The sequence below is a fragment of the Halobacteriovorax vibrionivorans genome (genome assembly GCF_003346865.1).
Taxonomy (GTDB): domain Bacteria; phylum Bdellovibrionota; class Bacteriovoracia; order Bacteriovoracales; family Bacteriovoracaceae; genus Halobacteriovorax_A; species Halobacteriovorax_A vibrionivorans.
The window spans coordinates 57,672-115,342 of sequence record NZ_QDKL01000003.1 but is presented as its reverse complement, the minus strand read 5'-3'; the positions used below and the strand labels follow the sequence as shown (position 1 = coordinate 115,342).

The window sequence follows — 57,671 nt, the reverse complement described above, 5'->3', positions numbered from 1 at the left end:
GTTTTAGCTGCTGCGTGAGCAATTGCAGAAGAACCAAGACCGGCTTCATTTGAAAATGATGCTCGTTGAACACCTGTTAACATAACAGCAAAGAATCCACCAAATGCCGCATCTGGATTAAAAGCTTCTTTGAAGATTTGTACGAACATATCTGGAATCATACTTGCGTTTGAGAAGATAATTGCTAGACAAGAAAGTACATAGAAGACACACATGAAAGGAACAAGCTTAGAAGTTACACTTCCAATCTTTTTAATCCCACCAATAAGAACTGCACCAGCAAGGAAGGCTAGAACAATACCAACAATCCATGGATTTGCATCAGGGTGTTGATTAGCGATAATCTTATATGTTTGGTTTGCTTGGAAAAGGTTTCCACCACCAAGTGAAGCACCAATAGTCATAACAGCATAGAAACAACCCATGATCTTACCTAGCATCGGCCAATTATGATTTTTAAACATTTCGCTTAAATAAACCATTGGTCCACCTAAGATATCTCCTTTCATAGTCTTTTGCTTATAAAGTTGAGCAAAAGTTGAAGAAGCAAATTTTAGTGACATACCAAAGAAGGCAATAATCCAAATCCAAAAAATAACACCTGGTCCACCGCGGCCAATTGCAAGGGCAACACCAGCGATATTTCCAAGACCAACAGTCGCAGATAATGCTGACGTTAGGGCCTGAAAGTGAGTAATATCACCTTCATCTTCAGGGTTATCATACTTTCCACGGATAACATCAATTGAATGCTTAAAAAGACGTACATTGATAAATCCGAGACGAATAGTAAAGAAGAGTCCACCAAATACCATCACTAATAAAATTAGTGGCATCGTGATAACTTCACCCCAATAGAAAACTGGAACAGGGAAAAATAGGAATTTTTCATAATGTTCATTGAATGTTCCGAAAATTTTGTTTACTTGTTCTTGGAGCTTAAGCTCATCTTGAGCAAAAACGCTCAAGCTGGTAAGCGCGGAAAATAGCGCTAATAAAACGCGAGTACTTGCGAGTTTAATCATTTAAACAATCCTTTGTTTCTAGTTTCTCTCTCAAAATTCGTATTAGAATTTGTGTGTAATTTAATACTTTCTTAAATTTTAAAGAAAGTTTATCGAACTTGTCACCTTTTTTATTTTCGTAGCGTTAAAATTCGGTTATCCTTAATTCATTAATTAGAATTAAAAGGAGTTACTAAGTGAGCAAATTGCCAACATTAGAAGAGGCCATTGAAATCGTACGCCCACTAGTTAAATATTCGGTTGTAGAAAACCAAAAGCATATCGACCTATCTGTTGCCACAGCAGATAAGCGTATGATCTCTCAACAGGCCTTAATGGTTATCAAGAACTCAATTGATAAAGGCTTAGTGGATCAAAAAGAAATCAATACTAAGCTTGGTTTAGACTAATTATTTCAGACACTTAGATCTGAGCACACAAGAATTACAAGAAGCCGTCAGGAATCTGCGCAGTTTGTGCTTCAAATATGTTCATTTATTGAACGTCTATGTAAGGCTTACAAAATCGATGAGGCAATAACATGCCAAATGCTAAGATATAGGCATGAAAGCAATACTACTGAGCCTAATTATCTCTTTCCAGTCTTATGCGGCCATCCCACATAACGGCGATGACGAGCGATCAATTAGAAATCCCATTGCTTTAATGAAGCAATCAAATGAGATTCGCCAAATTACAAAGAAAATGAATCTTGTCCTTTTAAACTCTGTCAGAGTTCGTGGCTTAGATAATGAACTAGGTCGTGAGATCAATGAATTGGCCCATGAGATTCAATTTTTGAATGAATCACAAGTAGATTACGATCAGCAGTATTTAGAACTTTTGGAAGAAGAAGTTGAATTATATAAACAAGAAATTGAATTCCTTACAAAGTAATGTAAGTGAACCCTCCCCCCTCTTTTATACAAAAAACCGAAGCAATGCTTCGGTTTTTTTATTTCTAATCAGCTCTTTCAAACTTTTGGTATAAAACAGAGTAATCACTTCCGCGGTAATCCCTTATAAATATCTCACTTTGTTCAATTGCCATACCGTAGTAACGAGAATTTTTATTAATATCAAAGCGATATTCATAAGAACGATAAAGATAGTAATTACCATTACTATTTTTCGTATAAATACCAACAGCTACTCCATCGTCAGAGAAGACATTGAAGACATGATAATTACCACCTACTTTCTCTTGAACCTTAGGCTTAGTACCTACGTTATTTAATGTGTAGTCACAGATCTTAGCGAGGTAGAGATTATTCTCAGTAGGAATATCAGTAATAAAGTTCTTTGCTGTTCCTCGAGTTCCTTTGAAGACAGGAGTTGAGTCGTAATCATTAGGCGCTTCAATATAGACACCTAAATTTGTAATATCTCTTGTATTTGGATCTCCGTAGACCTTTTGTCTGCGAGAAAAGATGAAATCTTCAGAAAAAACATTTCTTAAAATATTATCGTGATGCTCCTCAAGGGCCTCACATATTCTTGTCATACGATTTAAGCTATTGTCGCCTAATTCGGTATTAACAATCTCTAAAGCTTGACCAGCTCTAATTATTCCACGATCACTTTCGCCTTCCTTGCCGTAGTCTTCACAACCCGCAAGAGAGAAAAGTCCAAGAATCACAAGACAATACTTTAAAAGATTAAATGACATTTAAAACTCCATTTTTAAATATAAGATACTTCTATTCTAACAGAATATTTTTAAAGTAGATAATTTCAGTCTTGAAAAGTCTTACAAAAGCTTAATCGATAACACGATAATCTGCTTCAATAACATCTTCATCTTTGAATTGACCTTGAGGTCTTTGGCGTTGAGAGTGATTTGTAGAAAACGGGTTTGCCTTAGGCTTCTTATCGGCCAGGACTCCGCTTGATCTTAGAAGTCTTCGGATCATAATAAAGACCCAATAGAAAATGGCCGCTTTTACTAATGCTGCAAACATGCTTTAAATCTAGCATAAAAGTGGCCAAAATATAATGAAAATTCTTAACTACGCGAAATTATTTTGCTATAGTGGCCTAAATAAAAATAAAACTAGTGAGTACTATATGTCAGAAAAACTAAATCTTGTTCACTGGGCCGACATGACGGCCGATCGCATCATTCGCCAACACGGCGACAAAGATGATTATGTTGTGGCCAGTGGGATCACTCCATCAGGAGTTGTTCATTTTGGTAACTTTAGAGAGGTTATCACAACAGACCTTGTAGCACGCGGACTTCGTGCCCGTGGTAAGAATGTTCGCTTCATCTTTTCATGGGATGATTACGATACGTTTAGAAAGATTCCAGGTAATCTTCCAAAACAAGATGAATTAGCACAATATCTTTTCCAACCAATTGTTGATACTCCAGATCCATTTGGTGAACATGAAAGCTATGCTGCTCATCATGAACACAACTTTGAAGAACAACTTAAGAAAGTTGGTGTTGAAGTTGAACCAATTTATCAGGCAAAGAAATACCGTGCTGGTGATTATAAAGAACAGATTAAATTAGCACTTAATAAGAGATTTGAAATTCGTGATATTTTAAATCAATACAGAAAAGAGCCATATGGTGATGACTATTACCCGGTATCTGTTTACTGTGAAAAGTATAAAACTGATAAAACGACAATTCTTTCATGGGACGGTGAAAGCAAGTTACGCTACAAGCATAACGAGCACGACTATGAAGGAGAAATCGATATTAATACAACAAGCCTTGTGAAGCTTCCATGGCGAGTTGACTGGCCAATGAGATGGGCATTTGAAAAAGTTGACTTTGAGCCAGGTGGAAAAGATCACTCTTCTCAGGGTGGATCATTTACGACAGCAAAAGACATTGTAAAAGTTTTTGACTGGCAGGCACCGATCTATCTTCAATACGACTTTGTCTCAATTAAAGGCCTTGGCGGAAAAATGAGTTCCTCAAAAGGGAACCTTGTTACTGTTAATGATATCCTAAAGGTATATGAGCCAGAAATGGTTCGTTGGATCTTTGCTTCATATAAGACAAATGTTGATTTTGCGATCTCATTTGACCTTGATGTTTTAAAAACATATGAAGACTATGATCGCCAAGAAAGACTTGCTTTTGGCCTTGAAAAAGGTAACGAGAAGAAAGTTGCGATGGCAAAGAGAGTAATTGAACTATCTCAAATTGGAGAGCACCCTACTGAGTGTCCTTTCCAACCTTCTTTTAGACACCTGTGCAATGTTCTACAAATTAATGATGGAGACATTGAAGCAGCACGCTCTTACTACGCTGATCAAATCAAGACTGATAGAGACGAAAGGCGCTTTAGAGAAAGAAGTGCATGTGCTCTTCACTGGCTACAAGAGAATGCTCCAGAGGAATTTAAATTTGCTATCAATAAAGAAGCTGTTGATATGCCTCTAGAAGATAAGGTTCGCACATACCTTGATAAGCTTGTTGCACTTTGCGAAGAGCAGTGGGATACGATTGAAAGTGATAAGGAATTTAACGATAAGATGTATGAAGTGATGCATGAGCTAGAACTTAAGCCAGCGGATATTTTTGCACCAATTTATCAAAAGTTAATTTCACGTGAAAAAGGTCCAAAGCTTGCAGGATTTATCCGCACTATTGGAAAAGATCGTGTCATAAAACTTCTTAAATAAGAAATCTTAAAAGACTTTTTTAAATACTAGGCCATCCTTTGCGATGGCCTTTATTTCAATAGGATAATTTCTAAATTGTTTTAATCTCTTTGCCACCTGAAGATCACTTTCTGACAACATACAAAACTTCAGGTTCTTTTTATCAATTCGACATTCACTGAGATGAGTATGAGCGATCTCGGCCTTTAGAATCTTAAGTCCGTACTTACGAGATAAGCTTTCTAGCTCCAGCATTGTATTCATAATACTTTTGTAATCAGAAACACTCTTATAACGGCCCTTAAAAATTTTAGATTCAATAACCTGATTAGACTCTAAGTGGAATCGGATTTGAAGAACTTCTCTTTTAATGAGTCCATATAGAGCAAAGGAATGTCTAAGTAGCTTCTTGTCCCACCTACTTGGAGCAGTTATGCTTTGTCCCATGTAGACGACTTCTTGGCCATCTAAGCTTAAACGACTAAAGTCGGATTCCATTGCATGTATTTTAACTCTTTCATAGAGACTTAATTCCATACAATAATTATCGGAATGAAGATTTTGAATTATGAAGAAATCTTAACAACTAATGAATTTGGGAAAATTTTGTACATTTAGGGACAATAAGAAACCATTAAATTAGGATATTTGTAAGAATTTCACATTCAAAATGTTATTTTTCTTGAATTTTCTTACAATTCGGCATTTTTTTAGTCCCGTAAGTAATTGAAATTGTCAGCTTAAACGTCAACTCATAAAACTAAGTTAACAAAATAAAAAAAACGAGAGGGGTTTTATTTATGAAAAAGTTTTTAGTTGCTGCTGCTTTATTTGTTACTTCAATGGCCACACAATCAGCGATGGCCCAAGATTGTACTGCTGAACTTGTTGCCAGGAATGGCAGGGTTTTAGATACTTTCTTTGCTTATGACTACAATTACAATCAAGCTTGCCGTGAAGCACTTTCAAGATGTCACTTTGAGCAAAACAGAAGATCTTATGATCGTGTTGTAAGAAATGCTAGTTGCCAAGTTGCTTACACAAGACCTGATCCAAGGCCAAGAAAAGAAACTTGTTCATTTAACCTAGTTAATACAAATAACGGGCGTATTGTTGATACATTCACAGCACAAGGAAACACTCAAATGAGAGCTTGTGAAAAAGCAGATAATAAGTGTTTTGATGCTCGTTACGAAAAGAATAATCCATGGAAATTTACTTGTGAAAAGATACGTGGTGGGCGTCCAGGACCAGGTCCAGGGCCAAGACCAACGCCAATCGTAACAAAGTTTTGTTCATTTGATCGCATAGCAAATGGAAGATTTGGTGGAAGAGTTGTTCAAACATATACTTCTTCGGCCAGAGGACCAAGAGGAACTGGTGTACAAGCTCGTGCATGTTCTGAAGCAAGATCACAATGTGCAAGAGATGCTCGTATCAGCGGACGTCGCGATACTTGTATGAAGAGATTTTAATTAAGAGAAGAACCTATTTTCTTCATTAGGTTTTTTGGTTGTCTGGGGGGAGCTTTACGGCTCCCCCTTTATATTTAGTCTTTATTTATCCCAATTTGAAAGTTCCTAATTTGCCTTTTGTCCTTATTTTGATATGATTCCCATCAAATAAAAGAGAGGTATAAATGTCTGAAAATATATATAACACACGTCGTAAAAAGCTATTAGAAATGATGGATGATGGAATTGCCGTTATCGCATCTGCTGTCTATCAGCACAAGAGCAATGATACAGAGTTTCCATTTCGTCAAAATTCAAATTTTCGTTACTTAACAGGACTAACTGAAGCCGATAGTGCTCTAGTACTTAGTAAGAAGAATGGTAAGACAAAGCAAATTCTCTTTGTAAGACCAAAAGATCCTATTGCAGAAATGTGGGCAGGTAAAAGACTTGGTCCAGATAAAGCAGCAGAACTGACAGAAGTTGATGAAGGTTATTCAATCAATGACCTGGAAGAGAAATTAGAAGAGCTACTTCCAGGACATGAGAATCTTTATGTTCACCTAAGTGAGCGAACTGATATTGCAGATATGGCAAGAAAGATAAGTGCATCTTTATTCCATAAGAAAAGAGCTCAAAAAGAGCTTCCTCCTGCAACGATTAAAAATGTAGGTGCTCTTGTTGAGAGAATGAGACTTATTAAAGATGAAACTGAAATCGCACAAATGCGCGAGGCCATGATTGTTACAGATAAGGCCCACCGTGCAGCAATGGCACTAGCAAAACCAGGTGTAACAGAACAAGAAGTTAATGCTTTAATGATGTATCTTTTTTCAAAAGGTCCTTCTCAAGGCAGTGCATATGACAATATTGTAGCTGGTGGTAATAATGCTTGCATTCTTCACTATATTAAAAATGATGAGCCACTAAATAGTGGAGACTTACTTCTAATTGATGCCGGTAGTGAACTTAACGGTTACGCAACTGACATCACAAGAACATTTCCGGTAAGTGGTACATTCACAGGAATTCAAAAAGAAGTTTATAATATTATTTTAGACTCTCAAATTGCTGCAATTGAATTATCAAAACCAGGAAATAACTCAAAAATGCTACACGCTAAAGTTAGTGAAATCCTGACTCAAGGACTAATTGATCTTAAAGTCTTAAGTGGAAGTGTAGAAGAAAATATTGCAAAAGATAATCATCGTAAATTCTTCCCACATGGAACAGGACACTGGCTTGGACTTGATGTACACGACCAAAACCCATACCTAGTAGAGGGAACAAACGAGCCAACACCATTTGAAAAAGGTGTTATCTTCACAATCGAGCCAGGCCTTTACTTCCCTAAGGAACTTGACAATATTCCAGAGGAATTAAAAGGAATTGGTATAAGAACTGAAGACAATATTCTTATTACAGCAGATGGACATGAAAATTTATCACACATGATTCCAAAAACTGTGGAAGAAATTGAAGAAGCTTGTAAGCAAGACGTAAAGGATTTTCTATTCTAATGAAAGCACTTAACTTTGTTATTGTATTTGTACTTCTACTATCATGTTCTTCAAAACAGACACGTGATGATGAGATCAAACTTGTTCATTGGAATATTAAAGAGCTTGAAAGTAATAAGCTTAGAAAAAAGAATGACCAATTAACGAGTGTAAAAAATATTTTAACAAAGTTAGACTTTAATGCCTTAAGCATTAACGAGATACAATACGACTCTCGCGGAGAGAATATGGAGCTTCTTTTAAGCCAATTAAAAGAAGATACTGATCAATTTGCAGTAAGTTTTGCCAAAGCAAATACTGGAAAGAATGCAAAAAAGGTTAAAGGTAAGTACACAAAAGATCGCAAGAATGCAGATCAGGTTAACTACGGCCTCTTTCCTGGCCAGTACTCAACAGGTTTTGCTTCCAAGCATCCTATTAAAGAAGAAAGAATTATTTCTGATATAACTTGGAAAGAATTTAATCCTGCTATAGACCTTTCAAAGTACAAAACAGCAAATGGTAAGCCTTTACCAAAAGATATGGAGCTCTTTGATAAGAGTTTTACTCACCTAGTGATAGAAGCCAATGATACTGAAGTACATATAGTACTACTTCATGCTGTACCAAGTTATCACTTTGGAAATCGCAACACTCCAAACTATGAGAGAAACCGCGATCAACTACGCTTTCTAGAATGGTATGTAACTGGAGCAACAAATTTTAATGTTGTGATGCCAGAGCGCTACAAGAAACTAAGACCAATTCACAAAGATGATCGCGTGATTGTCATGGGCGATCTCAATACATCAATCTATATGAATAACCCAGGCTCAGTCGTTCTTAGAAGGCTCTTTAATCACCTCTCACCTTGGCTAAAAAATCCAGGGCCAACAAATGAGCGACAAACATTTGCGGCCAATCGCAACCCACTAACTCTAGACTATATTGCTTATCGTGGACTTAAACTCATGGATGCAGGAATCTATAATCCAGAAACCCTTGTGGAGAAAACAAATGTCTTTTGTACACCACCAAGTGAACTTCCAAAGTTTATGACAAAGGGATTAGATAAGCGTGTAACTTGTATCGATGATGATGCAATTGAGCTTAAGCAGGCAAGTGATCACTTCCCTATCTGGGCAACATTTAGACTTTAAGACTAATAATTAAGACTTACGATTAAGAATAAAGCCACCGATTAACTCTAGTGGTTTAATCGTTTCACTAAGGCGCTCTTCATTGAATCCACGCTCAAGTAAGCTTGTGCGAATCTCATGTAGAATATCATTAGCTTCTTCGATTAGAGCATTTGCTTCGCTTTTTATATTTTCGACATTTGGATGAACTTGATCAAGTTCAACAATATCCTTGAGATCTTCACCTTTTTGATAAGCATCCATTTTAAGAGGATTCTTATCAAGATAATCATAGATTACAGAATTTACAAGGTTGGCCTCAAGATCAAGATGGGCATCTTTAAGACTTTCGCCATCACTAAAGTCCAGAGTATCATCAATCATTTGAAAAGCTATACCAATAAGATGTCCAAAGCGTGCGGCCTTATTAGCGATCTCTTCATCTTCTAGCCCAACATATGCGCCAGACCAGCAACACCATCCCATAACTGAGGCAGTTTTGTGAAAAGCAATTTTCTCAATAACTTCTTTTGAATAGATTCGACTCTCAAGAGCATCAGATTGTATCCACTCGCCAATTGCAAGCTCTTGAATGACCTGAGACATCGTTTGTAAAATCTTAACGGAGCCAATTTGTGATAGGCTTAGAATCACATCTGCTAGTAAGTAATCACCAGCTAAAACGGCCTTCTTATTAGATGCTTCCACATTAATTGAAGGATTTCCACGCCTTTGCGTTGCATTATCAATGACATCATCGTGAGCAAGAGAGGCTGCATGAACCATTTCAATTGCACGGGCACAGATTGTTACATCATTCTTATCATGGGCGTTAAAGAAGTCCGCCATTAAATAAGTAAGCATTGGACGAAGACGTTTACCGCCAGAAAGTACTGTTTTTTCTAGGGCATCTTTCACTGCTTCTAAGCAATTAGAAGACTTTATCTCGAGGTCAATATTAACTGACTTATCCAAGATTTGTGGAGGAATGGATTCTAAAAATTCGTTCATTGTTTTTTCCGTTTTAATATAATTACCACTTGTCGATATAGGCCGTAAATGATTAATATAACGCAAATACTATTAAAATATCATGCATTGCAAAAACGCAGAGGTTAAAACAATATGAGTAATAAAGAACTCGCAAACAGAAAGACTAAATCGTTTGAAATTTTCGACAAAATTGCAGGAACATATGATCTCTTAAATCATATCCTCTCTTTTGGCGTTGATATTTATTGGAGAAAGATTGTTATCGCAAATCTTCCAAAGAAAGAAAAACTACAATGCCTAGATCTTGCATGCGGTACGGGTGACCTAACCATTGCATTAGCGCGAGCAAAGAATGTAGAAAGTGTTACTGGTATTGATCTGTCAAAAGGCATGATTGAAATTGGTAAGAAGAAGATTACAAATAAGAAATTAGATAATGTCGCAAAAATGCAAATTGGTGATGGAGTAGAAATTCCAGCTGCTGATGAAACATTTGATGTAACAAGCGTAAGTTTTGGAATCAGAAACTTTCCAGACTACAAGACTTCTTTGCGAAATATGTATCGAGTAATTAGACCAGGTGGACGAAGCTTTATCTTAGAATTCTCAATACCAAAGAATGCACTTTTTAGAGGGATCTATTTCTTCTACTTTAGATACCTACTTCCATTTGTTGGAAATTTAATTTCAAAACATAAAGATGCTTATACATACCTAAATCAAACAGTAGAAGACTTTCCATATGGACAAGAGTTTGCTGATGAGATGACGAAAGCAGGATTTAAAAACGTACGTTTTATTCCTCTTACATTTGGTATAGCCACTCTTTATATTGGAGACAAGTAATTGCGCCTAGCTGCTAATAACTTACAAATTGATATCATTAATCAGCTTATAAAGCTTGATCCAAATGACGAGCGTCTAGTTAAAGGGCCTATTTACACCCTCTTCAAACTAGAAGCTGGCTTTAATAATATTTCATCTATAATCGATTTATTTCAAACATATCGAAAGTTTTATTTTTTAAATAAAGACAAGGATTGTGAATTCCTTGCTCTAGGTTCTTGGCAGGACTTTAACTCTCTTTATCACTATGAAGATATTGAAAATCTAACGAGAGAGCACGACTTCTTAAAAATATGTGGTGCTCAGAGGTTTAAGTCAGAACCAGATTGTTTGGAATGGCATGGCCTAGAAGATTGTTCATACTTTGTTCCAAAAGTTATTATCGATGGTGGGAATCAAGGTGTTGATATTAAGATCATACTTCCTAATTCATATTTTGAAGATGATAACGCCAAGAAAGAAGCTCTTCACAAGTTGGCCATCTCATTAGAGCCAAACCCAAAGCATATGCATAGTGAATATAACTATATAACAAAGAGTATCTCTGCTACGAGTAAAACTCAGTGGGGAAAAATGGTTAACGAGGCAGTAAGTAAAATAAAAGAACAGGACCTCAAAAAAGTCGTTCTATCTCGTAAATTAAAATTCACATTCAAGCATCCAATTTGCGCTTATGAACAATTTAAAACACTAAAAGAAAATAATACAAATAATAGTTATAATATTCTTTTTCAATTCTCTGCTAATCAGTGTTTTTATAGTGTCACACCAGAGACTCTTTTTAAGATGCAGGGGCGCAATGTTTATATCGACTCTCTTGCAGGAACAATAAAGAGAGGAAAGAATAAGCAAGAAGATGAATTCTTAGAAAAGACATTACTATCTAATGAAAAAGAGTTAGAAGAGCATCGCCATGTTTCAAGTTATATTGAAGGTGCACTGAAAAAACTAACTAAAGATCTTCACATTACAAAGAAAGAAGAAATCTTAAAGCTAAAATATATCCAACATATTCATTCTAAATACGAAGGTGTTTTAAGTGATGATGCAAAAGCAAGTGATATAATCACTGGACTTCATCCAACACCAGCTGTAGCGGGACTGCCTAAGAAAGAGTCAATTGAGCAAATTGACCAATTAGAAAAAAGCTCTCGTGGACTTTACGCTGCACCAATAGGATTCTTCTCTAAGGAAAAGACTGAATTTGCAGTCGGGCTTAGATGCGCTTTAGCAGACAAACAAGACCTTCATATTTATGCAGGTTGTGGAATTGTAAAAGATTCATCTCCTGAAAAAGAATGGAATGAAACAACAAATAAAATGAGAAACTTTACGGAAGTTATCAAGGCCAAATCATGGACAAATTTCCAATAACACAAAATATTTCTCGCCTATGGGCATCGATCATCGTTGATGAATTGGCAAAGAATGGCATCGTCGACTTTTATACGGCACCGGGTATGCGAAACGCTCCTGTTTTAGCAGCGGCCCATTACAATGAAGATATAAAAACATACTCATTTCTTGATGAGAGAGCTCTGGCCTATCGTGCACTAGGAAGATCAAAAGTAAGTGAATCCATTCCTCTTCTTACTTGTACTTCAGGGACGGCCATGGCCAATTTTGCTCCTGCTGTTATTGAGGCCAATAAATCAGGCCTGCCACTGGTTATCTTATCTGCTGATAGACCAAATGAACTTGTAAAGACAGACTCAAATCAGACAATTGATCAGACAAGAGTTATCGACTCACATACATGCTATAACTTAAACCTCGAAGCACCTAATGAAGCTCTAAGTGCAACGAGATTAAGAACATTGATCTCAACGGCAATTGGCCGTGCAAAGATAAATCGCAGGCCTGTGCATATCAACTTTCCTCTTAGAGAGCCTTTAGATAATACTAAAGGTTATATCTCACAAGAATATCTAAAGGCATCACTTGAGAGTTTTCATAAGAATGGTGCAAAGGTTATCTCAAGCGCTTATCAGAATTACCAAATGGAATTTAATCTTCAAGAAAGACTTGTAAAGGCAAAGAACCTCCTTCTTGTTATCGGAAAACTTGATGGCAAGAAAGATATCGATCATTACAGAGAGTCGTTAAAAAGCATACGAATTCCAAAGTATCTTGATATTACAAGTGGATTAAAATATGAGTTTTGTCTTGAAGACTATCTAACTCCAAATTTTGATCACCCAGAAGTATTAAGCGTATATGAACAAAATCCCCCAGAGCTGATTATTCATATTGGTGGAAGACTAGTATCAAAACACTATTATAATTATCTGGAAAAAACAGATTGTGAGCTTCTACACGTAACAAATGTTGACTTTGATCACGATCCTGGTTTTTCTAATACTCAAAAGATTATTTGTGACCCACTCTCCTTTTTAAAAGGTCTTGCAAAACTTGAGCTTGAACAAGCTCCACCTGTTATGTGGCATGATTTTGTAGAAAAGAAGAGGGCCGTAATTGAAGAGTCTGGCCTAACTCAGCCTTTTATTTCAAAGAACATTATAGAAAAAATTGATTTAGACTATGATCTTCTTATAGGTAATTCAACAATTGTTAGAAGCTTTGATAACTTTGTTTCAAGTAATCTACGTCGCCATGTTAAAGTTTTCACAAATCGTGGAGTAAGCGGTATTGAAGGATTCATGGCCACACTAATGGGGCTAAGTGATGAGAATGATCGTCCAAAACTATGTTTAATAGGAGATATTTCTTTTAAACACGATCTGAACTCACTTTATATGCTAAACCAAGCGGCCCGTGAAAAGAAGAATTTAACAGTTATTATCATCAATAATTTTCAAGGTGATATCTTTAACCTACTTCCAATAGCTAAAGAAAAAGACTTCCTAGATCTACTTACAACACCACATGATGACCGATTTGATAAAGTTATTGGAGCATTTGAAGAATTAGAATACAGCTCATGTGAAACAAAAGAAGACTTTAATAAGCAAGTACTAAATGCTTTAAAGAATCAAGGTGTAAATATTATTGAGGCCATTACAGATAATGCTTCAAACTTAGAATTATTTAAAAAATTAAAAACTGTAAAACGTTAAAGATATGAAAGATAATATAAAAGGATTTATTCTTGCCTCAAGGCCAAAAACTCTACCGGCAGGTGCATCACCAATTATTATGGCAACGGCATTGGCCTATAGTGATACACAGAAATTTTCCTTAATTATCTTTATCCTAACTCTACTATGTACTGTCCTATTACAAATTGCCTCTAATTTAATAAATGATTATTACGATACACAAACAGGCGTTGATACTGAAGAAAGACTTGGCCCAACACGTGTAACGAGTAGCGGACAACTAAAAGCAAGTACAGTGAAGACAATGTTTATTTCAACTCTAGTGCTCGCCTTCATCCTCGGTATCTATCTCATGTATGTCGGTGGCCCCATTATTATCGCAATGGGACTAATTTCGATGCTAGCGTCATATCTATACACAGGTAGCCCATTTCCTCTATCACACTACGCTTTAGGTGAATTACTAGCACTTATCTTCTTTGGCTGTGTTGCTGTCTGTGGTGCCTATTATCTCCAAACGAAACAAATCACAAATTCAGCACTGCTCCTAAGCCTATTTCCAGGTTTTTTAAGTAGTGCAATTATGGCCATTAATAATGCCAGAGATATCAATAGTGATACAAAGGCCAAGAAATTAACTCTTGGAATTCTTTTAAATAAATTAAGGCCAAACCTTTCTAGTTGGCTTCCTCTTATATTTGTAATTTGTGCAAATATTGTCATTATCGTTCATAGTGTAATTTATGAACAATGGTATTTGAGTTTTGCCGTTGTAGGTCTTGTCCTTCCTTTTCTAAAAACGTGGATATATCTTATTTTAAATAGGCCCTCAGTGGAGTATAATAATAGTCTGGCCAAAACTGGAAAGTTCTTATTCTTATCATCTCTTATTTACGGGGGACTTCTTTGGATAAATTAGAATTACATTTAACTTACAAAGAAAGAGAAGAATTTATAAAGCCTTTTCACGCTAAAGCTCGAGATATTAAAGGCTCTGACTACTATCACTGTGAAGTTAAAATTAATGGCGAACTCTACACTAGTTATGTAAATTACTTTGAATTCTTCTATGATGGCCAAGACCTAAGAGAAACATACGAAATTATCTATGATTTAAAATCATTCCTAGAAAGACCAATTGAAGAAGCGACAATAATTGATGCCCCTCAACTCCCAAAGAATATCATTGTTGCATTTGAATATGCCTTAATTAAATATTATATAAAACACAGCCCACATCACTGCTTTTTCACACAAGACAACACTGTTAAAATTAATCTCCTCTTTCAATCAATTAAAGCCAATGAGGTTAAAAAAGGTGATGTGATTAAATATAAAATCACACCGACTCCTAATATAGGAGAAGTTATAAAAAATCTTGAATTAATGAGTAGCAAAGGCGCCATCATTCGCTTAGATGGTAATCGCAGCCTTGATCCAGACCAAATTGAAAGTCTCTTCTACAACCTATCCCCAGAAGTGATCGCAAGTATTGAATACTTTGAAGAGCCATTTGATACGCTTGATAAGTGGTCTCACCTTGTTTGTTCTCAAGATATTCCACAGGCCATTGATGAAAGCTTCAAGTTTAATGAACGTTCTAGTATTGCTGAGGATATAAATCATATCATTATTAAATTTGGTGTGAACTGCAGCGTTTTTGAATATTTTCAATTAAAAAAAGATGATCGCAAATGGCAGATCACCATCACTAGTGGCTTTGAAGCGCCTAAGCTTTTCAATCTTGCCACTCACCTGGCCTCACGTGAAAGAAATGCCGCAGGGCTCTCAACCTTTATGTTTTTTAAGAATGGGTTAAAATTAATAAAAGACTACTCTAAAGAAGAGTCTATTATTAAGGCCTTTAGGCTTATTTAACATTCATTAAGGAGGATTCATGTTTAGAGCTATCACACTATGTGCACTGCTAACATTCGCTTCATGTTCAACTATGCATCACGGAAAGTCTTGTTCAAGAGACGCTAAAGCTTGTTGTAAGAGCGATAAAAAGAAGAAAGATTGCTGCAAGAAAGACGGTCAATGTGATCGTAAGTCTAAGAAATCTCAAAAAAAGTCTTAGAATAAAAGCATACTAAAATGAGCGGCCTGCATATTTTGCAGGCCTTCTTTTATTCTCAATTAGAGCTATAATATGTAGAGATAATAGGAGATTATCATGAAAAAATTAGCCTACATTTTAACTGCGACAACACTTATTTTATTGACTTCATCATGCGCTTCTACTTCTAGAGATGTAGCAAGTGAAAGAGGTGAATGTAAGGAAAGACGTATTCCTGACCACTCTCAATATTACGAAGATTACGAAGAGTGTAAGAATTACTAATTCCCTACCTTAACACAAAACTGTTTTTACACATTGATAAGTTCTTGATAAATCTTCTCTCATATTAATATGCCAAATTAAGAGAGAGAAGATGTTTAAGAAATCCCTATTTTTATCATTGTTGCTACTTTCTAGCTTCAATTCACTAGCTGTAAATTATAACGTCAAAGCATTCTTAGTACTAGATCTACTAACTTTAGAAAAAGTTGGTGACGATAGTACGAAAGCAGAAATGGGTTATGGTACAGCAGATGTTAAATTCTACTTCAACCACAATGAATGGAGTGCAAAGTTTAAGCTTGATATTGACGCTGTTGAAGAAGCTGGTACAACTGTTGACCTAATGGAAGAAGCGGTTCTTTCATATCGCTTCAACAATAATTGGAAGCTTACAGGTGGTAAAGGAAAGGTTCCTTTCTACACTATGCACTTTGGTATTTCTGAAAGAAATATGATGGATGGTGGTTACCTAACTCAAACGTATTCAAGCATGAGAGCTGGATACTTTAAAAGAAAGTACTTATTAACACTTCGTTATGGTGGTTGGCGCCAAGGTCAAATTCACGACGTAACTTTCTTTGGAAGCAACCAAATGGCAAGACGTGATCGCGATGATGAGTCTCGTCCATATCTTCCTAATGGGGACGATGAAATTTCATACGACACAGAAAGAACTTTTAATACAAACTTTCAAAAAGGTTTTGCTTATAAGGGTAGAATTATCCCATCAAGAAATCATGAAATCATCTTTGGTGCTTTCTCTTACTGGAGAGATATCGATCCTAAAGAAGATTACGGTTTCTCACTGGCCTACCAATTCGAAAATCGCGACTGGAGTGTATGGACAGAGGCCCTTTATGGTTACTGGTCAGCTCATCCAAATGATCGCTATACGAAACTTAGACAAGAATCTTATAACGCCCAATTAGGCTTCCTATATCGCTTAGCAGATAAGTGGAACGTCGGGATTAACCTTGAGTACTCATTCGTAACTGATCGTGCTCACGATAGAAATGATTACCCAGCAGACTTCGGTCAATCAAATTTCAATGATGGAAACCTAAGACACGTTAGCCTTTATAAAGCCGATATTGGTGCTCAATACCAAGTTGGAAGAAACGTACAGCTAAACGGTGGTATTCTAATCGAGCGTCAAATTGATGAGGAAACAAGTACGAATGTATTTGGTAACCCAGAGAAGACAAATGCTTATGCTCTTAACTTCTCATTAACAACTTGGCTTTAATCAATTTAAGTTAAATTAACTAACAAATAATCATTAGCACCTCTTAAAATATATTTATTTAGGAGGTGCCTAGTGGCCATCGAACAATTCATAATCATTCTCTTTATTGGTGCTATTGCTGGCTGGCTGGCCGGAAGCCTGTACAAAGGTGAAACCTTTGGCCTCGTTGGAAATATCATCGTGGGTGTAATGGGATCATTCGTAGGAAGCTTTGCTTTCCATTTAGTAGGCCTTACAAGTTATGGCCTTATTGGAAGTATCATAATCTCCACCATCGGCGCTATCGTCTTTCTAGCAACTCTCCAGCTGCTACAAAAACTCTGAAATATCATAGACTAAGCGTGGAGCTAGGATTATAATACGCCCCATGGGCCTAATGTTTATATTTCCAGTATCTAAAGAAGAAAGAGATCGTATTACTATTAACGAGCAAGGACTTACTCTAAAGACCTATGGACTACCTATGGTTTTCTGGGGCTACCTTCTTGCTGCAGCAACTGTTGTCTTTGCCATGTTTATTGGCGTAAAGGGGCCACTTGTAAAACTCTATGAAACAGGTGATTCAATTAACCAGGCATTAGTTATTGCTGTAAGTGCGACTCTGATTCTACTGCCCCTCATTACATTATGTTTTTATATGTATGAGAAGTTCATCATAAAAAAGGACGACAAGCTAATTATCAAGCATCGTCTATTCTTCATTCCGATATTAAAGAAAGTACATAAATTGGAATCGAGTGATTCATTTAGTATTGATCACTTTATGGACTCTCCAAATGTTGCAAAGATGCAACAAGACCCAACAATGCGTGGCTTTGAAAACAAAGGGTATTTCCAACTATTTGCAAAGCTGGATAACGGAAAATATGTCTTTGTGGATCGTTCTAATAGAAAAGCAGACCTGAAAAAGATTCAGGCCCTACTTTGTGAATTTTAGAAATTATTTTATTCTTCGTCTTCTTTGATTGGCTTGATATTCTTTGGACGGCGTCCACCACCAAGTCTCTTTGCCTTTGAGCGATCACCTTTTTCCCAGTGATTCTTCCAATCTTCTTGGCGAGACTGCTTATCTTCCCATTTTGCCTGACGCTCACTCATTACTTTTTCAACTTCATCCTTCTTGCGAACTTTGAAGTTTCCTGAGCGTTTAAGAGCAGAAAGCTTTTCATTAACTACTTTCTTATTCTTGGCCTCACGCTTGGCCTCGACACCCTCTTTTGAGTGATCTGACATATCAATTGTCGTCTCACCATTAACGATGGTCTGGCATGACATACGCTCCTTAGTAATGTGAAATACATTACCTAGAAGTTTCGTTTCAACGTCAGTTGGTTCATTTAGATTATCTGCACCGGAGAGAACTTTTACAATACAATCTGTACAAGTTCCGTGTCCGCCACAACTAGAATTAACATAAATTCCATTCTTTTTAAGATGCTCTAATAATGACATCTCGTCATCAACATAGATGGTCTCATTTGATGGTGCTAATGTAACTTTAAACATGATATAGGCCTACGTGATTTTTATTGAGGTTGGCCAAGCGTAGACTAAACAGTCTTCTTGATCTTACCTTCAATCGTTTCTAAAATTTTTCCCTTAAGAGGCTTTAGCATGAAAGAGAGGTCAAGATCAACTAAGCAGTAAGAATCTTCAAACTTTAGCTTCAATTCAAACCCTTTTCCTTTAGCTAGCATGGAAAAATTACCATCATCTGTCGTAACATCCGCTTTAACATTGAATTTTGCCACATATTCTGGAGTAACAGCGGCCTTTCCTAGATTATATGCTTCTTCTTGAGAAGATGCTTTATTGTAATTTACTTTTAAACTCATACTTAATCCTTATTTCGTCCCAGTTGAACCAAATCCACCAGCTCCACGCTCAGTATCACTTAATTCACTTACTTCACTTACACGGGCCTGCCAAACTGGTGCTAGAACCATTTGGGCAATACGCTCACCGTGCTTAATAACAAAGTCCTCATTTCCAAAATTACCTAGGATAATTTTGACTTCACCGCGGTAATCGCAATCGATAGTCCCAGGTGAGTTTACAACGAGAAGATCTGTCTTAAATGAAAGGCCAGAACGAGGACGAATTTGAACCTCATATCCATGAGGGATCTCAAAGCTAAGTCCTGTTGGCACTAGAACACGAGCTCCTGGAGCAATCACAAGAGAGTCTTTATTCTCTAAATGAGCACGAAGATCAGCTCCTGCTGCTCCAGTCGTTTCATATTTAGGAAGATCGAAGCTAGAGTCAAAATGCTCTAGCTTCTTTACTTTTAAATCAACAACTCGATCGATCATAAGAGTAATTCCTACTTATTACTTCTTGTCACCACGAGGCTTTCTGTCACCGCGAGGCTTTCTATCACCTCTTGGTTTACGATCACCGTCACGAGACTCACGTGGTTCACGCTTTGGAGCGTCTTTTTGAGCTTCTTCTTCAGTCTTACCGTCTTTTCTCTTTAGAGCTTCAACGGCCTTGATAGAAAGCTTAGCGCGTCCCATTTTATCAATTTCAAGAACCTTGATTTGAACTTCTTGACCTTCGTCTAAGTAGTCACCAGCATCAGTAATTCTCTCATCTGCAATTTCAGAAATATGAACTAGTCCACCAACTCCTGAAGCGATGTCAACGAATGCACCATAATCTTTAAGGCTAGCTACTTTAGCAGTATAAGTCTTACCAACTTCTGGTCCATTCATCTGTAGACCAACTAGTGCCATACATTCATCAATTGCTTCTTGGTTAGTTGAGATGAACTTAGTTGTTCCATCTTCATCAATTTCGATAACAAGATCGAAATCTTCTTGAAGCTTCTTAATATTCTTTCCACCAGGCCCGATAAGTCCACCAATTTGATCTTGCTTGATCTGCATTGATTTCATTACAGGTACACCCTCTTTAAGAGTCTTTCTTTCAACAGAGATTGTTTTTGCCATCTCTTCTAGAATATGAAGACGACCTTCTCTTGCTTGTGCCATTGCTTTTTCAACGATCTCTTTTGTAAGACCAGTGATCTTAATATCCATTTGAATCGCTGTGATACCTTCTGTTGTACCAGCAACTTTAAAGTCCATATCACCAAGGTGATCTTCGTCACCAAGGATATCTGTTAGAATTTTAAATCTTTCACCATCAGTTACTAGACCCATAGCAATCCCAGCAACAGGTGCTTTAAGAGGAACACCAGCATCCATTAGTGCCATTGACCCTGAACATACAGAACCCATTGAAGAAGAACCATTTGATTCTAAAACTTCACATACAAGACGAGTTGTATATGGGAAATCAGTTGGGATAACGGCCTTAAGAGCACGCTCAGCTAGGTTTCCGTGACCTTGCTCACGACGTCCTACACCGCGAACACCACGTGCCTCACCTACTGAATATGGAGGGAAGTTATAGTGTAGGTAGAATTGGTCTTCTTTTGTACCAATAATACGGTCACTCATTTGAGCACCTTTACTACCACCAAGAGTTACAGCTGCCATTACTTGTGTTTCACCACGAGTAAATAGAGATGATCCGTGTGGTACTTTAAGTACATCTGTTTCAGTTTCGATTTCTCGAACTTCAGCAAGTCCACGTCCAGCAATACGCTTTTCTTCATCAAGAATATCACCACGTAGCATTTCATACATTAGCTCATCTACACCTTTGTATGCTTCTTTTCCAAATGCATCGTCTTCAGTTAGACCAAATGCCGCTGGATCAGCTGCCATTGCTTCTTTAACTTGAGCTTCAATTGCTTTTACAGCTTTTTGTCTCTCTAACTTATCAGTAATTTTTAGAGCTTCACGAGCAGTTGCTGTGTAGTCTGTTCTAATTTTTTCAAGCATTGTTTTGTTAGCAGCTGCTGAAACAAATTCACGCTTTTCTTTACCAACTTCTTTTTGAATATCAGAAAGGAATGAAACAAATCCTTCAATTTCCTTTTGACCATAGAAGATAGCGTCAAGTACATCTTGCTCTGGAGCAACTTTCGCCTCACCTTCAACCATAAGGATTGCGTTATCACTTGCTGCAACAACGATTTCCATATCAGACTCTTCCCACTTGTCGTGGTCAGGGTTGATAACAAATTGACCGTCAATACGACCAACCTTACAAGTACCAATTGGACCCGCAAATGGAATATCAGAGATAGTAAGAGCAGCTGAAGCACCAATTGCAGCTAGAACCTCAGGGTCACCTTCTGGTGAGTAAGAGATAACAGTACAAGAGATAACAGTGTCAAACATATACCCTTCTGGGAATAGAGGTCTAAGAGGTCTATCAATTAGACGAGCATTTAAAGTCTCACCTACTGAAGGACGACCTTCTCTTTTAAGGAATCCACCAAGGAATTTCCCTGCTGAATAAAATTTCTCAGTGTACTCAACTAAAAGTGGGAAAAAGTCTTGCCCATCTTTTACTTGAGTTGCAGAAGTTGCAGTAACAAGAACTTGTGTACCACCACTAGTTACGATTACAGAAGCATCTGCTTGTTTTGCCATACGGCCAGTTTCGATCGTAATGTCTTTACCACCGAAGTTGTAAGTAAACTCACGTTTGTTGTTTAACATAAAAACTCCATTTTATATTTTTGAATGTATGATGAATTTTTTCTTTAAGAATTGAGGATGATCTTGAGAAATCCAAAGAATATGAAAACTTAAAAACCTCATCCAAATCGCGAGTTCTTAAATTTTAATATCCCTTAAATCCCTAGACTGTCCTTGTCTGCTTATCAAAAAAATTCGTTACTTAATTTTAGCTTTTTAAATAAAAAAAAGGAAGCATAAAGCTTCCTTTCTTTTTATCTTGGCTTATTTTCTTAGACCAAGTTTCTTAATTAGTGACTTGTAGTTATCTTCATTTTCAGTAGATACATACTTAAGAAGACGACGACGACGTCCAATCATCTTAAGAAGACCACGGTTTGAAGAATAATCGTGCTTGTGTGAACCAAAGTGCTCTTTAAGGTTGTTAATTCTTTCTGTAAGAATTGCAACTTGAACCGCTGCACAACCGCTATCTTTTTCAGATGCTCCAAACTCTTTACCAAATTCAGCTACGATTGATGCTGTTTTTTCTTTTGTAATCATAATTTCTCCTAAACTTACCAAATACCGAGCAAGGAAGTTATTTTCCAGGCCAAGTATAGGGCGCAATATTTTGTGCATACTATCTTATAATTTCACTCATGTAAACCTTTAAGTTATCGAGAAGACGGGCCTCGATCTGGCGAATACGCTCTCGAGAGACCCCATAATCGTCAGCGATGGACTGTAGAGAGCGCGGAGCATCATTCAATAGTCTTTCTTTAAAGATTTCTTGATCACGAGGCTTTAGCCCCTGAATAAATTGATCGAGGTTTTCTTGGAGAAGTTGAAGTGACTGTTTAAATTCAACATCTTGCGCAACATCAGTTGAGTCAGGAAGTAAATCCCCCATTGTCGCACTAGAATTTTCTCCTACTGGGATATCAAGACTAACTTCGGAGCCAGCATCACCTAAGCGCATATCCATGAGGGCCACTGCTTTTTCACTTACATCTAGATTCTGCGCGATTGTCTTATGATCAGGCTTGATCCCTTGGGCCTCAAGACGTTCTTTTTCACGCATTAGATTATAAAAGAGCTTCTTCTGCTCATTTGTCGTACCTAATTTTACTAACTTAAAGTTATCTAGGATGAATTTCAAGATATATGACTTAATCCACCAGGATGCGTAATAAGAAAGCTTTGCTCCCTTATCTGGCTCAAATAATGAAACGGCCTTCATAAGACCAATATTACCTTCTTGGATGAGATCCATTACATTTGCATGGGCACTCTTATAATCCATGGCAATTTTTACAACTAGCCTTAAATTAGAGACAACTAGCTTCTTTGCTAATGCAATATCACCTGTTTCACGAAATTGTCGTATGAGAGTCTTCTCTTGCTCTGGAGAGAGAAGCTCGTAGCGAGAAATTTCTTTTAGGTATTGATTGAGCTTATTATCAACTCGTGAAGGGACAGGTAGTTTTGAAGTTAAAGCAGGTAGTGTCTCCTTGATAACCTCAATTTCTTCCTCAAGCGTAAGACCTGAATCAGGTAAATTACTAATATCGATAATATCATCGATATCTTCTTCAGAATCCGAAGATTCTTTAAGCTTCTTCTCATCGATAGAAGGTAGAATCTCGTAGTCAAAGTCCTTTTGTTCGGACTTATCACTATCTTCTAAATATTTGTTTTTATTTTTCTTTGAATCACTCATGAGTGGATGAAATTTAACACTATTTTGCTTTCTCGGCCATAGATTCAATATTATTTAAAACTTCTAATGACTTAATATTTTTAAGATCACGTTCAGATAACTCACTAATAATTCGCTTGTTACGAATTGCCACAAGAGCAAAAGGGGCTATATTAACTCTTACATCAATCTTTTCCCTCGTCCCATGTGATGATTTTGGCCTTAAAAATTCAATATAGTTAAATTGCCTTATCAATTCATCAGTGATTACCGTTGTTAGGTCTGCATCAACAGAGAATTGATTGAGAGTCTCTTTAATCTTATTATAATCATTTGCAACATAAAGAGATAAGCGCTCCTTTAGCTCCTTTGATTTCTCCTTATCATCAAATGTTTTGGCCGATCGAATATTTCGATATAGCCACATAAAATCGTTATGTGGAATCTCAATTTCAAATTTTAAAGAAACCATATTGTCTATATTTGTCGCTTTATCAAATTCACCATTTAAAACAACGAAATTAACCTCTGGATAACCATGACGCAAAATTGAATCATTACTAGTTTTAACATCAAGTTTCATACTTAAGGCTTCTTCGTAAGGAAGCTTATTAGAATTCTTTTCAAGTAAGTCTTTTGCCCAATAATCCCAAAGGCTGTCATTAGAAACAGAAACATAACGCTTAATCGTTTTAGAATCTTGAGTCCAAACATTAAACTCTGGAACACGAGTTAATAAAGAAACGAATTGAGCGATTACGATATTTTCATCTTTTTCAAATTTCTTTAATTGATTTTTAAGTGAATCATTAGCACTTGGAGAGAATTTCTTAGAAGCAAATTTAAAATTATCACAATAAGCGACTTTTAGATCAAAGTTTAAATTTGAAGATCCAATTGGCCTAACAATTTCTTTTTGAACTTTTGCTTTTTTATATGGACGACAAATTTGATTTCGACAATTTGCGACTTTGCCATCATTTAACTGATCTTTATAAACATGACTATCAAGAGCGCTAATTTCGCGAACGATATAGCTCATGACAAGTGAAGAAGAAAGAAAAGGAGCTAAGTTACGAAGATATTTTTCTTGGCCACCCCATGAACAAGCATAAGAAAATACACCTGTTGTATAATATAATTCATTAACTACGACTTCATTCTCACTTTGAATTTCATTAACATTAGATGCAAATAGATTTTCTCTTTGAGAATAAGGAAGACGTAATTTATCAATAGAGCTATCACTATAGTACTTAGTAAATAAATGCTTTAAAAGCCTGTGACTAAATAGAGTCAAGTTCTTAGAACAACTACCAATAAGGCCATTAACTAAATTATCATATTGATCAGATTCAAATTGTAGTTTTTTTGCATAGTGAGCAATGGCCTGCATTGAATAATTGATCATCTTATACTGAAGAGTTGCAACGATACTGCGATAGAACTCATCTCTTTCAAAGATATTTTTAAATCTTAGCTTTGATGAATTTTCACGACAAAAGTATTCTAATTTTTCATCTTCAAGATAGAATTTTCGATAATTATCAATGAGAGCAAAATTATAATCTGAATTTTTAACACGAGACTTCTCTTTTGATTCTTTCAAATTTGAGAAAATCAGATCACCTTGATTTTCTAATGTCGAATTTGTGCGAGCATTTACCTCAAGGGAAAAAACTAACGCTGCCAAAATAGGAAGAGTTATGACGATAAATTTTTTAAGGCATAAAGCTCGCATTCTTCTATCCAAAAGATTTATATAGATTTCCTTTAAGTTATCGGAATTATTCCCGAAAGGTTTAATAAGGTAACGATATGAACAAAGCTAGAAAGTTTTTACCATTCCTGATCATTTTAATGGGTCTTCAGTTAGATCTTATGGCAATCGACCGTACAGCTGAGCACATCGCAAGACGCCAGGCAAAGAAAGAATTAGACCCGCCATATAATATCTATAACGAGATTGAGGCCCGCTACTTTGAACGAGGGCTACAAATAGATGAGCGAAAAGACTTTCTCGATCAATTGGTCATCGCAAAATCACTATTAATAGATGGGCACACTGATGATGCGATACTTGTTTTAAATCGTCAGGCTTTAAAGACAAAGAATTATTCTAAACTTCTTTTAATTAATCGTTTCTTGGCCCTTGCTTACTTTGCAGATACAAACCCTAAGAAATCATCAGAGATTCTACAGAGTCTTTCTAATAATGCTTCCTGGTATTACCAAAATTGTGCATTAAGAATTGTCAGTGCTATGTCAATGCCTGAAGAAAAGAAGGATGATATAGAAGAAATCTTTCAAGGTTGTATGAACCATTCAAGGCTAATTGGCTCTTACAAGAATGAAACTTGGTTAAGACTTGTGCTTGAGCATAAGTTAAATGGTTACGTTAGAAGCACAAAAATTAGAGATTACTTCTTAACTAATAATATGGACGATATTGAAGCAGTCTTAAAGTATGGCCTATACTTTTCTCGTCACAAACAAATTTTGAAATATTACGAGACGATACCAGTTGAGTTTTATGCAGACGCGACAATCCGAACGCTAGTTGCAGCAAACCTATATAATAATGGCCAACATGAACAAGCTTTAAAATTAGCAGGGGCCATTAATAACTCTAACACTAATAAGCTAAAAGGATTTGAAGAAGTAAAAAAAGAAAATTATAAAACCGCCTACTCCCACTTCATCTCTAACCTACTTAGTAAACCATATTCTATTGCTAATAATAAGCTCATCCTTGCTTCAGCTTGGTTAAGTAGAAATTATAAGAATGCAAGAGTTGCTCTTTCTAAAATTCCAGTTAGCGAAGGTAATTCAAGAGAAAAAGAATTATTAAAAATCAATTTATTACTAAAAGAAAACAAAAATAAAGAAGCAAGATACCTCATGGACAACCTCGATATTAAATACAATCGAAAACTTCCATATGAAGCAGCAATTTTAAGTTCATATATAAAATTAATCAATGATGATCCACAATGGGTACGCCTCAGCGATAAATCGTGTCTAAATAAGAATGTCATTAGCTGCTGGATGCATCTACAATCAAAAATCTGGCCGAATTTTAGTAAAGATGTCTTGGCCTCTGAGAGGAAAATGGAATCTAAAGACATTCAAGATCGTCTTAATTCAATGATCTCTAAAGTAGATATCGAAGACAAGAAAGAGCCAGTCTTAATATATCAAAAAGATGTTTATGAATTAGATCTTAAGTCTTATCCAAATATAGGAAAAGAATATCGCTAATTAGAATGAGTAACGGTAGCCTAGGTTTAAAATAGTACCACTCATATCAATATCACTATCATTAGAGTTTCCAACAATCGATAGAGAATGATTAATATAGCTTAAATCTCCATAGAAATAACTTCTACGATTAATCCAATACTCTGCCTTCGCTCCTGCATAAAAGCCAAAACCAGACACCATATCAAATTCATCATCCTCATTTGAATGGTTATATTTAGCTCCACCAAATACAAATATATCGTATCGTTTAGATCTTATAACTTTAGCTCCTACTTCCCCTATTAAGCTATTTATAGTGGCCAATGTTATTGTATTTGTAGAACTTAAATAGATAGGGGCCTCATCAATTGAAATTTGGCCACTTAGATAGAAGTTCTCATTTAATAGATAATCTAAACCTAGATTCATATGATAGAATCTTTCGACTTCTTTTGAAGAAGTAAGTTGTTCAAAGTTCTCATTTAGTAATTTAAATTTTGCAAATGGCCTAATAACACCATTTCCAATAAGTATTAAGCTCAACTCAATACCACGTGAAGAAAAATCAAATTCATCATTATTATAAGTATGAGTTAGGCCTTGATTGACAATTGAGAGCCCAACAATATTTGCAGAGTACCTTTCGGCCATGGACATTTTCTTACGAGATACATTTTGATAACTTGCTAATAGCAGATTTGATTTTAATAAGTTATTTAACATCTGTTGATTCTTTAGCGATTCATGAGTGTTATTAACTGTTACAAATCCTTTATTTGGATCAATTTTTAAATTCTTTGGTGAAACGAAATTTCCATTTACTGCATTAATGCGACCTATTTTTCTTGGAATATAAACACGAAATGACTCATCAAAGATAGCATCGTTTTCAGGCGGGATATAAATCCCTGTTCTTATATCAACAAGACCTCCGGCCTTTGGTGCGTACTTCTTTTGGTATGTTGAATATTGGCCTCGATACGATGTTACTTGCTCCGCAGGCCTTAAAAGGTCGCCTTTTAATGGAAATGCAGCAACAGTTGCATCATCACCTTGGCCATAGTCCATCGAGTCTGAATAAAGTGTCATATCAAGATTGGTATTACGATATAGTAGTGTTAATTGGATAGGATTAATCTTAACAGGCATTGAAGCAGGCCTAGCATCATGAAATGTTGCACTATATTGCCCACGATAGAGAGTTGAAACATTCTTTCTCTCATCTCCAAATAAAGTATCATTTGCTAATTTTAGCTTTTCACTAAGTCCAGTGTCTTTATGAAATTTGTACTTAAGCTGACTACCTTTAGATGAGCGTCGATAGATTAAACGTTGGCCAGCACTTAGATCATGAGTCTTATCGATTCTTTTAAATGCGGATTCACCATTAAAAGAGAGTAGGCCAGTTACATTATTAAATAAGTTATAGCTCAATAAGAAATCAGCTGTCTCGGCCGCGGCAACAGCACTATTTGTGCGAATAAAAATACGATCAAATTTACCTTTTGTAACCTTTCTTTGCTTCTTAGCAATAACACGAATATTTCCATCATGAAGAGCAATCAAATCTCCAGCAAAGGTAGATTTTAATTCAATTGTAACCTTCGAATTGGGACCAATGATAAGAATATCACCACGGTCATTAATGAAGCGTGCATAGCTATTGCTTGCAGTCATAATAAGAGTATCTTGATTGATACCAATAGCACCATTGATACTATTTCCATCAATTTTCTTCATTTGATCTTTATGAAATAAGTTTATATCACCTCGGCCTGAAACTAATTCAAAAGCTTCAACGCTAGTAATTAAAAGCGATATGAATAAGAATATTAAAGAGTACTTAAAAGTAGAAAGCATTGAAATTCCTAGTAAAATTAGTTCAATATAATTTTACTAGAAAGTACAAAGTAATCAACAAAGAATCTTGTCTTATTTATCTTCTTTAAACTCTAATCCATCAAAGATATAGCGAATACGCTTATCTTCAACGACAGTTTCAATTGATACTGGCCTTTTCCATACTTTATAAATATTGGCCATTGTATCACTTGCCTGAGTTAAGTCGAGATCAACACCTTGGTGGACATGGCGAAGAAGTAACTCTCCACGATTCTTATGATTAGCAGACTCTACTTCAATGATTGGTGAGCCGAAATTTGTTAGTTGATTTAGTAGCTTTGACTTAATTTCTTTAAAGTCACGAGTTTCAATCTCATTTCTTCCTGTTCGAGAATTGTACTTATATGTAAAAAGCTGCATGCGGTTACAAAACTCTTCAGTGAAGAATTCATCGATAAAAGTGATGTCATTATGAGTACGGCGAACTTCAAAGATTTTTTCGCGTCCTTGATTTGTTTCAATATGCCAATTCTCTTTTTCTTGGAGATTTGTACATTCTTGATATTCCTTTCCGAATTTACCAGTATCCCAGCGGTATTCAATATCACGCATTAGCTCAATACCTATCTTATAAGGATTAATATTTTGCTTACTCATGGCCATAACACCAGAGTGAATATCTGCGAAATCAATAATTTCTGAGCTATTTAAAGCCTTCTTTGTCAGAATCTTAGAGTGCCAATAAGAGGCCCACCCCTCATTCATAATCTTTGTCATTCTTTGTGGAAGAAAGTAATAAGCTTCTTCTCTTAAAATACCGATAACATCGGCCTGCCACTCTTCAATTGGAGCATGCTGCATTAGGAAGCTCATAATATCACGTGTACCACGAACTTCATCATCAAGTAACTCTAGAGGTGTCTTCTTTCTTTCTACAACATCCTCATCAGCTTCGCCTCTTGCCATTTTGGAGTTCATAAAAGAGCGAAGAACTTGAGATCTCTCATCTTTATGTTCATACTCTTCATCTGCTGAAGTTGCTTGCTTCACTTCACCTTGGAAGAGAACGTTAACATCAAGAAGATTTTCAAAAGAGAGGATCGTATCGATAAACTCTTCGACAGTATCTTGGCCATAGCGATCCATATAACGACGAATTTTAGTGCCATGATTGGCCATAACATCCATCATGCGACGATCTGTATGGCGAAACCAAGCGTTATTTTTAAAGAAATCAGCATGGCCATAAACATGGGCCATAACTAACTTTTGGTCCACATAACGATTTGAGCTTAAAAGATAAGCATAACAAGGGTCAGTATTAATAACGAGTTCGTATATTTTTTGGAATCCATAAGTATTCCCCTTTGCAAGGCGATCATACTCAAGGCCAAAACGCCAGTGAGGGTAGCGTGTTGGGAATCCACCGTTGGCAGCTAAAATACATACTGTATCGTAGTCACAAACCTCAAAAACGACTGGATAGAAGTCTAGGCCGTAATCGAGTGCATAACCAAGTACTTCATCTCTTAGTTTTGCTAACTCTCCTGATAATGGTTTTGTTCTTTCCATACTACTCATATATTTATTACCTTTTTAAAATTACTTTCCTGGCCCTAAGAATTCTTTGATGGAATCAAGGATTGCATCCTTGTTTTTAATTTTACTTAAAATAACATCCTCATGCTTTTCACCAAATTCTTTGGATAAATCTTTATAAAACTGGCCTGAACCGTAACGAGATTCAACTTGCCCGTAAAAGAAAGCATTAGAGTTTGGAATAATAGAGCTTTTTAAAAGATCGACACAGACCTTTGTATCCTCCGCTGACCAATTATCACCATCAGAGAAATGAAATGGGTAAATATTCCATTCATCTGCATTGTAATCAGCATCGATAATTTCTTTACATAACTTAAATGCAGATGAAATTAGTGTTCCACCACTTTCACGAGTTCTAAAGAAAGTATCCTCATCAACTTCCTTAGCTGTTGCATCGTGAATGATATAACGAATTTCAATATCTTTATATTGAGACTTAAGCCACAAATTGATCCAAAAAGACTCTGTTCTAACGATTTCTTTTTGCTCATCACCCATTGAACCCGAAACATCCATCATATAGATAACCACAGCAGAGTTTTCAAATTCAATCTTTGAATTACTTGCTCGGTATCTCATGTCTGACTTAATTGGAACAACAACGGGATTATTTGGATCATAAGTCCCCATTGCGATCTGACGCTTTAAGGCCTCTTTAAATGATCTCTTATAGTGCTTAAGAGAGTCTGGCCCAACAGTACCAATACTAGTGTATCGATCCACTGTTGATTCCATATTCTTCTTACCCTTTGGCTCAATTTTTGGAAGTGCGAGTTCATCTCCTAGGATTGAAGCAAGTTCATCTAAACTCATTTCAACATCAAGGGCCTTCTCACCTTCTTGCTCTCCAGCTTCACCAGGCTCACCTTGACCTTCTCCCGGCTCTCCTTGTCCATCGACTGGATCTCCAGGTTGCCCGTCACCTTGACCAGTTCCACCTTGGCTCTTATCACCGAAACGAAACCTTGGGGTATTAATTGAAGGCATTGGAACTTTGAATTGCCCATTTCCTTTTGGAATCGGCATCTCGCCACCAGCGATATACTTTCTTAGGTTATCACGCACCTTCCCTTTAATAATTTTTCGAAAGCGTGCGTGATCTCTTTTAATTGGATGATCCATTTGGTCTCCGGTAATTGGAGCGTACTAAGTCTATGACTTAGCACTGTCTCCTTTTGCAAAAATACTTGCCACATAATTAAGAGCATCTGTTGCTGAAATTTCACAGTAACCATAATTCTTAATTAAGCGTGACTTGATAACATCGATCTTCTCTTGAGTTTCCTTATCAACAACATTTGAAATAATTGTTGTAAGCTTGATCGCATCTTTTTGATCTTCAAAAAGCTTCAGTTCAAGTGCACGGTGAAGTCTTTCATTCATCTTGTAATCAAATTGTTTTCCTTCGATTGCAAGAGCTCCGATGTAGTTCATAATTTCACGTCTAAAGTCATCTTTACGAGACTCAGCAATATCGATTTTCTCTTCGATACTTCTCATGAAACGCTCGTCAGATTCTTCAAGTTTACCAGTGTACTTGTTACGAACTTTCTCTTTTTGAGTGTAGGCCTTAACGTTATCAATATAATTTGCACATAGAGTTTCAATTGCAGATTCATCAAGTGAGATTGCTTTTTGAACATCGTTTTTAACGATATCAGTATACTCTTGACGAACAATAGCTAACATCTCACGGTACTTTTCAGCGGCATCTTGATTATTGGCCATTGAATGCTTAAGTCCACTTTCTAGTTCATTGAAAACCATAAATGGATTTAGAGAACCAGTGTGTCCATACTTAACTAAAGCGTTAGAAATTTTATCTTGAATATAACGAGGAGAAATACCTTCAAGTCCTTCTCTTACGGCCTCTTTACGTAGTTCTTTTACGTTATCTTCATTATAACCAGTTAGAGTTTTTCCGTTATAAAGTTTTAACTTTTGAACAAGAGTTAGATCAGCTTTCTTTGGCTCTTCTAGTCTTGTTAGCACGGCCCACATAGCTGCCATCTCAAGCGTATGAGGAGCGATATGAACATGAGGAATTTTTTCAGCGTTAAAGTCACGTTGATAGATTCTTACCTCATTATCTAAACGAGAAATATATGGAACGTCGATCTTAACCGTACGGTCACGAAGTGCTTCCATAAATTCGTTATTTTGAAGTTTTCTAAATTCTGGCTCATTTGTGTGACCAAGAATAACGAGGTCGATATCTGTTTGAGCAAATTTCTTAGGCTTAATTGATTGCTCTTGAGAAGCACCAAGTAGATCATAAAGGAAAGCTACATCAAGCTTAAGCATCTCGATAAATTCGATAACACCGCGGTTAGCGATATTGAACTCACCATCAAAGTTAAATGCACGTGGATCTGAATCAGAACCATATTGAGCAATTTTTCTATAATTGATATCACCTGTTAACTCTGTCGAGTCTTGGTTTTTCTCATCTTTAGGCTGGAAAGTACCAATACCTAGACGATCTTTTTCAGAAAGAATAAGTCTTTTAACACGGATATGGTTTTCCATAACTTTCATGAAGTCACCGTCATACTTAACCATATACTCTTTTAGAATATAACGGTCGGCCGGACAAACTTCTCCGCGAATTTTAACTTTATGACCCTTATTACCTTTATTGATATTATCAAGAAATTCTTTTCTAACTTCATGTGGAATAAGCTTTAATGGGTCTTCATGCATTGGCGATGGGAAAACTTTTTGTCCGCCTAAAATATCTGACTCTTCTTCGTCATACCATTCAAACGTGTATAGTGCACCTTCATCAGTTCTTGAATAATGTTCAAGACCTTTTTTAAGATTTCTTGCAATTGAAGACTTGGCCGAACCAACAGGCCCATGAAGTAGAAGAACCCTTTTCTCTGTACCATAACCAAGAGCTGCGGCCTTGAAAAAGTTCACAAGTTTCATTAAGTGAACATCGATACCAAAAACAGCATCCTTACCACCACCGATTGGATCATCGAAAAAATGATAACGTGTGATTTCTTTTTTATATTCAAGATATGTACTTGTTTCAAATGACATGATCATGTCATAAATTCGTTGAAAGGAATTACGAGCAATTCTTGGATCTTCTGAAACAAGATCGATATAGTCTTGAAAACTACCCGTCCAGTGTAAGTGAGCAAAGTCTTCGACCCTGTAATTCTCACTCATAAATTCATTCATATTCATTTTAGTCATATTATCTCCATCCATGAGTTGCATATTAGCAAGCTAAAGTCCTAAATATATTATAACGTGATAATTTCACTTAAAGCAAAGAAACTATTAAAAAAAATTCCATTAGTTTAATTTATTCAAAGTGCATTTTGACACCATAAAACACTCAAGTATTTCTAAGAAAATGGGCAAAAATAAATGACCAACAAAAGTATTTGACTAAAATTCCTATCCAACTGAAAATAAAGAAGAATTGATATTAAATGACTTCAGACAAGGGAAAATATGAATACGATCTGTGCTGGCGTTTCAGATATTGGGCGCAAGAGAGAGACAAATCAAGATTCTATTTACATTAGCAATAACACAAAACTTTATATTGTTGCTGATGGCATGGGTGGACACTCAGGTGGAGAACTCGCTTCAACAATGGCCATCAAATACCTTGCAGAAAAAGTCAAAGATAAAATCAACTCCCAACCACAAGAAGAATTAGGTCAAGTTCTTCAAGAATCTGTTCTATATGCCAATAATAAGATAAAAGCATATGCCGATAGTGAACCTGCTCTTAAAGGAATGGGAACAACTGTTGTCAGCCTTCTCTTTGATGACGAAAGTGCAAAGATTGCAAATGTTGGTGACTCAAGAGCTTACGTCATTTCAAATGGACAGATTTTTCAATTAACAAAAGATCATTCCGTAATACAAGAAAAGATTAACTACGGAATCTATACACGTGACCAAGCAGCAAAAGATCCAAATAAAAACTACCTATCACGTACGGTGGGCTTTGAAGAAGATATTGAAGTTGATATTTATGATTACCGACCGCAAAAGGGTGATATCTTTCTTCTGTGCTCAGATGGCCTCCACGGTAAATTAAGTGACGAGGATATTCTTTTTATTATCAAAGATATGATTGACAACACCGATGACGTAACTCATCAAAAACTTCATGACTGTGTGCAAACTTTAATTCGCCAGGCCAACGAACACGGTGGACAAGACAATATATCGATAATTCTTACGGTAGTTAATTAATTTAACTTCGAAAATATTTTAGCTCACTGTCTCTATGTGTCATGGATTAAAGTCTTGCAAACTGAAATCAAGAAACCTACAATAAACATCAGAAATTATTGAAAAATTCAAGGATGTAATTTTGAGTCGCTTTTATACAATAATGGTTATTCCCGAGAAGGAAAAGGGAGTTAAGTCTTTTCGTATACCAAAAGTCATTTTTAACTCGGCCATTTTCTTAGTAGTAATTATTATCGCTGTTATCGGTATCCTAACGTTTGACTACGTTAAGATTTTAAAACAAGTTTACGAAAACCGTCACCTCAGTATTGAGAACCGTCAACTTAAAGAGCAAATCCAGCTCTTTAATATGAAACTGAATACATTAACTGATGATATTGAAAGAATTCAAAAAATTGAAAGTAAGCTGAGAGTCATCTCAGGCTTCAAGGAATTTGATCTAACAAAGCCATTGATGAAGGATGATCGCGAACCAAGTGAAGGTCATTCAGGAAGCCACGATCACTCTTCAGGTAGAAATCCACAATCGGTCCTTGTGCCAGAAAAGGACCGAGAGCTTTTAAATAAAGTTAAGTCGGAATTAAGCGTCTTAAAAACGAATCAGGAGTTCAGCGACATCAACGACCTCTATGAACGTAAGATTGCGACAAACTTTGGTCTTACCTCTGGTTACAGCTTCACAAAAGAATGGAGTAGTTTAATTAAACAAAGTTTTAAGTTAGCTGAAAACTTTGCGTACTTTGATTATCGTTATTCAATTTTACGTAAGATTTCAGGTGATTTAGAAATTCGTGTCAATGAACTAGACCAATATCTTTTAGACCGCGAATCATTTCTTAAATCTACACCTACACTATTACCTGCCAGAGGCTGGATCACTTCATACTACGGACCTCGTATGAGTCACTACTCAAAAAGAGTAAAGATGCACGAAGGTCTTGATGTCGGTGGGCCAATTGGTACTTTAATTCTTGCACCAGCTGATGGTGTTGTAAAAACATCCAAGAAAAACTACGGATTCGGAAATCATATAGAAATCGATCATGGATACGGTATAACTACACTTTACGGACATAATTCAAAAAACCTCGTCGTGAAAGGCCAAAAAGTAAAACGGGGGGATCCGATTGGAAGAATCGGAAACTCAGGTTTATCAACAGGTCCTCACCTCCATTACGAAATTCGTGTTAATGGCACGCCGGTGGACCCTTTGTATTATGTACTGGATTAATTAGGAGAAATTTAAATGTTTAATCCGCTTAAATCACTATTTGGTACTAAGCACGATCGCGATATCAAAAAGCTTATGCCAATTGTTAATGAAATCAACTCTCTTGAAGCTCAGATGGAAAAGATGAGCGATGATGAGCTCAAGGCCCAAACACCAAAGTTTAAGAAATTAATTGAAGATGGTGCAAAGCTTGATGACATTCTCCCAGAAGTTTTTGCAACGGTAAGAGAGGCATCAAAAAGAGTTCTCGGCATGAGACCTTATGATGTACAAATCATCGGTGGTATTGTTCTTTACAAGGGAATCATTGCAGAAATGAAGACCGGTGAAGGTAAGACACTAACAGCGGCCCTTCCACTATACTTAAAGGCACTTGAAGGAAAAGGTGCTCACCTCGTTACTGTTAACGACTACCTAGCTCAACGTGATGCTAAGGAGATGGGTGAACTTTATAATTGGCTTGGTTTAAGTGTTGGTTGCATTATTGCTGATATGGAAGACGAAGATCGCCAAAAAGCATATGGCGCTGACATTACATACGGAACAAATAATGAATTTGCCTTTGATTATCTAAGAGATAATATGAAGTTCTCTCTTGAAGAATATGTTCAAAGAGACTTTCACTACTGTATTGTGGATGAGGTTGACTCAATCCTTATTGATGAAGCAAGAACTCCACTACTTATCTCTGGGCCATCGGAAGGAAGTTCAGATCTATATGGTGTAGCAAACCAAATTATTCCAAAGCTTACGATTGAGAAGCATTTCACTATTGATGAAAAAGCAATGAGTGCGATCTTTACGGAAGAAGGGATTTTAAAAGTTCAAGAAATGCTTAAGGTTGATAACCTATTTGATGTTGAACACTCTTCACTTCTCCACCACCTAAATCAAGCTCTTCGTGCTCATCACCTATTTAAGAAAGATGCAAACTATATCATCAAAGACGGTGAGATTATTATCGTCGATGAATTCACAGGTCGTCTTAAAACAGGTTCTCGTTGGTCAGACGGTCTACACCAGGCAATTGAAGCAAAAGAAGGTGTAGAAATTAAGCAAGAAAACCAAACTCTTGCATCGATTACATTTCAAAACTACTTCAAAATGTATGCAAACCTTGCAGGTATGACTGGTACTGCAGACACAGAAGCAGAAGAATTTAAAAAGATCTACAACTTAGATGTAATTGTTATCCCAACAAATCTTCCAATTGCACGTATTGATGAAGCTGATGTTATCTATAAGAATAAGAAAGCAAAGCATAAGGCCATCATTAACTTAATCAAAGAGTTAAATGAAAAAGGTCAACCAGTACTTGTTGGTACGATTACAGTTGAATCATCTAACTTATTATCTGCCGAACTAGAAAAGGCAGGAATTAAGCATAATGTTCTAAATGCAAAACAGCACGGAAAAGAAGCCGGTATTATTGAAAATGCAGGTGTTAAAGGTACTGTTACAATTGCAACAAATATGGCCGGTCGTGGTACTGACATCAAAATTAATGATGAAGTAAAATCACTTGGTGGTCTCTATATTCTTTGTACTGAAAGACACGAGTCTCGCCGAATTGATAATCAGCTTCGTGGTCGTTCTGGTCGTCAAGGAGACCCTGGACATTCTAAATTCTTCTTATCACTAGAAGATGATCTAATGAGAATCTTTGGTAGTGATCGTATTGCAAAAGTGATGAACACTCTTGGAATGGAAGAAGATGAGCCAATCGAGCACAGCATGATCACAAATGCTATTGCCAAGGCCCAAAAGAAAGTAGAAACACATAACTTTGAAATAAGAAAGCACCTTCTTGATTTTGATAATGTTATGAATGAGCAACGTCGAGTTATATATCGTATTCGTCGTGACATTCTCTCAGACAATGACAATCGCGGCTTTGTAGATGAAATGACAGAAGATGTGGCAGATGACCTATTTAATACTTATCGCCCACAAAAGAAAGTTCCTCTAGAAGATCTTCCTTGGGAAGATATGAAAAGTGGTTTTAGCACGACATTTAATACTGACTACGAAGTATCAGCTGTTGAATGTTCAAATAAGTTCTCAGGGGACGTAAGTAAGTACTTTGAGGAGACGGCAAAAGAAATCTTAAAAAGTAAACTTGCGGGATATGATGAACAACAAGTGACACTTGCTCTTAGAGAGATTCTTCTTTCAACTTTTGATCAACACTGGAAAGATCACTTAAGAAATATGGACCATCTAAAAGAAGGTATCAATCTTAAGGCATACGCTCAAAAAGATCCTTTAAATGAGTACAAGCGTGAAGCTTTTGGTCTTTTTGAACAAATGCGTATCGAAGTAAAAAAGAGTGTTGTTAGAAATATGTTCACTGTTAAGCTTTATACTCAAGAAGAGATTGAAGTACTAAGACGCGAGCAAGAAGAAGAATTACAAAGACAACTTGATGCTCTAAAGGCCAAGAGAATAGCAGAGGAAGAAGGTCGCGAAGAACCGAAACAGCAAGCTCCACGCTCACGTGGACAAGTTAAAGTAGGTCGAAACGATCCTTGCCCATGTGGTTCTGGTAAGAAGTATAAGCACTGTCACGGCTCATAGAGCATTAATTAAGGCGTAAAAAACAATGTCAGATGGTGATAACAAAAACGACCTAACTCGAATCGAAGATCTATCAGAGTTCCTTCACCAAGGTGATGACGATCTCGATAAGGTCCTGGCCGATATTGAAGCTGAAGACGACTCAGATCAAAAGAGCGATGAAGCAGAAGTTGAGTTATCATCATTTGACTATAGCACTCCTGAAAATCCTGACGAGGCGATTGAAGAAAATAACTTTGAAGAAAGTTTTGATGATAATTTTGAAGCAAGCTTTGAAGACCAAGCAGACGATAATTCAAACGAAGGATTTGATAATAACTTCGATGATAGTTTTGAGTCGTATGATAATGAAGAAGACCCAGAGGGATTTCAAGAGGGACTTCAAGACGACGACCAAAATGAACACCAAGATGGATACGAAGAAGACCAAAACAATGCTTGGCCAGAAGATGACTTACAAGATCAGAACTCACAAGAAGAAAGCTATCAAGACGACTTTGAAGATTCTAAAGATTCCGAAAATTTCGAAAATTTCGAAGACGACCACGAAGTATCCTTTAGTAATGAAGATGACCCATCAGATGAAATTACTGATCAAGACATTCCTACTGAAGAAGACGACACCGATGATATAGCAGAAATAGAACTCTCTAATGACGATAACCAAGATATTGAAGACACTCCAGACCAAGAGATTTCAATGGAAGAAGTTAATTACGAAGAGACAACTCCCCTTCCAGACTTGAGTACTAAGATTCAAGAAGACTTAAGCGATGTAAGAGATTTTGCAACAAATTCAACTTATGGAAAGGCCGCAATCGGAGGCAACCCTCCTTTTTCAATTCTTCTACAAGGTATTAATACAGAGGAATTTGAAGATAGTATTCTTGCGACTCTAAATGAATTTGGCCTCCTGGAAGGAAATGAAGAGCTTTATCGAAAGTCACTTGAGAGTGGACAGCTATTAATCGCTCAAATAGGCGAATTTAGTGCCATCACTCTTGCAGGGAAGCTTAGACGATATTGTCGTAATATAAAAGTTGCTCTAGCTCATGAAATTCACAAGAGCGACAGTTATGATCACACTGATCAAAGAGGACTAACGGGCCCACGCTCAATTTTACAAAATAAATCAAAACATTTCGTAAAAAAAGAATTTAATGAAGAAGATGTGGCCTTAAGTACATCACCATATATCCCTGGTTATAAAATCATACATAGCTTGGGACCAATGCAAATTAACGAACAAATTGACCGTAGTGAATTTGACGATTTCTCTTCCATCAACCTTGTTGAATACTTTGGTGAAAACATAAGAAAAGAAGCATATAAAAAAGGTGCAAACGCCGTTATTTCTATTCATTTTAATATAGGACAAAAAGAAATTAACGGAAAAAATTATAATATCATCATGGCCCATGGAGACTTCGTCTACCTAGAAGCTAGTGAATAAAAAATAAAAGACGTAGATATAATGATTAAAAACTTAGGTGAAACAAAAGATACATATAGCACAATAATCATAGGTGGAGGGATTGTAGGCGCAGGAGTCTTTAGAGACCTTAGTCTTCATGATATCGATTGTCTCATTATCGACAAGAAAGACTTTTCATCACAAACAAGCTCTAAGAGCTCTAAGATGCTACATGGTGGTATTCGCTATCTTGAGAACTTTGACTTCCCTCTTGTTTGGGAAGCTTTACATGAAAAAAACCTTTGGTTAAAAATAGCTCCACATCTTTGCTTTGAAGAAAAGTTCTATCTTCCTATTTACTCTGACTCCATCAGACCTAAGTGGATGATTAGAATTGGACTTTTTCTTTATGATTTATTGTCTAGTTTTGAAAACTCTCCTTATGAGATGAAATCAAAAGAAGAATCAGTTGCAATAAATAAAGACCTAAAAGAACAAGACCTCAGAGGAAGTGGTGTTTATCACGACGCTGTCGTTGACGATGCTAGACTTACAATTGAAGTCCTACGAGATGGCGCACTAAATCCGAGATGTCATGCTCTAAACCATACATCACTTGAGAAGTATGAGTTTTTAGAAAGTAAAAAAGTTGCTGTTACTTTAAAAGATGAAATCACCGGTGAATCGAAGAAAATCCATTGTAAGGATATCGTTTTTGCAACAGGGCCATTTACTGACCAGATTATGTCTATGAACAAGGATATTCACTGGGAACCAAAGCTTCTTCCATCAAGGGGAAGTCATATATGGCTTGATAAGGATCGATTAAAAATTGAAACGGCCATCTTACTAACACCTAATGACGGACGAGTTATATTTGTTATACCACAAGGGGATCGTATTCTTGTGGGAACAACTGAATCAAAAGTAGAAGAAGATTACTTTGACTTATCTCCAAGTGATGAAGAGATAACTTATCTCTTAGCAAACCTAAATCAATACTTTCCAAAGGCAAACGTTGAAAAAGAAGACATACTTTCTTCATTTGCAGGAATAAGACCTCTTGTAAAAGATGACTCAACAGCAGCTCTAGGAAAAACGGCAAGAGTACACAAGCATTATCAACCATTACATAATTGCCATGTTCTAGTTGGTGGGAAATACACAACATTTAGAACAATGGCACAAGATGTAACCAGAATCATAGTTCATAATCACAAAAAGGCCTATGACCATAGCAAGACTGTAGCGCCATTTCGATTTAAAATGCGCTACAATCCCTTTAAGGATAAAGCAACACAAGAACAAATTGAAGAGATGAAAAAGTATGAATTTGTTAGGTGTGAAGAAGACCTTAAAAGGCGCTATCGCTACTAAGAAGATAGCGCCTGTATATATTTTAGAATCTTAAATATGCTCCAGCAATTGCTCTAAAACCACTGAAGTCGATAGTGTTGTCCACAGTTGATCCACCAGTTTCAATACTAAATGTAGAAGACGTTGAAAAGTAATCACCTTTTGCATAGAATCCAAAACCAGAATCCATTGTGTATTTAGCACCTGCTCCTGCAAACATATACGTACCAGAACCAGATAAGCTTTCAGTTACAGAAGATCCTGACGATTGTGGAATCGCATCAAGAGTTGCTAAAGATAGTCCAAATCCGGCCTCTAAATAAGGTGTTATACGATTTGTTGCAAGTGGATTTGTAAAATGGAAATCGACTGCACCACCAAAGTCTATAGAAGTTGCAGTTGAGCCTGCAATTCCAGTCTCACCAGAATAGTAACCTAAAGTTGCCTTAAGTGAGAACTTTTGAAGGAATGAGTCAGACTTAGCAAAGAAATACTCAAACTCTCCATTAAGTCCGATTGCACTAATTTCAGCATCAGTAGCATCACCAACATTATCATATGTTCCAGACAACATATTTAGGCCGGCCGAGATATTGAAGGCCATATTCTTATCAGATAAAATCTTACTAGGAGTGCGACGCTCGATACTTTGATCACTTGCAAAACCAGTTGTCTTAATTGCATCGAGTTCACTTTGTTCATCATAAGATGCTCTTGGTGTATCTTGTACAACTTGAGTTCGAGATGAATTTCTCTGTCTTTGAACATCAACAGGCTCTCCCATTTGTCTTCCAGAAGTTGCGGCCTGAAGAGATTTTGTACGGTCTTCAGTTAACTTAACAGGAGAAGAGATTTTTAGATTAGCGACCTTATCAACGTGAATCTCATTTGGTTTCACAATTCGATAAATACTCCATACTGAGCGTGATGGTGTTGCACGAATAACGACACCTCTAGCAAAGACACCAGTAGTAATGAAGAGTTTTGCATGATCACCTACAACAAGGCCATCTTCTAGGCCTCGATTCACTAGAATTGTTTTCTTAGTATCTGAAGTTTGAAGAATTCTAAAAGTTAATTTCTCATCAATATCTAATGCACTTGCGCTGAATAGGCCAAGAAGGCATATCAGAGAAATAATTAATTTACTAAAACGTCCTGTCATACTTATCCCTTAAAAAAACATACTTAAACTTGCTATTAATTTTATATTATTTACTGTTTGATTTAATGTGTAATTACTATCATCACTACTATCTAACTCACTAATCGGGTTTAAACTTAAAAGCTCATAATTTAACTTAGCTCCAATTCCCCATCCGAACATATTTCCTTGTTCATAGTCTCTAAAAGAAGATAGTCGTGTCTTTACCCCTAATGTAATAGAAGGTAAGGCCACCGATTCATAATCATAACTATACCCATTTAAAAAGCCAGAAGTTGCCTCACCTACGCCTCGTTTAATACCAAGGCCAACATAGGCTTGAAGCTTATTTCTGATATATGGGGTATTATAGAAGTAATAATTGATATGAGCGCCAATATTTGTAAATGTCATTCTGGCGTTTACACCACCAATATCGACATTTAAATTTGTAGCATCAAGGCCAAAGTCAACACTCCACTTACCTAGTGCTTTGTGGGCGCGAATTAAATGAAATTCATAACCTATTGCTAGCCCGTAACCAAGATTTTGATGATTACTATCAGAATCAGAGTAGTTAGCAAGTAAGTTTGAAATAAAACTAAATTGTACCTCATTACCGCTTTCAATCGCTAAAACGTTCTCTCTTCTAAATTTTTCACGAGCAATACCTGAAGCCTTGAGATAATTACTTAATTGTTCTGAGTCCATATCCGCAGACCACAAAGGCCCTTCTTTATTAAGAGCTGCTTTAGCTGAAGGAGTAACACTATTTTTAGCTCGCTCTCTAGCTAGAGTTTCATCCATTGTATTTTGAATCGAAAGCGATGATGTTGGGCCAGTAAGACTTCCCCTTCCGTTATAATACATTTCTTCGTATCCATCTTGCTTAGATGAGATCTTTGATAATTGATTCTGGTGCTGTGATCCCAATGTAGTATCTAAGTCTTCATCTGATAAACGTGAAACATCAACAGGACTTAACTTTGAGTTAATATACTTATACTTTAAGCGGCCATCTTCTACGATAACTTCATTACCGTCTTTTAATATCGATTTTTCTGTAACTTTATAGGTTGTATTATCAGTATAGTCAGAGTCGTAGTTCTCCTCATTTGGAACTTCTTTTTCTTGGACAAGATTTGCAGGAACAACGCCATCTATTGCATAACGATTATTTCGTTTAACATTTTTAGACTCAAATGCTTTAACATTATAAACAGGCTTCTTTTTACTTCGTCCAGCTTCACTTCTAGAGCGAATTTGTAGGCGAATAAAATCATCTTTTTTGAAATTAGATCGATTTAATTTATCACCAGAAATAGTTTTGAAATACCAACTTGATGAGCGATCAGAAAGCTTAAGCAATTCAATACTACCAAGATAGATGAACTTTGGTTTCTCAAGCGTTCCAAGCTTTATAGAAACATCAGCAACATCACCAGTCTTTAGGCCCGCTACTTTTCCCACATCAAGCTTAACGCTTCGGCCACTCTTACTAAGTGCAATAACTTTGGCCCCCATCATGGCGAGTGAATTGAGCTGAAAAAAAGCAAGCACGGTAATGATAAAAAATTGTTTAGATTTCTGCATATATTTAATTATAACGAATGGAAGTATTTGAAACAATATGGTAGAGTATGTATATTTTTACAAAAAATGCCACAATGCATCATGCATTTCGGAGGAAAACATGGCCAGAAGAAAGAAAAAGCTTCAAATTTTCAAATATGAATGTCAAATGACTGGCGAAATCTATAAAACGACTAAAAAAGCAGATAATCCAGATGATTTAGTTAGCGTAAATGCATATTACGACATGCATCCAGAAGAAGATGATCGCCCTGAAGAGATCAAAAAAGAACTTGGAATAGAATAATACAGATTAAAACGGAGTTTAAGCAATGGCACACCACAAAGTCATTATCATAGGATCAGGTCCAGCAGGTTATACTGCGGCCCTTTACGCATCTCGCGCAAACCTAGGCCCACTTGTCATCGAAGGACATGAGCCAGGTGGTCAACTAACGACAACTACTGATGTCGACAACTTTCCAGGATTTCCAGAGGGAATCATGGGGCCAGATCTAATGGCAAATATGAAAAAACAAACACAACGCTTTGGAACTGAATACCTGAGCGGTTTTGTCACAGATATTGATACAACTAAGCGACCATTCAAGCTTACTGTTGATAGCGACAAAGAATACACTGCTGATGCTGTTATCGTAGCAACAGGAGCATCTGCAAAGTACCTAGGTCTTCCAAACGAGAAAGAACTTATTGGTAAAGGTGTTTCTGCATGTGCAACTTGTGATGGATTCTTCTATCGTGATCAAATTGTTCACGTAGTTGGTGGTGGAGACACTGCTATGGAAGAAGCTACATTCTTAACGAAATTTGCTAAGAAGGTATATGTTGTCCATAGAAGAGATGAGCTTAGAGCTTCTAAGCCAATGCAGCAAAGAGCATTCGATAACGAAAAAATTGAATTCGTATGGGATAGCGCTGTTAAAGAAATTATCGCTGATGATTCTGGCGTAAAAGCGATTAAGGTTGAAAACCTTAAAACCGGTGAAGTTACAGAGCGTGAAACTGATGGCCTATTTATGGGGATTGGACACAAGCCAAATACTGATTTCTTAAAAGGAAAAGTAAAGCTTGATGATCATGGCTTTATTATTACTGCAGGAAAGCACCCTGATACAGATGTTGAAGGTATTTATGCTTGTGGAGATGTTCAAGACTCTTACTACCGCCAAGCAATTTCAGCGGCCGGTTCAGGTTGTGAAGCTGCAATTCGCGCAGAAAGATTTCTAGAAGAAAACGAATAAATATATAAAGTGGCCTAGTTTAAACTAGGCCACATTATTTGATAGATATAATTCAACTCGGTCAACTGTTTCATTAAATAACCTCTTAACAACGACACTTCCATTTTCTAATCGATTTACAACATCATCATAATCAATCAGCATTTCACTTGCTACTGATTTAAGCCCAACAGCACCATCCTTAAGTTTTTTAGCAACATAGAAGTAAAGATAGAGATCCGCACACTCTTGATTACTTAGATCATGCTCATCAAATGCCTTTATATTGAGATCATTTGCATCTATTGAAATTTGAGGTTGTCCTTCATTTTCAAACAAAGGTGTAATGTCGCTAGTTCTAATGGATAAGCTTCCACTACCTTTATTAAAAATCATAAGCCTTGCAATACATGCCTTAAGCTCAGCGATATTTCCTGGCCAATCGTAGTCAATGAGCATTTGAGCAACTTCATGAGATAATCTTTTTTTCGTTGTATGATTTTTAAGACTATATTGTGAGATAAAGTAATTAGCAAAGAAGATAATATCCTCTTTTCTTTCATTTAATGAAATTGTTTTGAAAGAAGGAATATCAATTTCTTCAATATATTCACTACCTGTAAAAAGAAGACGAAAACTCTCATTATTACCAACTTCATTGATAATATATTTTGCTGTTACTATAGAAACTTTATCAAGGCCTTTAAAGATAACATTACCATTTACAACCTTATCTCGAATTCTTGCAATCCTAAGATCAACGGCCTTCTTATCCATTTTACTAAAGCAATTGATAATCTCAACATGCTGATTTTCACTACTTGAACTTTTTGCAATCTTCTTACAAAGGTGAAATTTCCCACTTCCTTCATCACCGTACACATAGACAGGTGTTTTTACATCATGCCCAGAATATTGCTCTAGAAATGCTTGTGCTTTTTTAGCAAATAAACTAACGCCTAAAGAAGTATGAAAAGCGACATTTGTATCAAGGTTTTCACTTTCATAATCCAGCTGATTGGTTACCTCTGCATTATCATAGAAATATAAAAGCCCCATAACTCTGGCCAAAAACATTGCCTGCTTTAAATCATTGTCAGTAAATAACTCACCTTTTTCTTTATTTGAAAAATTTAAAATTCCAAAGATATTTTCGTTATGATCAAAAATAGGACACATCATATAAGTAGAAATTGTCGTATTATTTACAACTTCATACATATTAAAAAACTCATCACTTGATAAACTTTGAGAAAACTTAGATTTAATTCCACGTGGGTTATTGTAAAGTTCCTCAAGGATTCCAACAATTGGATACTCAAGCTCCATCACGTCACTTGTTTCAAAATCAAACTCACTAAAAGTCTGTTCATCATGGCCAACAATAAAAATACGAGCGTCTTTGGCCTTTACTATTCTTTGAACTTCAATAACGAAGAGTTTTATCAATTCAATTTTATTATTATAGTTTTTAAAGATTTGAAATAGGTCTAAGATCATGGAAGTTGAAACTTGCTGATCTTTATCTGCTTCACTATCTGGTATCGTACTGGAATCAAAATTTCCTGCAACGGCCTCGTTTAGTACCATATCATACATAAGGTCTCTAAGACGTAAACGACTCATGGATGCAACTAATTTAGTCATTAAGTCCATGATATTTTCAACTTCGTATTCAACAAACTCAAGGCCTAAATAATTATCACCACGATTATTAAAGTTAGGACGGTAACGTCTAAGCTTTACAGTTTGTAATAATCTAATATTTTTATAAATAATTTCAACCTTAAAGACAGTGCTATCAACGTATTCACCTATTAGAATACCAATTCCAGTTGTTGAAATATTATCTAGCTTTACCCTAAATGCATTAGAGGTAGAGTCTCCTACCATTTCATATAAGATACACTTTACCTTATCTGACTCTTTTAGTTTTATTCGATAATTACGTAATTTCTTCAATTTCTGACCTCTTGTACAAATATTATCGACCTACAAAGTGGCCAACTTTAACGACTGAATGAGGAAATATCGAAATTTATAAATATTTAATAAGCTTTACTCATTAAAGCTATAAACTCTCTACTAATATGCCCGATAAGAAAGATATTACATTACTATCTATTTGAGGAAAAATTGCGTTACAACATCCAAAACTATAAGTTTTTTAAGTCTTATCGCTTCCCTATCCATGAAGGGGATAAAGTCAATGCTGAAGTAATTACTTTTGAAAGAGAGAATGTAAAGACTAATAACGTACAAATAGACTCCATCAATCTTTCAGGCCTAAACTTCATCAGCACTCAAAAGTACTCAATAGGTGAAAATGTAAAAATTAAAATTCAAACAAATAGAATATTTAATAACTGGGACTTTGAGTTAACAGGTAGAATTATTCGATCATTTATCTATTGTGAAGATGTAACAAAAACAATATATGGGATTTCGATTTCACCTGATTCACAAACAACGGTATTAAAATATTTTTTAAAAGATTTCTTATCACACTACAAGACTGCAAAGTTAAAAGATAAATTATTTCAAATATGCCAAAATAAAATCAAGATCTCAAAAGATGATGGCGTTGAACTCTTCTCGCTTTTTCAAAGCTTAATTGAAAGGGCCTTTAAGGGAAAACTAACAACAATTCTGTCTGAGCTACCAACGATTTTTCATTGTGAAAATTATCATATCTATTTATTTAACTCTAAAACAAAAGACTTTGAGGTTGATCATACAAATAGTGATCACACACTACTTGGAAAAACATTCAATGGACTATTGAATGAGGCATATTTCAACAAAGTTATCATTAATAAATCATTCAATGATCAAAGTGCAACTGGCGTTGATTTTGATATTAAAAATATCCTACTGGCACCGCTAGTGAATTATAATGGCGAAAGTATTGGAGCTCTTTGCCTTTCAAACACACTTTCAGGTGATAAGTTCAATATTACAATGCTTGAAAATATCAAGATTGTCTCTGGTTTGATTTCATACTTTTATAATTCAAAAAATAATTCAGGTCTTGAAACAGTAAAAAACAAACTACCTAATCATTATATTTTCTCAGATCGTAGCCATACAGGACTTGCGATTATAAACACTTTAAACACGATAAAGAACACAAGGGAGAATCTCTATATTCACGGTGAAGCCGGGGTTGGAAAACTTGAATATGCAAAATATGTTTGTAGTGAGAACTCTTTGATAATTGATTTTGAAGAATCAGAGAATCAAAGCTTTGAATTTATTGAGCAAGTATCAAATAATGGAATTAACGACTTAATAGTAAAAAATATAGAAAAGCTCTCTTTAGAAAATCAGGCGATTTTTTATAATCTTATAAGTTCATTAAAACTTAGAATCATAACCATTGCATCAAATGATCTAAAGGCCTTGGAAAAGAATGATTATATCCTTACAGACTTATATAATCATATTACAACGGTGAAATTAAATATTCCTCCCCTAAGATTAAGAAGGGCCGAAATTGTTGAGATTGCTCAATACTATATTCAATTTGAATGCAAGAAAAGAGATATGGAAAATAAGAAAATATCTCAAGAGACAATTAATAAATTAGAATCTGCCAAGTGGGATATAAATAATCAAGAACTTCATGCACTAATAGTAAAGGCCATATTAAAGTTAAACAAAAAGGCCGACAACAGCAAGCAAGTACTTCAAATACCTATTAAAGAGAGACAAAGTGACACTATCGTTGACAGCGACAAAAATAGTCAACTACAAGAATATATTCTAAATACCTTAAATTCTTGTGATAAATCCGTAGCTTATAGCAAAACCGAAAAGATATTTGTTGAAAGTTTAATGACAAAAAAAGCATCTTAATTTGGAATTGAATTTGACAGACCGACTGCAGTCTTGAAATAATTTTATTATCAGATCACGGATCGATCTGAGAGCTAAAAGATTAGCGATGTATTTTTAAATTTAGCAAAAGACCAAGGAAGGTGACGAAATGAATAACTCTAATTCAAATCAAAGTATTCTCAATTACAACACCCTAAATGTTTCACTAACAAGACAAACAAGAACATGTTTTGTAACAATTGCTAATGACCAAAAGTTTTTTAATACATCGACATACCTAAAAGAACTCGAAGACTTATTTGACTGGCTTTCTAATAAAGTAGAAATCAACTCAGTCGTTTTTAAATTTGCAAGTGAAGATATTGAATTATTTAAAAAAGAAGAACTAAGGTTTTTTGATGAAAAAACTCTTGGTAATACTTTACAACTTCTTGCCCGCTTAAGCTGGGCCCAAGTTCTTCTACCACAAACAGTATTGTGGTCATTTCAAAAGTCTGCTTGTCCATTTAGCCTTGAGCTAGCAATGGGTGGTGATATTCGCTACTGTGCCCCATCATTTAGTGTAGCATTTGATCAATTAAACAAAGGCATCACACCGATGGGTGGTATGAACACATTAACAAATGAAAAAGGTAATAGTGCAAAGATTATGCAATTTCTTCTTTCATCTCAAAACGTTGGTGCAGACGCCCTAATTAGTGCAGGCCTAATCGGAAAAACACTTTTTGATGAAAACGAAATTGAAGATATTGTCTCAAGAATTGCGAAGCAATCTCCAATGGCAAGAATTCAAACAAAGCGTTCATTTAATAATGAACTGATCAAAAAGATGGAAGAAGTACTTCTTGAAGAAATCACTTTTGCTAATTCAACAATAGCTACTGGCGACTTCAAAAATTATGCAAATGACAAGAAATTCACTAATCCTAGAGAGTTTGCAAGAGTATTAAGAGACTCTCCTACAGTTGCAGAGGCCATGTAAGGCTTCTGCTGCAATTAAATCTTAATAAATTGTCTTAAACAGGACGAACTTCATTGCCTTTAAGCTCTTGTGGAAGATCATTTAAATTGGGGGCAAGTCCTAATAAGAAGCCACCGCCACCAGCTCCACAAAGTTTTAAATAGAAACGATCAGTTTCTAGGCCTTTAGTCCATAGGTCACGATAGAGAGCAGGAATCATTGGATTAAAATGTTCAAATTGAAATGCTGACAATTCCTTAAACTTCTTCCAAAGTGCCTCTTTATCATTATTAATATAGTGTTGAATACACTCATCTGAAATTGGCGTTAATACGCGATCACATAGATAAGCAAAATCTTTTGACGAGCATTTCTCCATAAAGAGATTAACAAGAGGCTCTGTTCTTCGAGCACGTCCTGTATTTAGTAGAAATACTCCTGGCCCATCTGTTTTCTTATCAAGAAATACTTCTGTAAGTTGTTTCTGACTATCAATTAACAGTGCTACATTTAAATAACTAATGAGTGGGTCAACCCCTGAAGATGAACCATGAAAGTGAGATTCCATTTCCTTAAAACATTCTTTTAGAAAAGAAATATCATTCTTTTGATCGTCCTGAATTTTAGCATAGCGATCAAATACAGCAGCACAAAGAGCACCTGAGCTCCCAACTCCATAGCCTTGTGGAATTGTACTTTTAAAACGTAGTCCACTTGAAATATCAAATGAGAAAGACTGATGATCAAAATCAAAGCTAAGATTGCCTTTGTCATGTTGTTGTTTAAGATATTGCGAAAAAGCAGTTAGCTCAGAATCAATTCCAGCGCCTTGCTCATCAGGAAAGTTTAGTTTTCCATCAAAAAGAGAATAAGGCATTGCCAAGGCCTTTGAAGATCTAATGATACTATATTCTCCAAAGAGTAGGATTTTAGCGTTAAAAGAATTTCCACCTTCCATAACTGATCCCTACTTATCTTTCTACGATCACACCATTACCCATATGATCATGGATAACAAGAGAGTCGGCACATAGAGACTTAACTTCTTGGTCGATGAACTCTTTGGCCTGTTTCTCATCTTTTTTAAGATACATAATATGTACATTAGGGCCAGCATCTAAAGTGAAGCAGATTGCACAATTTGTTTGAACTCGAAACTCTCTAATACGATTTATAATTTCTAAAGTATTAGGCTCCATTAAAATAAAAGATGGATCAGAATTCATCATAAGCCCATGAAGCTCTAGGGCCTCACTTTCAACAATTTTTGCAAAAGTATTAAAGTCACCTGTTTTAAGAGCAAATAGTAACTTATTAAAGTTATTACTAGCATTCATAAAACGTGTCTTAGCAAAAGGATGCTCATTCATAAGAGCATGACCAGCAGTTGAACTTACTGACTTTTCCTTGCTACTTACAATTGCGATTGAATCACAAATTCCTTCAAAGATTTCATCAAATTGATCGTGAACGATAGCGTAGTCTTGAGAGCTACCAAGAACTGACTTTCCCCAGATTGCCATCTTTGGGTATATTGATCGGCTCGCACTTCCTGAACCAAGACGGGCCATGAATGAGGCCTTCATTAAATAATATTCTTCATCATGGTCTTCATTTGTAACGACTTTTTCTATTTCACAAAGAGCACTTGCAAAGTTGGCCATTGATGCGGCCGAAGAAGCGATACCAGAAGAGTGAGGAAATGAGTTGTGAGAATCCATTTCAACTTTGATATTTTCTATAAAAGGAAAAACAACAGCGGCCCTTTTAAAGAACTTCTCTACCCTTTGCTTAAATTTATCATTTGGTTTTGATTCAAATTTAAAATCAAGTTCAAATTCTGAGGATCTTTGAATTTTATATGTCGTTTGAGTATAAGCATTATTTAAGGTTACACTTAAAGAAGGGTTTGAAGGTAATTGCTCACCATACTTTCCCCAATACTTTATCAAGGCAATATTTGATGGACTCTTAACTGTAAATTCAAGTCCATTATCTAATTTATCAATATCAAAATCAATCAGAGTAAAATTAGTGGACATTTTTAATTTCACTTGGTGTTTGAGTTTCAACAATTAATTCACGATATGGAATACAAACTTTCAGACCTTTTTGATCGAAGTAGTTTTTCACATACTTGCGTGGTCCATTACTTGATGCAAGAATAAAGTCCCCACCCCATGCACCTAGAGATTTAATTTCTCCATCAAAATCACTAAAGGCCTCTTTCTTAATTGGGCTAAGCTTTAGATGAGAACTCACGATATCTTCATGAGCACGAATTAAGAAATTAAATTCTTCTTGAGTATTTGCAGTGGCCATCTGCATAGATAGTTCACTGATTGTATTAATAATCTCTGGCGAATGTGGACGTAGCTCGTTGTAATACTCAATAGCATCACGAGAATTCTTCTTGTGTCCAAGATAAATGAAGTAGAGGTTATTTTTAAAACTTGGATTAAATTCGATAGGAGACCAATTTGGTCCTTCTCCACCTTTTTGATAAATAATTGGCTCTTCACTTTGTGCACATGCAATATCATACCCAGAACCACCTAAAGTATTAAAGGCAAGTTCAAATGGCGAAATCATGGCCCAATCAGCAATATTATGAATTAAAGTAGAAGAAGACCCTAATCCCCATTCGAGTGGGAAACCAAGTTGTGTTACAACATGAACATCAACACCATCTCTTAAGAAATGCTTATTCTGTCTTCTTGCTTGTCTTAACATTTGTTGTAAGACAATCATCTCTTTTGTAGGGTTTTCATTTAGAATATTGAAATGCCAAAATTCAAAAGTTACTTCAAACCAAAGCTTTCCAGCTGGATCATAGGACTTCCAATATAACTTAGGATCAAATGAAGAAGAGTATTGAACTCTTAAAGACTGCCCTACTGTAGTAGGTAGGCCCAGTGCCTTAGCACCATCTAAAACAAAGTACTCCCCAGAAAGCAGAAGCTTTCCGTGGCCAAAATATAATTGGCCGTTTTTAGGAAGCTCAAGAAATTGCTCCCCTTCCAAATACTTAAGGATATTATTACTAGTGTGTGTTGTGTTCATAGTCCCCTAACTTCTTAAATTATTTAACTCTTCTCTTACTGCGCTAAATGAAACAACCTTATCAGCAAAATGATTAACAATTTGCTCTTTTTCAGTTGTTGTTGCTTCAAGTTGTCCCAGAATATTCATTAGGTGCATTTTCATATGCCCTTTTTGAATTCCACTTGTAACAAGACTTTTAAGGGCCGCAAAATTTTGGGCAAGGCCAACTGTTGCAGCAATCATCATTAGCTTATTAGCACTTGGTCGCTCTAAGATATCAAGAGACATCTTTGCTAGAGGATGGAGTTTTGTCAGTCCTCCAACCGTTCCAAGGGCCATTGGAATATCAATTTCAAAATAGAAGTTCCCGTTTTCTACTTTGCAATTTGTTAGTGATCGGTATTGTCCATCACGAGCTGCATATGTATGTCCACATGCTTCAACTGCTCTGAAGTCATTACCAGTTGCTATAACAACTCCATCAATCCCATTAAAGATTCCTTTATTGTGAGTTGTGGCACGGTGTGGATCAATATGAGCAATTCTTACTGCTCGTGCAAACTTTGATGCGAAAGTAGCAGTATCCATACCAATCGATTTTTCAGCAAGATCCTCAATTGGACATTCAACCCATGCTCTCACACGACAATCAGGCGTATAATTTGAAAGTATACACATGACGACCTGTACATCTTCACCAAGCGAGTCTTCAAGGTACTTACCTACAGCTTCTAGAACTGAATTAATGAAATTAGCACCCATGGCATCGCATGTTTCAAACGACATTTTTATTTGATAATAATTTTCTTCTTTATCTGTTAGATCAACTAACTCAATAGATCGTACTCCACCACCACGCTTATCCATATTTACAGTGATTGGTGCAAGTGAATTTAGGATATCGATTTTCTTATCTTCAAAAAAAGACTTTAAGCTCTCTTTATCTCCTTCGTAGATAAAGTGGACCTGGCCAATCTTTTCGCTTGCAATAACTTCGGCCTTAAAACCACCGCGAGTTGACCAAAACTTTGCGGCCTTAGATAAGGCTGCAACAACAGAACTCTCTTCAATAACCATTGGAACTGTATAAACTTCGTTATTAAGAACGAAATTAGGAACTAGGCCATATGGTAGATAGAAATTTGTAATTGTATTTTCTGAGAACTCATCAAAAGTAGATTGTAGCTTCTTATCAGAATGCCAAAATGAAAGTAATTGTTCTTTCACTTTTTGTGCATCGATATTCTGATCTTGGCCATCATTTGATAAGCGGTTTGCAATAAACTGGACCTTTTGTTCTTTTGATAGTTTTGAAAAACCTTGAATCAATTTCAATGTTCTCTCCTCACACTAAGAAATGAATTAGCAAAGTTAAGGCCTTTTTTAATTTCCCTAACTTGTTGCTGAACACTCTCATAATCCACCATAGCAGTTTTTAAAAACTCACTTGCCATGGCAAAAATAGCGCATCCTTTGGATAACTTACATAAATAATGGCCATCTAAATATGACTTAATCCCACCAGAGATTATAAAATTCTTACACTTAGCAGCACTACCTAACTCGTCAATTAAATCGTTGGTCATATGTACCATTTCAAGGGCAGTATGGCCAACATGACACAATGGTTCATGAACTGTTAAGTTGTTAGAATTTCTAAGATATTCTAATTTTGAAAAGTTTGTCCCACCAAATGAAGCAAACTCGATCGCACATAGGTCCATCATCATTAGGGCCTTTAGAGTACGTGGCCCCATTCCCTGTCCAACTTCTTTTACAATTATTGGAAACTTAAAATATTCAACACAAGTTTCAATTGTTTCAAGAGGAGCTCTTTTAATGATATCCCCTTCTGGTTGAAACCATTCTTGGGAAGGGTTTATATGAATGATCAATCCATCTGCATTTAATTTAGTGACGAGACGATCCACTTTTGAAAGTTCATTCTTATCAATTAACTCTTCTAATTGAGCAATACCTAGATTTGCAAAAACAGGTGAATTATTGGCCAAGGACTTAACGTGAAAATCATCAAGGAATTCATCGCTATCGAGTAACTTACGGCAAGAACCAAGGCCCATCCCAATACCGAACTCTCCACATGCACGGGCCAGATTCTCATTGATCTTACCTGCAATCCCAGTTCCGCCAGTCATGGAAGAAATCCACAGTGGAAGCTTTAAACTAAATCCTGCAAATTCAATTCCTAGATCAAGCTCCTGAGCATTACCGCTGAAAAGAGGCTCATAATAGAATCTCTTATCACTTGTTGCCGCTAGAGTTTGTGATTTTGCAGTTAATTGAATGTGCTCAAGCTTACGGTCTTGAGTGGCCGATTTTGTGTTATTCATACTAGTAATTCTGGCAATTTAGCAGATTTTATCCAGAGCAACAAGAAAGGTTTTTATCAAAAGAAAAAACTATCTGATTTGTGCGCGGATTTAACATTTATTTAATAATAAGAATGAACTCTTTCTTTAAACCGTTCACTTTCTTAAGTAATTTCGATAGCTTACCGTAGAGTAATTCTTCCTCTTCACCGTTAAGCTCCATCCCAATAAATGCCGTTGTATCCCCAAAGACCTCTAAACTCTCCTCGATTAATCTTGTGAGACGATAGGGAGTATCCATCAAAACTTTAGGCATTTTCACCTTTTTCAGATTAGTTAAATAATTCTTTCGCTCATCAGGTTTACGTGGAGGAAAGCCAGCAAACGTAAAATTAGAACAATCAATGCCACTTAGAGCAACGGCCAAAGAAATAGAATTACTATGAGGGGTACAAGTAACGCGAATGCCGAGTTCGTGACACTTCTTCACAAGCTTTTGACCTGGATCACAAAAGGCCGGAAGTCCTCCATCACTCATCAGGTATGCGTTCTTTCCATTTTGAATTTGTGTAATAATATCTTGCTCAATATCACGTTGGGTATGTTCATTAAAAAGGATAAAATCATCAATGAAAGAGCGATCTAAGCCAAAGCGAATCCATCGTCTTCGACATGGCTTTAGGTCTTCAATTAAAAAAAGACTATTATCAGCATCATCACAGGCCTTAAGCATTAATGCCTTCGCCTCTGACTCAAGGGGATTAACTTCATCAATCGGTGTTGCAATTAAGTATAGAGTTCCATATTTCATGACTTTTATATAAATCCGATTGGTTATAAACACAAGTTCATGTATATATTTGATATGGATAAAATATATGAAATCTACCTGGTAGTGATACCTGGACTTGAAAAGAGTGCCCTTTTAGAGATTAAGGAGAAGCTTTGTCGAATAGAGGCCTTTCAAGAGATTTCAAATGATGGATTAAGCTTAAAATCAAAGAATCTCTTTATTCTACTAGAGTTTATCCTCGAATTAAGAATTCCAACAAAAGCACTTCTTCGAATCGATTACTTTATCGCAAGAGACCTTCCAAAACTATATAAGAAATTATCCAAGATTAATTGGAACGATTATATACCAACGAAAGAATTTGAAGTGAAAGTTAGCTCTCATAACTCACGTCTCTTTGATGATCGCAAGATAATAAAGACAGTTAAGGATGCAATTTCTAGCTATCAAACTGCTCAACCATATAAGAAGAAGTACGATGAACTAAACTGGAGTGTCCCAGCGACAATTCACTTAAGGTTTGAAGAAGATAATTGTAGCCTATCAATTGATTGCTCAGGAGAAAGACTCGACAAACGAGGCATAAAAACTCTATCGGCAAAGGCACCAATGAGAGAGTCAATTGGAGCAGCTCTTATTAGATATATAAATTCATCTGATGTAAATTATGATGTACTCATCGATCCAATGGCTGGAAGTGGAACAATCATAAGCGAGTTCTTCAGACAAGATCAAAGAAATGAACAAAGAGAGTTTAACTTTAGAAACTTTCCTCTTTATCGAAAATTTGCGGCCCAGAAAATAGAGAGGCCACAAGTAACTCCAAGAAAGGCCTTTGCCCGAGACATTGATGGTAAGAACTTAGCGGCAATCAAAGAAAATAATCTCGAATTCATTGAAAATGAATGGCTAACAATAGAGAAAATGGACTTCTTCAAATCAGAATCTCTACCTGAAAATTCGATAATTACCTGCAATCTACCTTATGGAAAAAGAATAAAAACAAAAGAGAAAGATATCCATCTTTTTATAGAGCGGTTTCTCAAAAAAGCAGAATCACTTAATACGAAGGCAGCCTTCTTTGTTATGCCTGAAACATTTAAAATCAATCAAAAGAAATACCAAGTCACAAGAAGTGAGAGAATTAATAACGGTGGTATTTGGGTGCAATTTATTAAGGTTCTATTTTAAGTAGGCCATTGTCTTAACGCTTATACCACTTACATGGGGTATAAGAATTAACTCACCTGTTTTAACGTCCTGAACTTCTTTGCCATTAGTCTGTGTAAGTTTATGAATTTTAGTAAACTTCTCTTTCCCATCTGGAGTAGAAAGTCTAAGTTCATCACCTACTTTTAGAGCAATATCCTCATTTCTCATACCTTTTACAAGAATAGCAATATGAGATTTCTTAACAACATCCACAACTTCACCAATGAAGCCTTGATCCTCACGTTGGACTCTCTTATTCTTAAGCTTTTTAAAAAGTACATCTGATTTATTCACATGAAAGAAGCCACGAGTTGTACTGTTAGGATATTGATTCTTAAATTCTTTTGCTTCTTCCTTATTAAAGTTCTCACAAAGAGATATCGTTTTATCGACAACGGACTTAGACTCCTTGTCGAGGTGTCTTACGTCAATTCTAATATCATCAACGCCACACTCTTCAATTTCATCTAAGTATTCAAGTAGGTACTGGTCTTTCGTGTTAAACATAAAAGTCCCATGCTGATTTTCAATAATTGGAAAACCTTTATGGGGAGATTCTTCACTAGAGCCAGCGACTTCTATATATTTACCATTAT

At 36.1% G+C, this 57,671-nt stretch carries 53 protein-coding genes (2 of these 53 cut by a window edge); 27 read left to right on the top strand and 26 right to left on the bottom strand.

Going from position 1 to position 57,671, the window contains the following annotated elements:
- A protein-coding gene (locus tag DAY19_RS11375; RefSeq protein ID WP_115362517.1) for an alanine/glycine:cation symporter family protein crosses the window boundary here: on the bottom strand, positions 1-1,025 show its 5' portion. The gene continues 505 nt to the left of window position 1, outside the view; the window shows 1,025 of its 1,530 coding nt (coding positions 1-1,025); it begins with the start codon at positions 1,023-1,025; its stop codon lies beyond the left edge, outside the window.
- A 176-nt stretch (positions 1,026-1,201) separates the two neighbouring features.
- Here DAY19_RS11375 and DAY19_RS11370 point away from each other — a divergent pair, with 176 nt between their 5' ends.
- Positions 1,202-1,414 carry a hypothetical protein gene (locus DAY19_RS11370; RefSeq protein ID WP_115362515.1) on the top strand — a complete coding sequence of 71 codons (213 nt, stop codon included), beginning with the start codon at positions 1,202-1,204 and terminating at the stop codon, positions 1,412-1,414.
- 154 nt (positions 1,415-1,568) lie between these two features.
- Entirely contained in the window at positions 1,569-1,901 is a 333-nt protein-coding gene (locus tag DAY19_RS11365; RefSeq protein WP_115362513.1) for a hypothetical protein, read from the top strand.
- Positions 1,902-1,965: 64 nt separating this feature from the next.
- On the opposite strand, the gene DAY19_RS11360 is transcribed toward DAY19_RS11365, so the two are convergent.
- On the bottom strand, positions 1,966-2,673 hold the full coding sequence (locus tag DAY19_RS11360; RefSeq protein ID WP_115362511.1) for a hypothetical protein: 708 nt from the start codon (positions 2,671-2,673) through the stop codon (positions 1,966-1,968).
- Positions 2,674-2,764: 91 nt separating this feature from the next.
- Positions 2,765-2,965 carry a hypothetical protein gene (locus DAY19_RS11355; protein WP_115362509.1) on the bottom strand — a complete coding sequence of 67 codons (201 nt, stop codon included), beginning with the start codon at positions 2,963-2,965 and terminating at the stop codon, positions 2,765-2,767.
- A 106-nt stretch (positions 2,966-3,071) separates the two neighbouring features.
- On the opposite strand from DAY19_RS11355, the gene lysS reads away from it, so the two are divergent.
- Positions 3,072-4,649 (top strand): lysine--tRNA ligase, encoded by a 1,578-nt coding sequence (gene lysS, locus DAY19_RS11350; RefSeq protein ID WP_115363730.1) that lies wholly within the window; start codon positions 3,072-3,074, stop codon positions 4,647-4,649.
- Between the two features lie 6 nt (positions 4,650-4,655).
- Here lysS and DAY19_RS11345 read toward each other — a convergent pair whose 3' ends face one another.
- A complete protein-coding gene (locus DAY19_RS11345) occupies positions 4,656-5,165 on the bottom strand; it encodes a hypothetical protein (RefSeq protein WP_133296953.1) in 510 nt (169 codons plus the stop codon).
- A 263-nt stretch (positions 5,166-5,428) separates the two neighbouring features.
- Between DAY19_RS11345 and DAY19_RS11340 the strand changes: the two genes are divergently transcribed.
- The 3 genes from DAY19_RS11340 to DAY19_RS11330 all read left to right on the top strand — a co-directional run bounded on the left by DAY19_RS11340 (position 5,429) and on the right by DAY19_RS11330 (position 8,741).
- A complete protein-coding gene (locus tag DAY19_RS11340) occupies positions 5,429-6,103 on the top strand; it encodes a hypothetical protein (protein ID WP_115362505.1) in 675 nt (224 codons plus the stop codon).
- 164 nt (positions 6,104-6,267) lie between these two features.
- Positions 6,268-7,602 (top strand): aminopeptidase P N-terminal domain-containing protein, encoded by a 1,335-nt coding sequence (locus tag DAY19_RS11335; RefSeq protein ID WP_115362503.1) that lies wholly within the window; start codon positions 6,268-6,270, stop codon positions 7,600-7,602.
- Entirely contained in the window at positions 7,602-8,741 is a 1,140-nt protein-coding gene (locus tag DAY19_RS11330) for an exonuclease/endonuclease/phosphatase family protein (protein WP_115362501.1), read from the top strand. Before DAY19_RS11335 ends, DAY19_RS11330 begins: the two co-directional genes overlap by 1 nt.
- Before the next feature lie 9 nt (positions 8,742-8,750).
- Here DAY19_RS11330 and DAY19_RS11325 read toward each other — a convergent pair whose 3' ends face one another.
- A complete protein-coding gene (locus DAY19_RS11325) occupies positions 8,751-9,731 on the bottom strand; it encodes a polyprenyl synthetase family protein (protein WP_115362499.1) in 981 nt (326 codons plus the stop codon).
- A gap of 114 nt (positions 9,732-9,845) precedes the next feature.
- On the opposite strand from DAY19_RS11325, the gene ubiE reads away from it, so the two are divergent.
- The 10 genes from ubiE to DAY19_RS11280 all read left to right on the top strand — a co-directional run bounded on the left by ubiE (position 9,846) and on the right by DAY19_RS11280 (position 18,145).
- Complete coding sequence (ubiE, locus tag DAY19_RS11320; RefSeq protein ID WP_115362497.1) at positions 9,846-10,559, top strand: bifunctional demethylmenaquinone methyltransferase/2-methoxy-6-polyprenyl-1,4-benzoquinol methylase UbiE; 714 nt, start codon at positions 9,846-9,848, stop codon at positions 10,557-10,559.
- The gene (locus DAY19_RS11315) at positions 10,560-11,933 is read left to right on the top strand and encodes an isochorismate synthase (RefSeq protein WP_115362495.1); all 1,374 of its coding nucleotides are present in this window, start codon (positions 10,560-10,562) and stop codon (positions 11,931-11,933) included. It abuts the gene before it with no gap.
- Positions 11,915-13,636: a 2-succinyl-5-enolpyruvyl-6-hydroxy-3-cyclohexene-1-carboxylic-acid synthase gene (menD, locus tag DAY19_RS11310; RefSeq protein ID WP_115362493.1), complete on the top strand. Its 1,722-nt coding sequence runs from the start codon at positions 11,915-11,917 to the stop codon at positions 13,634-13,636. The genes DAY19_RS11315 and menD overlap by 19 nt, the downstream gene beginning before the upstream one ends.
- A 4-nt stretch (positions 13,637-13,640) precedes the next feature.
- Positions 13,641-14,537, top strand: coding sequence for a 1,4-dihydroxy-2-naphthoate octaprenyltransferase (menA, locus tag DAY19_RS11305; RefSeq protein WP_115362491.1), 897 nt, complete (start codon positions 13,641-13,643; stop codon positions 14,535-14,537).
- Complete coding sequence (locus DAY19_RS11300) at positions 14,525-15,496, top strand: hypothetical protein (protein WP_115362489.1); 972 nt, start codon at positions 14,525-14,527, stop codon at positions 15,494-15,496. Before menA ends, DAY19_RS11300 begins: the two co-directional genes overlap by 13 nt.
- Positions 15,497-15,515: 19 nt before the next feature.
- A complete protein-coding gene (locus DAY19_RS11295) occupies positions 15,516-15,698 on the top strand; it encodes a hypothetical protein (RefSeq protein ID WP_115362487.1) in 183 nt (60 codons plus the stop codon).
- A gap of 96 nt (positions 15,699-15,794) precedes the next feature.
- Positions 15,795-15,962: a hypothetical protein gene (locus tag DAY19_RS15255; RefSeq protein ID WP_158536886.1), complete on the top strand. Its 168-nt coding sequence runs from the start codon at positions 15,795-15,797 to the stop codon at positions 15,960-15,962.
- A gap of 91 nt (positions 15,963-16,053) precedes the next feature.
- Positions 16,054-17,208 (top strand): hypothetical protein, encoded by a 1,155-nt coding sequence (locus DAY19_RS11290; protein ID WP_115362485.1) that lies wholly within the window; start codon positions 16,054-16,056, stop codon positions 17,206-17,208.
- Positions 17,209-17,280: 72 nt separating this feature from the next.
- Positions 17,281-17,532 (top strand): GlsB/YeaQ/YmgE family stress response membrane protein, encoded by a 252-nt coding sequence (locus DAY19_RS11285; protein WP_199506656.1) that lies wholly within the window; start codon positions 17,281-17,283, stop codon positions 17,530-17,532.
- Positions 17,533-17,575: 43 nt separating this feature from the next.
- Positions 17,576-18,145, top strand: coding sequence for a hypothetical protein (locus tag DAY19_RS11280; protein ID WP_115362483.1), 570 nt, complete (start codon positions 17,576-17,578; stop codon positions 18,143-18,145).
- Positions 18,146-18,153: 8 nt separating this feature from the next.
- On the opposite strand, the gene DAY19_RS11275 is transcribed toward DAY19_RS11280, so the two are convergent.
- The 7 genes from DAY19_RS11275 to DAY19_RS11245 all read right to left on the bottom strand — a co-directional run bounded on the left by DAY19_RS11275 (position 18,154) and on the right by DAY19_RS11245 (position 25,186).
- Positions 18,154-18,714, bottom strand: coding sequence for a 2Fe-2S iron-sulfur cluster-binding protein (locus DAY19_RS11275; RefSeq protein ID WP_115362481.1), 561 nt, complete (start codon positions 18,712-18,714; stop codon positions 18,154-18,156).
- Between the two features lie 44 nt (positions 18,715-18,758).
- Positions 18,759-19,043 carry a polyhydroxyalkanoic acid system family protein gene (locus DAY19_RS11270; protein ID WP_115362479.1) on the bottom strand — a complete coding sequence of 95 codons (285 nt, stop codon included), beginning with the start codon at positions 19,041-19,043 and terminating at the stop codon, positions 18,759-18,761.
- A gap of 9 nt (positions 19,044-19,052) precedes the next feature.
- Positions 19,053-19,520: a dUTP diphosphatase gene (gene dut, locus DAY19_RS11265; RefSeq protein ID WP_115362477.1), complete on the bottom strand. Its 468-nt coding sequence runs from the start codon at positions 19,518-19,520 to the stop codon at positions 19,053-19,055.
- 18 nt (positions 19,521-19,538) lie between these two features.
- Positions 19,539-21,785: a polyribonucleotide nucleotidyltransferase gene (gene pnp / locus DAY19_RS11260; RefSeq protein ID WP_115362475.1), complete on the bottom strand. Its 2,247-nt coding sequence runs from the start codon at positions 21,783-21,785 to the stop codon at positions 19,539-19,541.
- 243 nt (positions 21,786-22,028) lie between these two features.
- Positions 22,029-22,307, bottom strand: coding sequence for a 30S ribosomal protein S15 (gene rpsO / locus DAY19_RS11255; protein WP_199506655.1), 279 nt, complete (start codon positions 22,305-22,307; stop codon positions 22,029-22,031).
- Between the two features lie 79 nt (positions 22,308-22,386).
- Positions 22,387-23,466: a sigma-70 family RNA polymerase sigma factor gene (locus tag DAY19_RS11250; protein ID WP_133296952.1), complete on the bottom strand. Its 1,080-nt coding sequence runs from the start codon at positions 23,464-23,466 to the stop codon at positions 22,387-22,389.
- 19 nt (positions 23,467-23,485) lie between these two features.
- Positions 23,486-25,186: a hypothetical protein gene (locus DAY19_RS11245; protein ID WP_115362471.1), complete on the bottom strand. Its 1,701-nt coding sequence runs from the start codon at positions 25,184-25,186 to the stop codon at positions 23,486-23,488.
- Between the two features lie 77 nt (positions 25,187-25,263).
- Between DAY19_RS11245 and DAY19_RS11240 the strand changes: the two genes are divergently transcribed.
- Positions 25,264-26,706: a hypothetical protein gene (locus DAY19_RS11240; protein WP_115362469.1), complete on the top strand. Its 1,443-nt coding sequence runs from the start codon at positions 25,264-25,266 to the stop codon at positions 26,704-26,706.
- On the opposite strand, the gene DAY19_RS11235 is transcribed toward DAY19_RS11240, so the two are convergent.
- The 4 genes from DAY19_RS11235 to DAY19_RS11220 form a co-directional block, all read right to left on the bottom strand.
- The gene (locus DAY19_RS11235) at positions 26,707-28,548 is read right to left on the bottom strand and encodes a FecR family protein (RefSeq protein WP_115362467.1); all 1,842 of its coding nucleotides are present in this window, start codon (positions 28,546-28,548) and stop codon (positions 26,707-26,709) included.
- A gap of 72 nt (positions 28,549-28,620) precedes the next feature.
- Positions 28,621-30,102, bottom strand: coding sequence for a SpoVR family protein (locus tag DAY19_RS11230; RefSeq protein ID WP_115362465.1), 1,482 nt, complete (start codon positions 30,100-30,102; stop codon positions 28,621-28,623).
- A 30-nt stretch (positions 30,103-30,132) separates the two neighbouring features.
- Entirely contained in the window at positions 30,133-31,254 is a 1,122-nt protein-coding gene (locus tag DAY19_RS11225; RefSeq protein WP_115362463.1) for a DUF444 family protein, read from the bottom strand.
- A 30-nt stretch (positions 31,255-31,284) separates the two neighbouring features.
- A complete protein-coding gene (locus tag DAY19_RS11220) occupies positions 31,285-33,339 on the bottom strand; it encodes a PrkA family serine protein kinase (protein WP_115362461.1) in 2,055 nt (684 codons plus the stop codon).
- 264 nt (positions 33,340-33,603) lie between these two features.
- Between DAY19_RS11220 and DAY19_RS11215 the strand changes: the two genes are divergently transcribed.
- The 5 genes from DAY19_RS11215 to DAY19_RS11195 all read left to right on the top strand — a co-directional run bounded on the left by DAY19_RS11215 (position 33,604) and on the right by DAY19_RS11195 (position 40,958).
- Positions 33,604-34,359 (top strand): Stp1/IreP family PP2C-type Ser/Thr phosphatase, encoded by a 756-nt coding sequence (locus DAY19_RS11215; protein ID WP_115362459.1) that lies wholly within the window; start codon positions 33,604-33,606, stop codon positions 34,357-34,359.
- Between the two features lie 121 nt (positions 34,360-34,480).
- Positions 34,481-35,590, top strand: coding sequence for a M23 family metallopeptidase (locus tag DAY19_RS11210; RefSeq protein WP_133296951.1), 1,110 nt, complete (start codon positions 34,481-34,483; stop codon positions 35,588-35,590).
- A gap of 15 nt (positions 35,591-35,605) precedes the next feature.
- Entirely contained in the window at positions 35,606-38,167 is a 2,562-nt protein-coding gene (gene secA, locus DAY19_RS11205; protein ID WP_115362455.1) for a preprotein translocase subunit SecA, read from the top strand.
- A 25-nt stretch (positions 38,168-38,192) separates the two neighbouring features.
- Positions 38,193-39,620, top strand: a complete 1,428-nt coding sequence (locus DAY19_RS11200; protein WP_115362453.1) for a hypothetical protein — start codon at positions 38,193-38,195, stop codon at positions 39,618-39,620.
- Between the two features lie 21 nt (positions 39,621-39,641).
- Complete coding sequence (locus DAY19_RS11195) at positions 39,642-40,958, top strand: glycerol-3-phosphate dehydrogenase/oxidase (RefSeq protein ID WP_115362451.1); 1,317 nt, start codon at positions 39,642-39,644, stop codon at positions 40,956-40,958.
- Between the two features lie 22 nt (positions 40,959-40,980).
- Here DAY19_RS11195 and DAY19_RS11190 read toward each other — a convergent pair whose 3' ends face one another.
- Positions 40,981-42,102 carry a hypothetical protein gene (locus DAY19_RS11190; protein ID WP_115362449.1) on the bottom strand — a complete coding sequence of 374 codons (1,122 nt, stop codon included), beginning with the start codon at positions 42,100-42,102 and terminating at the stop codon, positions 40,981-40,983.
- A 9-nt stretch (positions 42,103-42,111) separates the two neighbouring features.
- Complete coding sequence (locus DAY19_RS11185) at positions 42,112-43,674, bottom strand: hypothetical protein (protein ID WP_133296950.1); 1,563 nt, start codon at positions 43,672-43,674, stop codon at positions 42,112-42,114.
- A 100-nt stretch (positions 43,675-43,774) separates the two neighbouring features.
- Between DAY19_RS11185 and DAY19_RS11180 the strand changes: the two genes are divergently transcribed.
- On the top strand, positions 43,775-43,960 hold the full coding sequence (locus DAY19_RS11180; protein WP_115362444.1) for a hypothetical protein: 186 nt from the start codon (positions 43,775-43,777) through the stop codon (positions 43,958-43,960).
- Between the two features lie 25 nt (positions 43,961-43,985).
- On the top strand, positions 43,986-44,915 hold the full coding sequence (trxB, locus tag DAY19_RS11175) for a thioredoxin-disulfide reductase (RefSeq protein ID WP_115362442.1): 930 nt from the start codon (positions 43,986-43,988) through the stop codon (positions 44,913-44,915).
- Positions 44,916-44,939: 24 nt separating this feature from the next.
- On the opposite strand, the gene DAY19_RS11170 is transcribed toward trxB, so the two are convergent.
- Positions 44,940-46,856, bottom strand: a complete 1,917-nt coding sequence (locus DAY19_RS11170; RefSeq protein ID WP_115362440.1) for an AAA-type ATPase lid domain-containing protein — start codon at positions 46,854-46,856, stop codon at positions 44,940-44,942.
- Between the two features lie 174 nt (positions 46,857-47,030).
- Here DAY19_RS11170 and DAY19_RS11165 point away from each other — a divergent pair, with 174 nt between their 5' ends.
- Both DAY19_RS11165 and DAY19_RS11160 read left to right on the top strand, forming a co-directional pair.
- Positions 47,031-48,752 carry a hypothetical protein gene (locus tag DAY19_RS11165; RefSeq protein ID WP_115362438.1) on the top strand — a complete coding sequence of 574 codons (1,722 nt, stop codon included), beginning with the start codon at positions 47,031-47,033 and terminating at the stop codon, positions 48,750-48,752.
- 130 nt (positions 48,753-48,882) lie between these two features.
- Positions 48,883-49,716, top strand: a complete 834-nt coding sequence (locus DAY19_RS11160) for an enoyl-CoA hydratase-related protein (protein WP_115362436.1) — start codon at positions 48,883-48,885, stop codon at positions 49,714-49,716.
- Positions 49,717-49,750: 34 nt separating this feature from the next.
- On the opposite strand, the gene DAY19_RS11155 is transcribed toward DAY19_RS11160, so the two are convergent.
- From DAY19_RS11155 to DAY19_RS11130, 6 genes are all read right to left on the bottom strand, one after another.
- The gene (locus DAY19_RS11155; protein ID WP_115362434.1) at positions 49,751-50,653 is read right to left on the bottom strand and encodes a mevalonate kinase family protein; all 903 of its coding nucleotides are present in this window, start codon (positions 50,651-50,653) and stop codon (positions 49,751-49,753) included.
- 13 nt (positions 50,654-50,666) lie between these two features.
- Positions 50,667-51,737, bottom strand: a complete 1,071-nt coding sequence (mvaD, locus tag DAY19_RS11150; protein ID WP_115362432.1) for a diphosphomevalonate decarboxylase — start codon at positions 51,735-51,737, stop codon at positions 50,667-50,669.
- Positions 51,727-52,758: a GYDIA family GHMP kinase gene (locus DAY19_RS11145; protein WP_115362430.1), complete on the bottom strand. Its 1,032-nt coding sequence runs from the start codon at positions 52,756-52,758 to the stop codon at positions 51,727-51,729. Before DAY19_RS11145 ends, mvaD begins: the two co-directional genes overlap by 11 nt.
- 6 nt (positions 52,759-52,764) lie before the next feature.
- The gene (locus DAY19_RS11140) at positions 52,765-54,075 is read right to left on the bottom strand and encodes a hydroxymethylglutaryl-CoA reductase, degradative (RefSeq protein WP_115362428.1); all 1,311 of its coding nucleotides are present in this window, start codon (positions 54,073-54,075) and stop codon (positions 52,765-52,767) included.
- Complete coding sequence (locus DAY19_RS11135) at positions 54,072-55,091, bottom strand: beta/alpha barrel domain-containing protein (protein WP_115362426.1); 1,020 nt, start codon at positions 55,089-55,091, stop codon at positions 54,072-54,074. Before DAY19_RS11135 ends, DAY19_RS11140 begins: the two co-directional genes overlap by 4 nt.
- A gap of 97 nt (positions 55,092-55,188) precedes the next feature.
- Positions 55,189-55,881, bottom strand: a complete 693-nt coding sequence (locus DAY19_RS11130) for an SAM-dependent methyltransferase (RefSeq protein WP_115362424.1) — start codon at positions 55,879-55,881, stop codon at positions 55,189-55,191.
- 54 nt (positions 55,882-55,935) lie between these two features.
- Between DAY19_RS11130 and DAY19_RS11125 the strand changes: the two genes are divergently transcribed.
- On the top strand, positions 55,936-57,054 hold the full coding sequence (locus DAY19_RS11125; RefSeq protein ID WP_158536885.1) for a THUMP domain-containing protein: 1,119 nt from the start codon (positions 55,936-55,938) through the stop codon (positions 57,052-57,054).
- On the opposite strand, the gene DAY19_RS11120 is transcribed toward DAY19_RS11125, so the two are convergent.
- Positions 57,046-57,671 carry the 3' portion of a peptidase U32 family protein gene (locus tag DAY19_RS11120; RefSeq protein WP_115362420.1) on the bottom strand. The gene runs 577 nt beyond the window's last position, so only the last 626 of its 1,203 coding nucleotides appear in the window; its start codon lies off the right edge, out of view — the gene reads right to left on this strand; it ends in the stop codon at positions 57,046-57,048. The two genes, DAY19_RS11125 and DAY19_RS11120, sit on opposite strands and share 9 nt — an antisense overlap.

Bases quoted from the DNA above. Each gene is read 5' to 3' on its own strand.
- DAY19_RS11365 (WP_115362513.1), top strand. From the start codon at position 1,569: ATGAAAGCAATACTACTGAGCCTAATTATCTCTTTCCAGTCTTATGCG.
- DAY19_RS11360 (WP_115362511.1), bottom strand. From the start codon at position 2,673: ATGTCATTTAATCTTTTAAAGTATTGTCTTGTGATTCTTGGACTTTTC.
- DAY19_RS11355 (WP_115362509.1), bottom strand. From the start codon at position 2,965: ATGTTTGCAGCATTAGTAAAAGCGGCCATTTTCTATTGGGTCTTTATT.
- lysS (WP_115363730.1), top strand. From the start codon at position 3,072: ATGTCAGAAAAACTAAATCTTGTTCACTGGGCCGACATGACGGCCGAT.
- DAY19_RS11345 (WP_133296953.1), bottom strand. From the start codon at position 5,165: ATGGAATTAAGTCTCTATGAAAGAGTTAAAATACATGCAATGGAATCC.
- DAY19_RS11340 (WP_115362505.1), top strand. From the start codon at position 5,429: ATGAAAAAGTTTTTAGTTGCTGCTGCTTTATTTGTTACTTCAATGGCC.
- DAY19_RS11335 (WP_115362503.1), top strand. From the start codon at position 6,268: ATGTCTGAAAATATATATAACACACGTCGTAAAAAGCTATTAGAAATG.
- DAY19_RS11330 (WP_115362501.1), top strand. From the start codon at position 7,602: ATGAAAGCACTTAACTTTGTTATTGTATTTGTACTTCTACTATCATGT.
- DAY19_RS11325 (WP_115362499.1), bottom strand. From the start codon at position 9,731: ATGAACGAATTTTTAGAATCCATTCCTCCACAAATCTTGGATAAGTCA.
- ubiE (WP_115362497.1), top strand. From the start codon at position 9,846: ATGAGTAATAAAGAACTCGCAAACAGAAAGACTAAATCGTTTGAAATT.
- menD (WP_115362493.1), top strand. From the start codon at position 11,915: ATGGACAAATTTCCAATAACACAAAATATTTCTCGCCTATGGGCATCG.
- menA (WP_115362491.1), top strand. From the start codon at position 13,641: ATGAAAGATAATATAAAAGGATTTATTCTTGCCTCAAGGCCAAAAACT.
- DAY19_RS11295 (WP_115362487.1), top strand. From the start codon at position 15,516: ATGTTTAGAGCTATCACACTATGTGCACTGCTAACATTCGCTTCATGT.
- DAY19_RS15255 (WP_158536886.1), top strand. From the start codon at position 15,795: ATGAAAAAATTAGCCTACATTTTAACTGCGACAACACTTATTTTATTG.
- DAY19_RS11290 (WP_115362485.1), top strand. From the start codon at position 16,054: ATGTTTAAGAAATCCCTATTTTTATCATTGTTGCTACTTTCTAGCTTC.
- DAY19_RS11280 (WP_115362483.1), top strand. From the start codon at position 17,576: ATGGGCCTAATGTTTATATTTCCAGTATCTAAAGAAGAAAGAGATCGT.
- DAY19_RS11275 (WP_115362481.1), bottom strand. From the start codon at position 18,714: ATGTTTAAAGTTACATTAGCACCATCAAATGAGACCATCTATGTTGAT.
- DAY19_RS11270 (WP_115362479.1), bottom strand. From the start codon at position 19,043: ATGAGTTTAAAAGTAAATTACAATAAAGCATCTTCTCAAGAAGAAGCA.
- dut (WP_115362477.1), bottom strand. From the start codon at position 19,520: ATGATCGATCGAGTTGTTGATTTAAAAGTAAAGAAGCTAGAGCATTTT.
- pnp (WP_115362475.1), bottom strand. From the start codon at position 21,785: ATGTTAAACAACAAACGTGAGTTTACTTACAACTTCGGTGGTAAAGAC.
- rpsO (WP_199506655.1), bottom strand. From the start codon at position 22,307: ATGATTACAAAAGAAAAAACAGCATCAATCGTAGCTGAATTTGGTAAA.
- DAY19_RS11250 (WP_133296952.1), bottom strand. From the start codon at position 23,466: ATGAGTGATTCAAAGAAAAATAAAAACAAATATTTAGAAGATAGTGAT.
- DAY19_RS11245 (WP_115362471.1), bottom strand. From the start codon at position 25,186: ATGCGAGCTTTATGCCTTAAAAAATTTATCGTCATAACTCTTCCTATT.
- DAY19_RS11240 (WP_115362469.1), top strand. From the start codon at position 25,264: ATGAACAAAGCTAGAAAGTTTTTACCATTCCTGATCATTTTAATGGGT.
- DAY19_RS11235 (WP_115362467.1), bottom strand. From the start codon at position 28,548: ATGCTTTCTACTTTTAAGTACTCTTTAATATTCTTATTCATATCGCTT.
- DAY19_RS11230 (WP_115362465.1), bottom strand. From the start codon at position 30,102: ATGGAAAGAACAAAACCATTATCAGGAGAGTTAGCAAAACTAAGAGAT.
- DAY19_RS11225 (WP_115362463.1), bottom strand. From the start codon at position 31,254: ATGGATCATCCAATTAAAAGAGATCACGCACGCTTTCGAAAAATTATT.
- DAY19_RS11220 (WP_115362461.1), bottom strand. From the start codon at position 33,339: ATGACTAAAATGAATATGAATGAATTTATGAGTGAGAATTACAGGGTC.
- DAY19_RS11215 (WP_115362459.1), top strand. From the start codon at position 33,604: ATGAATACGATCTGTGCTGGCGTTTCAGATATTGGGCGCAAGAGAGAG.
- secA (WP_115362455.1), top strand. From the start codon at position 35,606: ATGTTTAATCCGCTTAAATCACTATTTGGTACTAAGCACGATCGCGAT.
- DAY19_RS11200 (WP_115362453.1), top strand. From the start codon at position 38,193: ATGTCAGATGGTGATAACAAAAACGACCTAACTCGAATCGAAGATCTA.
- DAY19_RS11195 (WP_115362451.1), top strand. From the start codon at position 39,642: ATGATTAAAAACTTAGGTGAAACAAAAGATACATATAGCACAATAATC.
- DAY19_RS11190 (WP_115362449.1), bottom strand. From the start codon at position 42,102: ATGACAGGACGTTTTAGTAAATTAATTATTTCTCTGATATGCCTTCTT.
- DAY19_RS11185 (WP_133296950.1), bottom strand. From the start codon at position 43,674: ATGCAGAAATCTAAACAATTTTTTATCATTACCGTGCTTGCTTTTTTT.
- DAY19_RS11180 (WP_115362444.1), top strand. From the start codon at position 43,775: ATGGCCAGAAGAAAGAAAAAGCTTCAAATTTTCAAATATGAATGTCAA.
- trxB (WP_115362442.1), top strand. From the start codon at position 43,986: ATGGCACACCACAAAGTCATTATCATAGGATCAGGTCCAGCAGGTTAT.
- DAY19_RS11160 (WP_115362436.1), top strand. From the start codon at position 48,883: ATGAATAACTCTAATTCAAATCAAAGTATTCTCAATTACAACACCCTA.
- DAY19_RS11155 (WP_115362434.1), bottom strand. From the start codon at position 50,653: ATGGAAGGTGGAAATTCTTTTAACGCTAAAATCCTACTCTTTGGAGAA.
- mvaD (WP_115362432.1), bottom strand. From the start codon at position 51,737: ATGTCCACTAATTTTACTCTGATTGATTTTGATATTGATAAATTAGAT.
- DAY19_RS11145 (WP_115362430.1), bottom strand. From the start codon at position 52,758: ATGAACACAACACACACTAGTAATAATATCCTTAAGTATTTGGAAGGG.
- DAY19_RS11135 (WP_115362426.1), bottom strand. From the start codon at position 55,091: ATGAATAACACAAAATCGGCCACTCAAGACCGTAAGCTTGAGCACATT.
- DAY19_RS11130 (WP_115362424.1), bottom strand. From the start codon at position 55,881: ATGAAATATGGAACTCTATACTTAATTGCAACACCGATTGATGAAGTT.
- DAY19_RS11125 (WP_158536885.1), top strand. From the start codon at position 55,936: ATGGATAAAATATATGAAATCTACCTGGTAGTGATACCTGGACTTGAA.